Source organism: Candidatus Rickettsia mendelii (assembly GCF_057543435.1).
Genome location: NZ_BTGX01000002.1, coordinates 1 through 57671, shown reverse-complemented (window position 1 = coordinate 57671; position 57671 = coordinate 1). Strand labels below are relative to the sequence as shown.

Here is a 57671-nt window from a genome sequence, read left to right as displayed (position 1 = left end):
TACAGTATAGTGCTTATATATACTACAATCGGCGGTTTACAATCTATTATTTTTACTAATTTACTACAATTTTTTGCTATGATAATAGCTATACCAATTATAACTTTTATTGGTCTAAATAAAATTGGATTTACCAGCTTTATCAGCAACTTACCCAGTGCAAACATAAATTTTGATCAAACAAATTTATTTCCTTATATAGCTGCTACAGCTTTAAGCTTTAGTGTTATGAATTTATATCCTACATTTATTCAAAGAGCTCTAATTAACAAAAGCCCTAAGCAAACAACTAAAGCAATATATATAAAATCTACTATATATTTATTCTTTTTAATTTGCATTACTTTAAACGGTTTAATTGCTTATAACCTCTACCCAAATCAACCATCAAATTTAGTGCTACCTTATTTAATCAATCAAATAATTCCGCCATTAATCCAAGGAGTAGTAATAAGTGGGCTGCTTGCAGCAGTAATGTCCACTGCAGATTCTGATTTAAATGTTACTTCTATAGCTATAGTTAAGGATATAATCAACCCTATTTTTAAAGTTAAAAACCAACAAAAATTGCTATTAATTGCTCGAATTATCAATGTAATAATAGGAAGTTTTGCTATAATTATAGCTTTAAAATTTAATAATGTAATAGATTTAGTTGTATTTTTTACTGGTTTTTGGGGACCTGTAATATTAGTACCGTTAGTAACAACATTTTTTGGTATTGCAGTACAAAAAAAAATAATGATTTTATCATCAATCAACGGAATAGCTGCATTTTTAATTTGGGAATATTATTCTTTATCTATACAATATTTTAATCTGAACGGAGTTTTTATAGGAACAATAGCTAGTTTTATAATATTTAGTTTAGGACTTATGCAGCGCAGTAAAAATCATTTTAGCAAGTGATTTACTAATACCTTTTACTTTAGCAAGATCATCTAAAGTTGCATCACATACCCCTTTATACGAACTAAAATAATGTAACAATGCCTTTTTACGAGCTTTACCAATATTTTCTATCTCATCAAGACTTGATATTTTTATAGCACGTGATCTGCCAAGCCTGTGATTCTTTATTGCAAAATTATGAGCTTCATCCCTAAGTATTTGCAAATATTTCATAACTGGTAAATTTTTATCTATCGTAAATACTTCTCTGCTAATCATATGGAATTGCTCAAGTCCAGCATTTCTATTGGGCCCTTTTGACATGCAAACAAAAGGAATATCAATTTTAAATTTATCCAATACTTCCTTCATAACACCTAAATGTCCCTTGCCACCATCTATAATTATTAAATCTGGTAATTTATACAATTCTTGTTTCAATCTTGTAAAACGCCTTGTTAATACTTGCCTTAACATTTTATAATCATCACCATTAGTAGTTACATTAATATTAAAAACTCTATATTCTTTTTTATCAAAACCTGATTTACCTGCAACTACCATAACGCCTACTGCAAATTTACCTTGAATATGACTATTATCGTAAATTTCTATTCTTTCAGGAATTTTAGGTAGATTAAATAATTCTTTAATATCTAACATAAGCTCTTGATTTTTAGTAAATTTCTTTAAATATTGCTCAAGAGAAAATAATGCATTGGTTTCAGCATTCTGAACTAACTTAGCTCTGGTACCTTTAGTAGGTACTATAATATTAAGCTTAGCTATATTGTTAATTTTTTTAATTGCTTTTATGATATTCTCTTTATTATTAATTTCATAATTAATAATAATCTCAGAAGGTACTTGTTGTTTTTGATAAAATTGTAGTAGAAAATATTCTAATATTTCTTCTTTAGTACTATTTTCAGTAGAAACAGGAAAATATGGTATATTGCCGCATGTCTGTCCCATTCTATATAAAAATACTTCTATACAATAATGCCCATTTTTCTCTACAGCAGCAATTATATCTGCATCTTTAACAATACACGATACACCAGCTTTAAGCTGTACATAACTTAAAGCTTTAATGCGATCTCTAACCTCTGCTGCCTCTTCAAAACGCATTTGCATGCTTAGCTCTTGCATCTTTTGCGATAGATTCGCTTGCAGCTCCTTAGTACGACCTTGCAAAAAATCTTTAACCTGCTCTACTAGTTCTGCATAATCTTCTTTATTTATCTTACCTACACATGGAGCACAACATCGCTTGATTTCATATTGCAAGCAAGGACGAGTACGCAAATTAAAATAATTATCATTACAAGAACGTAATTTAAAAATTTTTTGTAATTCTGTTAAAGTAATATTAACTTCTGTAGAAGAAGCAAAAGGCCCAAAAAATTTACCATTATCTAAAGTTTTACCACGATATTTTATCAATTGTGGAAAATTATGGTCTAAGCGTAATTTAATGAAAGGGAATGATTTATCATCTTTGAGGAGTATATTAAACTTGGGTTGAAATTTCTTAATTAGCTGTGCTTCTAAAAGTAATGCTTCAACTTCAGAATTGGTGACGCTATATTCTAAAAAGAAAGTATTGGCAACCATCCGAAGCGTTTTAGTATCTAAATCAGTTTTAATATAATTATTAAGACGCTTTTTTAAGTTTTTAGCTTTACCAATATAAATAACCTGCTTATTAATATCAAGCATCCTATAAACTCCTGAATATTCAGGAATTTCTACAAGCTTAGACTTGATCAAGCTACTTCCAGTAATTTCTAAAGTCATGTTGTTTTTATGTCATTCTCGAAAAACATTATTTGCATGGTTTTTATATTATTACTGCTTTTGCTGGGGAACGATATTAATCTCTTTATTGGAGCTATACAACACAGACAAAATTATAACGATATTCTAAGTATAACTCTTATATTTATGTGTTATACGGATTATTGTTTGCTACTTTAACACTAACTGTTTCTGCTGTATTATCATCAAAGAAAAAAGTTATCTTTAAATTATCCCCTATATTCAAAGGTGCTTTTAAATCATAAAGCATAACATGCATACCACCTGGCTTAAAATCAACATTAGTATTACCAGAAATTAGAAATGGATAATCTACTTTGACCATTTTACTAACACCTTGATTATCAGTAATTGTTTGATGAAGTTCTATTTTATTTGCAATATCTGAAGATATATTCACTAAATTATAACTATTACCCCTACTATTTATTAATGTAAAATACATAGCAGAATTGCTAATCTTACCCTGTAAATTTGTTGTAGGTCGTGCCCAAGGCTGTACAAATTTAATAGCTGCTGCTGCAGGCAATAAATTATCAGACCGATTAGAAGAGGAATTTTTAGAATTGGTATTTTGATTCTTGTGAGAATTCGCATAACTCATTGTACAAATTAAAGCTAAAAAACTTACTAATAATGTTTTTATCATAATCAAATCCTTTAAAGTTTAAAAAATATTATAATCCAGCTTTCTTAAAGAGAAAAAAGCAAAGCTAACATACAGCAAGGTTAAATTAATTAACTATAGCATAGATTATATATAAATCTATAGTTATTTCATTATCAATACCTATAGAGTTATAAAACTTATATTTATAAAAAAATATTATTAATAATATAGTAGTTAAATTAAATAACTTTTAAACTAATATTAATATGACTTTAGAAAAAGTACTAATTAATTATAGCTTTAGCAGATAACTTACTAAAAGTAACTACGTTATTAGATACTGGTGTAAATCATAATATACTTAAATCAACATAATTTTCTTCTTAGATCAGACTCTTTTTAGAAAGGAAAATAAGCAGCTAGAATCTTATTAGAAAAAGGAACTGATCCTAATATAACTAATTATATAGGTATATTAGATTTTATATGACTCTAATTGAGAAGAATATATTAGGTATAATGAGATTTTTATTAAATCATAGTTCTGATCCTGATTAAAATTGTATGGCGCCTTAATATAACTCTTAAAACTGGTAGTATACCAATGTTAAGCTTTTAACAAAAGATTCAAAAGAGTAAAGATGCTATTTTTTAACAAATAGCAGAGGTAAAACTCATTTCAAATAAATATAGAGCAATAGTCTCTGAAAAATATAGTCATAAAAAAATAAATCTAAATAAAATTTAACAACAAACTTTAGAAAAAGCTACTATGCTATCAGCTAACAAAGATGTATTAATCATATCTGAAAATAATAAGACAGTTGTACTGGAAATTGCTGCATTACACGGTATAGAAGTTAATACAATTGCTAAAATGATAATAGTAGAGTAGCAACTAGTATGGCCATGACATTCATTAAGTTATTAATAAAAAATAAAGATGTTAAATAAAAAAATCACTAAACAACATTTTTAGGCGACTCATGATGATATAGTAAAAGTAAGAATAGAATAAATAATAATAAAGATTTATTTAAAATAATTGCTAAAACCCCAGATGGAGAAATTGAAGCAACTGACTCTTAGTTTAGAGCTCCAATGCTTACTTTCTAATTTATTCTGAAATAACTTATGATACAAATCCTAACATAAACTTTTCTATATAGGAAATTTTATGAAATCGAAAAATCTTTTCTTTAGTTTTTTTAATTTTATAAAGCATTCGCTTATGAAAAAGAATTTAATTAATGAAATAGAGAAACTTAAATCAAATATAAAGCCTTTAATTAAATACTACACAAGCACTGAATAAGCCTAACACTTCTTATATTATCTCTTATGAATGAGGCACCATAGAAAATAATTTATTAAAGGAAAACATAGAAGATTATTTATAAAAAAGAACTACGAACAGGCGTGAACTTGAAGCTCAAGATAAGCATGAATAAATGCTAAAAAATTAAATAAATAGTTATTATAGTAACCTAAAGATATAAAAAAAATTATTTTGTTTTAAACAAACTTTAGCTTTATGGTGGAGGCAAAGGGAATCGAACCCTTGGCCCTCTGCGTGCAAAGCAGATGCTCTACCCCTGAGCTATGCCCCCTATTTACAGATAGTAACTGTAAGTAAAATTAAGATAAGCTTTTAACTAAACCCCAAGGTAATGGCTGCCCGCTATTTCCCAAAACTAAATCTCCACTAGCTTCATATTCTGCAGCTATAAAAGAATTTGAATTAGAAATAAGCTTTACTGGCTTAATTTTCTGACTGTTATAAAAGTACTCCTTGGCCTGTTCCCTAGAAGTTGGGTTATTTTTAGAAGCTGTTTTTGCTTTAGCTTTAGACATAGACTATTAACCTTTTCTTAAGCTTGGGAATATAAAACTTTTTTCTAAACTTGTCAATTACTATACTAAGAATTCTCAATAAATTTTAAGATCTTACAATAAATCTATATGATCACGACATTTTTAAAAATAGCATTCAAATACGATGTAATTAAAACATCTCTGGCTTTTACCTCAAAATATATTTTTCTAAAAGATTTTATATAAAATTTTTGTAAAACTTAATATTGGGTGCTATAAACCATTTTGATCAATAATATATTTTATATGTTTACCATAGAATTTGAAATTTTTATAGAAATCAATAAAACTGCAATGATCATACCATACAATTAATTTTACGTATAATGTCATAGAATATAAAAAAAATCTAAAAATCTTAGTGATACTCAGATTTTTGGATTTTCTTATAATTTAGATGATTTAAATTAAATCCTCTCCGTAACAAAATGACATAAAAACTAAACAAATTAACAATTTATAAAACATTACTAATTTATCCCATGGCAATATTTATATTTTTTACCTGAACCACATGGGCATGGCTCGTTACGAGATACTCTACCCCAGCTAGTAGGATCATTAGGGTTTCTATCTTTGGGATCAACACGAGATATAACAGGCTTAAGATCAGTTTCTAAACTGCTTCCTGCATTATATTTACTAAATGCTGGATCTTCACGACTTTCACGCATATTTTTCTGCAATTTCTTATGTTCAAGCGATATGTCTTCTTTCTGAACATGTTTTAAGTCAATATGAAAATTATAGACTGTTTGAATAAATAGTTCTTTTAAATTATTGAGCATTTGCCTGAATAAATTAAATGCTTCTCTTTTATATTCACTAAGAGGATCTTTCTGAGCATATGCTCTAAGCGATATGCCTTGTCTCAAGTGATCTAAGCTATATAAATGATCTTTCCAAACCTGATCAAGAGTAGTTAACAAAATATATTTTACGGCATTATGCATTAAATCTAGGCTATAAGATTCTTCTTTTGATTTATATATATCATGTGCCATTTGTATGACGATTTTTGTAACTTCTTCTTCTGTTACATCATTTTTATTTACTAAATTATGATCAAATTTTATAGAAAAAACACGATGTAATTCTATCCCTAAATTTTCTATATCCCAATCTTCTCTGTAAGATCCTGCTGGCATAAAAGTTAGTACTATCTTTTTAGCTACTTCTTCAGTAGTGCTCTTTAAGAAATCATAACTATCTTTGGATTTGATAATTTCGGTTCGTTGCTCATATATTATTTTACGTTGATCATTCATTACATCATCAAAACGTAATAAATTTTTACGTATCTCATAGTTATGACTTTCTACCTTTTGCTGAGCTTTCTCAAGTGAACGACTGATCATTGGATGATGGATAGCTTCTCCATCTTTTAGCCCAAGAGTTCTTAAGATTCCTGAAATACGATCTGAAGCAAAAATGCGCATTAAATCATCATCAAGCGATAAGAAAAATTTAGTTTTACCAGGATCACCTTGTCTACCTGATCTTCCTCTTAGCTGATTATCTATCCTACGACTTTCATGCCTTTCTGTACCTATCACAAATAAACCACCAGCTTCAATAACCTGTTTCTTTTCTTCTGCAATCTTAGCTTTTATCTCAGATATTTTTGCATCAATATTATTATGATCTTTATCTAATTGCTCTATTAACATTTCAGGGTTACCTCCAAGCATAATATCAGTACCGCGTCCTGCCATGTTAGTCGCAATTGTTACTGCTTTAAACCTACCTGCTTGAGCAATAATAAAAGCTTCTTGCTCATGGAATTTGGCGTTTAATACTTTATGTGGGATTTTATGCTTATTTAAGATAGTAGAAATTTCTTCCGATTTCTCTATACTAATAGTACCAACAAGTACAGGCTGGCCACGATTATAACAATCTTTAATTAGCTTCAAAATAGCATCATACTTGTCTTGTTTGCTGCCGTAAATTTCATCATCAAGATCAACTCTTGTTACTTTATTATGAGTTGGAACTGCAACTACATCTAGATTATATATATCTTTTAACTCCGATGCTTCAGTCATAGCAGTACCGGTCATACCAGATAATTTAGGATAATTACGAAAATAATTTTGGAAAGTAATAGATGCAAGAGTTTGGTTTTCATTCTGAATCTTTACACCTTCTTTTGCTTCTAATGCTTGATGTAATCCTTCTGAATATCTACGTCCTTCCATTACACGACCGGTAAATTCATCTATAATCATTACTTTACCGTCTCTTACTAAATAATCTACATCTATAGTAAGTAAATTATAGGCTCTGAGTGCTTGATTAACGTAATGTACTAAAGTTAAATTCTCAAAATCATATAAACCAGAATCAGGCTTTATAATATTTTCTCTACTTAAAAGCGATTCTATATGTGTAATGCCTATTTCTGTTAAATTGATGGTTTTTAACTTTTCATCTTTTTCAAAATCACTTGCATTAAGTTGTCGTACAATTTTATCAATTGTACCATATAATTCTGAATTATCATTCACTGCACCTGATATAACTAGTGGTGTTCTTGCTTCATCTATTAAAATAGAATCTACTTCATCAATAATAGCAAAATTAAAAGGGCGGAGTACCCGTTCTTGCATGCTATACTTCATATTATCTCTTAAATAGTCAAAGCCGAGCTCATTATTTGTGGCATATGTGATATCGGCATTATAAGCTGCACGTTTCGCTTCATCAGGCATACCAGCAACAATACATCCAACTGATAAATCTAGGAAATTATAAATTTTACCCATTGAGTATGAGTCACGCTTTGCTAAGTAATCATTTACGGTTACAACATGCACTCCTTTTTCAGTCAAAGCATTTAGATATGCAGGAAGTGTTGCAACCAATGTTTTACCTTCACCAGTACGCATTTCAGTAATCATACCACGATGTAATATTAATCCACCTATAAGCTGAACATCAAAATGACGCATACCATACACTCTTTTTGCAGCTTCCCTAACTACTGCAAATGCTTCATATATTATATCATCTAAAGTAGCACCATTCTTAAGTCTTCTTTTAAATTCTGCTGTTTTATTTTTAAGCTCTTCATCTGATAAATTTTGTAGCATTGTTTCAAGTGAGTTAATCTTTGTAATCTCAGAAAATAGTTTTTTTACAGTACGATCATTTGTTGTGCCGAAGAGCTTTTTTAAGATAGAAAACATTAAAACCTTATAAATAATATATTTTGTACTTAAATAATAAGTGATTTTATAAAATTATCAAATAATTAATGTCCATCATACAAATTCAATGTTACGTAAATTTTTGTTGCATAATATCTGTAAATTATTATTAATAAGTAAAATATTATTAAATAGCTGTTGACGGTTATTTATTATTTTTATAGAATTTAAGCTTATGTTTAACACAATTATGAGTCATATATAATGAAAAAATTATCTGTTATATTTTTATCAGTTAGCATGCTTTCCGGTATTGCTCTTGCCAATACAAGTGATAGAGTAGTAGCTACTTATAAGGGCGGTGAAGTACGAGAATCACAAATTATGCAAGAATTTAAGCCACAATTTAACATCCAACCAGGCCAAACAATCAAAAGTTTCGATGATTTTCCTCCGCAAGATCAAGATAAATTAATCCGAATTTATGTTAATAATATTTTATTAAAAGAAGAAGTGGCAAAATCAAATATTACTTCTTCTAAAGAGTTCCAAGAAAAACTTAAAAATGTAAAAAATCAATTAGCTCAACAAGAATTATTATCAAATTACGTAAAATCTAACATTACAGATAAGATGTTTGATGACGAATATAATAAATATGTCAATAATCTTAAAGGTAAAGAACAAATAAAAGTTGCTCATATTTTAGTTAAATCTCAAAAAGAAGCTAATGATATTAAGACTAAATTAAGCAAAGGTAAAAATTTTGCTAAGCTTGCAGAGGAATATTCTGTAGATCCAGCATCAAAATCAAACGGTGGTGTTATTGGATATATAATTTTAAATCAACCAGGACAGCTAGTACCGGAATTTGAAAAGAAAGCTTTTGCTTTAAAAGTAAATGAGGTTTCAACTCCTGTAAAAACCCATTTCGGTTGGCATATTATCAAAGTACTTGAGAAAAAACCTGTGCCTATTCCAACAAAAGAAGAAGCAAAAATGACTATTGATAATATATTAGCTGCAGAAATACTAAAGAAATATGTTACCGACTTAGAAGCTAAAGCTGATTTGAAAATTATGTTACCTACAAAAGAAAACACTACAAATAGCGAAACTAAATAAAGGTAAGTTTTTTGTAACCTGCACCCCTTTTTATCGTTACAAAAATTTAAAAAGCGTTAATATTGTTCCTGTGAAGGTAAGAATCCATTAAGAACTAGAAAAGATAAGTTTGATAAAGAAAATATAAAAAATTAGTCTTTTATGACTTTTTACTGGGTTTTTCTTTCTACAGGAATGACATAGGGTATTTTTTTGAGTGATGTATCACTTCTTATGATTTGTCCACCGCAATATAACTTCAAAAAGCACGCTATACAATAAAACACTCATAGATACGGTGCTTCATTCTCAACTATAGCAAATGCTACACATACAGGGTAATCATCAGAAAGAGAAAGATGAATATTAAAAGAGGAAAATTTTTTTGCATAGTTTGAATTAATTTCTACTGTGGGCTTACCCAAATCATCATTTAGTATAGTAATATCTTTTAAATTTATACCTTGACCGATACCAATACCGAAAGCTTTACTAACTGCTTCTTTAGCAGCAAAACGCTTTGCTAAAAAAGCTGCATGATCTTTCCTCTCTAATGAAATAAATTTTATTAACTCTTTAGATGTTAAAATTCTTTTAGCAAAAAGTCTTGGATATACATTTAATATCTTTTCAATTCTAGGAATTTGTACTACATCAGTACCGATACCAATCAGCATTTACTTATCTATTTCATAATCTTCAGCCGTCTCATCAATAAAAATTTGATCATCCAAATCAGAATAATCTTCTCCAATATAAACTTCGGGTAAATATTCAAATTTTTCTTCTAAGTCTTCTGATTCATCTTGATTAACAGGCAGCTCTATCAGAGTTTTGGTACGCAAACTATTTATTAAGTCCTGTTCTAACTGAGCTACTGATGTTTTTCCAGAAGCAATCCTACGTAATGCAACAACCGGAGGCTTATCACGTTTTTCTTTATTGCTTTGATTAATTTCTACTTTATAATTTAATAATTTAGCATATCTAGTTGCATAAACAACAAGTTGAAACCTATCAGGTATCACTTTATTACAATCTTCTGCTGTAATTCTTGCCATGATTTTCTCTCTGTTAATCCATTTTATTTAATTTATTATACCCTTTTTATATCTGCACCGCAATTACTTAATTTCTTTTCTAAATCTTGGAATCCACGATCCAAGTGATATACCCGGTGTAGTATAGTCTCACTTTTTGTACTAAGTCCTGCTAAAATTAGTGATACCGAAGCCCTAAGGTCACTTGCTATAACTTCTGCACCTTTTAACATTTCTACACCACGTACCATTGCCTTATTACCTTGTACTGTTATATCTGCTCCCATTCTACATAATTCAGGTACATGCATAAAACGATTTTCAAAAATATTTTCAGTAATCATTGAAATGCCATCAGCAAGCGTCATTAAGCTCATAAATTGTGCTTGCAAATCTGTAGCAAAACCAGGATATGGATTAGTTTCCAAATCTACAGAATTTAGCTTGCGTTCATAAGTTACTTGAACCCCGTTATCTATCTGCACAACTTTTATACCTGTTTCAATAAGTTTTAAGGCAATATTTTCTATAATATGATAATCAATTCCACAAATTTTTAAATCACCTTTAGTAATAGCTGCAGCAAACATGTAAGTACCTGCTTCAATACGATCAGGTAATATTCTATAGCTTGTTTCATTTAAGGAATCTTTACCTATAATAGTAACTTCACTAGTACCAATACCTGAAATATCAGCACCCATTTTATTCAGGCAATTACATAAATCAGCTATTTCTGGTTCTTTTGCACAATTAAAAAGTAATGTTTCACCTTCAGCTAAAATGCTAGCTAGTATCGCATTAATCGTAGCACCAACGGAAACTTTATCAAAAACAAAATGAGTAGCTTTTAAACGTCCAGTACTTGAAGCATTAATATAACCATCTTCAATTTCGATTTGTGCACCCATAGCTTTCAATACTGCAATATGCAGATCTATTTGCCTAGCACCGATAGCACACCCCCCAGGTAATGATACTTTTGCTTTACCGTACCTACTAAGTAAAGGACCAAGCACCCAAATAGATGCTCTCATTTTATGGACTATTTTATAATCTGCTGTAAAATTATTTATATTTCTTGCATTAATTACTAATTCAAATTCATCTAAATGTTCTATTACTTCAATATCCACTCCATGACTTCTTAGCAAATCCTTCATAGTATGAACATCTGTTAGTTTAGGAACATTAGTAATGTGTAGTTTATCTGTAAGAATAGACGCTGCCATAATAGGAAGTATAGCATTTTTAGCACCGCTAATATTAATACGACCATTAAGTGCTTTGCCGCCGTGAATAATTAATTTCTGCATAAATTCTTATATATCTAAATTCACGACATTTAAAGCATTTGCTTGTATAAATAGCCTACGAGGCTCGACTACATCTCCCATTAAGGTAGAAAAAATATTCTCGGCATCATCAGTTTCTGCAACTTTTACCTGTAATAAAGTTCTTCTTTCAGGATTAAGGGTAGTTTCCCATAGCTGATCAGAATTCATCTCACCAAGACCTTTAAAGCGTTGGACTGTTATACCTTTTTTACCGCATTCTACAATACGATTCAATAACATACTAGGAGTAAGAATATCAAATTCTTGATTTCTCACTATAAGTTTTAATTGCTTCTCAAATATATTGGAAATTGTTAGAGCTAGTTTTGATATTTGTATAAACTCAAGTGACTCTAATTGCTCTTTTAATAATGTTCTTCCTTCTTTTAAGCCTCTACTAAAACGAAAAAATTCTATTCTATTTTCATGTTTTAAAGCTTCCCAATTAGTTTTATCAGGCGATTGCTCTAAGCTATTAAAAAGATCTAAAGCTTTTTTAAGCCTTAAATCACTTTCACTGCTAAATATTTGATTATTAAGCAAATTATTGATTGCTAAAATTTCAGCAATCACGCGATTAAATTTTTTATTTACATAATCAAGCAAGTTATTAAACTTAACTATCTTATTAATTACTTCTTCTAAATCATCTCCTATTAATTGTTCTCTATCATCTAAAACTAAAATAGCATCAATAATAGTGGATTTTATCAAATAATCTTGTAATGCTTGTTCATTCTTTAAATAAAGCTCACTTGTTCCTTTTTTCACCTTATAAAGCGGTGGTTGAGCTATATACAGATATCCTTTATTTATCAGCTCCGGCATATGGCGATAAAAAAATGTAAGCAATAAGGTTCTTATATGAGACCCATCAACATCTGCATCAGTCATAATAATAATTTTATGATATCTAAGTTTTTCAAGTGAAAACTCATGAGTGCCAACGCTAGTACCAAGAGCTGTAATCAACGTACCTATTTGATCAGAACTAAGCATTTTATCAAATCGTGCACGCTCAACATTTAAAATTTTACCACGCAGCGGTAATATAGCTTGAATTTTACTATCCCTACCCTGTTTTGCTGTACCTCCTGCTGAATCTCCTTCTACTATAAATAATTCCGAAACTGCAGGATCCTTTGCATGACAATCTGCAAGTTTGCCTGGTAAATTTGATACTTCAAGAGCAGATTTCCTTCTAGTAAACTCTCTTGCTTTTCTAGCAGCCTCTCGAGCATTAGCTGCTTCCATAATCTTGTTTATAATTAACTTTGCTTCAGACGGATGTTCTTCAAACCACTCAAGAACTTTAGTATAAACAGCATTTTCAACAACAGGCCTTACTTCAGAACTTACTAATTTGTCTTTAGTTTGAGAAGAAAATTTAGGATCTGGCACTTGAACCGACAATACACAACATAATCCTTCTCTGATATCTTCACCACTAAAAGCATTTTTAGACTTTTTATTAAGTCCAGTATTGTCAAGATAAGAAGTAATAGCCCTAGTTATCCCTGATTTGAAAGCAATAAGGTGAGTACCTCCATCACGTTGCCTAATATTATTAGTAAAACATAATATATTTTCATGATAAGAATCATTCCAATGCATAGCAAGCTTAAGACTTATATTAGACTCAGGATTATTAGTATTAACTATTATACATGGATGAATAACATGTTTAGCACGATCTATATATTTTACATAAGCTTCAATACCACCCGTATAATAAAACTCTACTTCACGAGTATCTTCAAACCGATTATCTATTAGTAAAATCTTTACTCCTGAATTTAAAAACGCCAGTTCTCGAAGACGATGTTCTATAATACTAAAATCAAATTCTATATTAGTAAATGTCTCTACCGATGGAAAGAAAGTAATTTCTGTACCTTTTTTATCTATATTTTCTTTTACAAGAGCAAGCGGAGCTTCAGTCCTCCCATTATTAAATCTAATGAAATACTCCTTATTATTACGCCATATACGTAATTCTAACCATTCTGAAAGAGCATTTACTACAGATACACCAACCCCATGCAAACCACCTGAAACTTTATAAGAATTTTGATCAAACTTACCGCCAGCATGTAGCTGAGTCATAATTACTTCAGCTGCCGATATCCCTTCTTCTTCATGAATTTCCACAGGTATACCACGTCCATTATCTCGTACTGTTACCGAACCGTTTTTATCTAAAATTACCTGCACTAAATCACAATAACCAGCTAGTGCTTCATCAATAGCATTATCGACTACTTCATAAATCATATGATGAAGACCTGATCCGTCCCCAACATCTCCAATATACATTCCTGGTCTTTTTCTTACTGCCTCAAGACCTTTTAAAACCTTAATAGAATTAGCACCATATGATAATTTGTTAATTTTTTCTTCGATTTCTGACATAATATTCATTACTTGTTGCTAGAAACAATAAAAATAACTATAACGTAACTTGTTAAAATAGTAAAGTTTTCTTGACTTAAAATTAGTGAGAATAATAATGAAGAAATTAAGGTTAAAAAATATTTTCGACGTGATAGATGATTATGATGTATTTTTATTTGATCTTTGGGGTGTAATAGTTGAAGGAGGATATACATACCCTAATGTTGTACAAAATATTAATAAAATTATTGAACAAAAAAAAGTATATTTTGTTACTAATGCTCCTCGTAATATTTTTTCTTTACATCAAATAATCAAATCTTGGGGACTAAACGTGCTACCAGAAATGATCATCAGCTCAGGAGAAGTAGCAGTACAAATGATCTTAGAAAGTAAAGAACGATTTGGTATTGAAAAACCTATAATATATCATTTAGGACATCTAGAAAATGATATATTAGACGGAATACAATATTCTATTACTAATAATATAAAAGAGGCTAATATTTTCCTACTTACTATTTATCGTGATGAAAATGAAAATTTAGATTTAAATGAGTTTGACGAATTACTTAAAATTGTTGTTGAGCGTAAAATAGTTAATATCTGTGCTAATCCAGACTTTGGAATAAATCAACATGGTGTTTATAGATATTGCAGTGGTTATTATGCTGAAAAAATAAAACAATTTGGTGGAAAAGTAATTTATAGTGGTAAACCTTATGAAGAAATATATAGCAAAATATTTAAAGAATGTCCTAATCTTCTCAAAAATCATATTTTAATGATAGGTGATACTTTTTATACTGATATACTCGCTGCTAACCGCCTTGGTATAGATTCTGCTTTAGTATTAACAGGTAATGCTAGAGAATATCATATTAATTTTGATAATATTGATGAAAAATTATATAATTTGACGGAAGCTGCTATTAAACAATCAATTATGCCTAGTTTTGTTGTTAGTTTATTGTAATTAGCTTTGATATTGATTTTAATTTAAGCTATAATTCACTTTTTAATATCATTGTGAGGAGAAACTATAAGTTTTGATAAAAGGCAGTCTAGTAGAGATATTACAAAATTGATCACTTTTATAGATTGCCACATGGCCTTCTCGCAATAAGGTTTTAGGCATCTATGCAACAACACTATTGATGTTGCATTAATAGTTTGCTATACTGAAGACAATGTTAAGTTCTTCAAAGTTCATAAAATTTAGGCGGTCGTGGCGAAATTTGGTAGACGCGCAGCATTGAGGGTGCTGTTCTGTAAAAAGATTGGAAGTTCAAGTCTTCTCGACCGCACCAAAAATCTAAGCTCTGTATACAAAATTTAAATAAATCATTTTTAATGTTATTTTATTAATTAATAAGTCTATAGTTATTTAGGCTATTAGGTAAATGGGTTATGCCTAATTTCAATATATTTAAAAGCATATTACCTGATCATCATGATCAATTTGCTAAAATTTTTGACCAAATTAACGATCTGCTCGAAGAGCATAATTATGATGCTGTCGCAATAAGACTAGCAGAGCTTCACTATGCTGATTTAGCTGATTTCTTAGATAATCTTAATAGTAAAATATATAAGATAATTATTCCACTATTACAGGATAAAATTAAGCCAGAAACATTAGTATCATTAAATGCTTATAGTAAACCCCTAATAATAGAAACTTTAGGCATAAAAAAATCTGCAGAATTAATTAATAAGTTAGTTATAGAAGATGCTATTGAAGTAGTAATTGATCTAGATGACAATATAAAAGATCTTATTTTAAGTAATCTTACTAAAGAAAAAAGAAATCAAATTGCTGTAGGTTGCACATACCCTGAAAATACGGTAGGTAGAGTAATTGAGCGAGATTTTATTAATCTTCAAGAAAATTGGACGGTAGAAGAATCATTAAATTTTATAAAAAATGTAAAAAATGATTTTCATGCTGCAATCGTAACAGATAATAAATTACGCCCCATAGGTATAATATCTCTTAGTACTCTGATCAAAAATGAAAATGACAAATTAATAAAAGATTTGATGAACAAAGATTTTAAATTAGCAGATGCTTTTACTGACTTAAATGAACTAAGCTTTATTTTTAGACAATATGCCTTAACCATTGTACCAATAGTAAATAAAAGTGGTAAATTAGTAGGTAGCGTATCGATCGATAATATAATTTATATTATTGAAGAACAAGCCGAAAAGGATATATTATCATTAAGCGGTGTACACACTCAAGATACTTTCTTTAATTTATTTTGTACCGTTAAACATCGTTTTCCTTGGCTTTTTGTTAATCTAATCACTGCTTGCATGACATCACTTATAATTAACCATTTTAACGATACTATTGCAAAACTTGTAACACTTGCAGCTACTATGCCTATTGTAGCTTCAATGGGCGGAAATGCTGGAACGCAAGCTATGACTGTTACAGTTAGAGCACTTGCTAATAAGGATATTCACTATAATAACATCAATAAAGTCATATTAAAAGAAATAGCAGTATCAGCTTTTAATGGCTTTGTACTGGCAATTATTGGAGCTGTGCTTAGCTTTGTAATGTTACTTGATTTGAATCTTAGTATAATTTTTGCTATTGCCGTCATATTAAATTTCTTAGTAGCTGGATTATTTGGATCAGCCATTCCTATAATACTACATTATTTTGATATAGATCCCGCTGCAGGATCAGGTGTCTTTCTAACAACTATAACTGATGCTTTAGGTTTTTTAACTTTCTTAAACCTAGCACATATTTTTTTAGTGTAAATGCAAAATAGCGTTATTGCGTGGATCAGTAATGTATTTCTGTTATACCATAATTTAATTGCAGTATTTCTAAAGATATAGCATATTTTTAGATATTCTATCTTTTTGTGAACGATACAACAATCATTGAATTGTGTGATCTATTAAAATATAAAATAACTTAAATAATATTAGTTATTTTTTGTGTACTGCTGTTATAGCCACAGTATATGATACAGTTTTAGTATACGCTTTACTGATCCATGCAAAAAAAAGATAAATTTATCTTTACTTCGTTTGAAAACTAACTACAATAGGATTGATTATAATTAAAAATGCTATTACCAAACTACTTTAAGCTAAAACATTTTTATCAATTAATGATAAGATTTAAATAAAATATTATCCTTTAAACTCATCTTTTCTAAGACTTTCTAAACTGTGCTGTACATAACCAGTTTTTCAAATCAGAACGAGTATGCTCTCAATGAGATCAAAAAATAAGTAATGCAGATAAAACTGCTTGTAGTGAGCATCTACAAACATTACCATTTAAAATAAAAACATTAATATTACCTGCAGCTTGAGCTATATCATATCCTTACATTATATCTTCACAAGATCACCTTGATTAGTGAATTCTTGTGCTTGGGTAAAAATTATTATCATGGTCTTTAGCTTCAGTGTAATTTCATCTATTCTTTATTCCTTCTGTTTCATACAAATCAAGCTTGCTTATTTGATAAAGCAGGAATAAAATATTTATCAGTTTAGTATAAGGAAATGATGATTTAGCCGATGATCCCAAACTTATAATTTTTCCTATTTTTCTAATAAAATTTCGCCTATGCTAAAATTTATTACATTACATTTCTACTATTTATCTTCAACATTTAATAAGTTAATTACTTTTAAATTTTTTAGTAGATTTTGATACATTTCCAGCCTATATAGTAAAGTTAATATAAAATAAACAAATTATGACTAACAAAAAGTTTAGAAATTTTTCTTATATTAATTTACAACTTTTAATACAAAAATATAATTTAATTAAAAATTAAAGTTATTTTTATGTATTATCGTGTAAAGAATATCTTATAGGCAAGATTCGATTCGATACTTCTTGACAAATATTAAGTCCTTATGTATGCTTCTTATACATTTCCTTATGCATTATATTAAATTTTTTAATATAATAAAAGTAGCTAACTTATAGCTTTAATGCGTACGAAGTAAGGTTCAGAGGTTAAGCACTAAATTTATAAACTTATTGCTTGAAGCTATAGCACCCGTAGCTCAATTGGATAGAGTATATGACTACGGATCATAAGGTTAGGGGTTCGACTCCTCTCGGGTGCGCCAAGCTCAGAGCTTTTCAGTGATTTTGCAAATATGTAGAACATACAATGTAGATTATTTAAGTTTCTCACTTTTTAATTTTAGCTTTAAAAGTACTCAATCTATGGTTACCTTTAAGCCTATGTACGTTAATTAAACATAATAACCTAAGAATGGTCCTAGAATTAATCAACTAATTATGTGGGTGGATATTTTTTCTAATTCATAATTTGCAGCTTGCATATAACCAAAGCCATATTTTAAAAAAGAATTATAATTCACTTTGAGTAAGGTCTTCGGTAATTCAATTACATCTCGAGCACTTTATATAAACAAATTTTTTGGCATTCGCTGTATTCACATATTAATACATTATTGCACGCTAAGCAGAATTAACCTTAGATCCATCAAATCTCATACTTTTTAAATTTAGTTTTAATTTAAAAATAATGTACTTTTAATATAAAATTAGAATATCATTAAAAGATGAAGAAGTCTATTTATTATGTTAGGTCAAACTATACGATATTAAGCGGAATACTAATAAATTATGGTATTAATTGTTTGATAGATAAAAATAAACGAACATTAAACAGTAAATGTAATCCAAAATAATAAAATTAAAGATTTTTAAGACTGATCATATCTCTTTTGCACAACAATTTTATAAGCTTTAATATATAGCCTAGAAAATAAAAAATTTCTAGGCTATATATGGCACTAATGCTTTGTAGCAGAACTTATTTATCTTCATATTGCTAAAATTAATAAAGTACTGATTGGCAAAATTAAACCTAAAAATAATATTGTCTGCATTGCATATAAATTAATATGAAGTTGATATCACTTATAGATACCAAAATCAAAATATCATAATGCTTGATATAAATAGCTCTATCTCAATGTATTGAAATAGATGAACAATTGCAAACAGTAAGATTTAAATCTCAATATAGCATCATGCTATATTAACTATTTACAAGCATCCTATACTATTATCATGTGAACAGATTATAGGAATTTTAAAGCAAAATAACCTCATTATTTGATATGCATGCATCACAAATTGTTAGAAATTAGAAAGTTTAATTTGCAATTTTATCCAAACAATTTTGAATACAAGAGATGTTAGCTATAATTAACCATTACGTTTTAAGAAACGTACATTAAAATAGAGCTTAAAAAGAAGAAGTTTATAAGAGCTGCTTATCTTCTTGCAAAACTCAAAACTTTTAGACTCTACATACATTTCCGAATATCATATTTAAGAAACACAATAGTTATATTTGTTTTAATAAGAAGTATGATTATACTTTGAGCAATTTAAAAAATTGCTCAGATCCACAGAAAATTTCTAATCAACTAGAAATTTTCTTCATAGAGAAGAGAACAATACAACTTTGATAGAACAGAATTCTTAGAAAAGATGCTCTTTAATCTACTATTGCTTAAAAATACTTTAAGTAAGCATAAAAATCATAATTAAGCTAGGAATATATTAACATTATAAAGATATTAAAGTAGTAATATGCATTGCTAAACATACAGACACAAACAGAGAAATGCTAAACTATTAGGCTTTATATAATGATTTTGCTTTTTGGATTTGCTCAAGTAACTTGTTTAACAACTTAGTCACAGTAAAAGGGCAACAAGCGCTACGTTTGAAGTATATTTCCTAAATTTAATGATGATATAGCGCAGGTTTAACTCTACAACTTTCTCTATTTATATATAAATATTTTGCCTGATCACTTTGTTGATAAGAAAAGTTTTATATTTGTCAGTTCATAGAAGTTTATCAAAAAATAAGCTGGAATTATATATAATAAGGTAAGATATTGCATTACTCTTTTAAATAAATTGCTAATTTAGTACTTGCAATTTATGTGATTATTACTTATATTTTAGCTTGCTTGGCTTAAACAAGAACTAAGGTATTTTAATATAATTAATATTTTAATCACCTTAAATTCCTTTATATTAAAACGCCTATGTTTCCTAATTTAGCGGGTGTAGCTCAGGGGTAGAGCGCTACCTTGCCAAGGTCGAAGTCGAGGGTTCAAATCCCTTCACCCGCTCCAATAATGTTCCTTTAATTAATCTAAGTTCTTATACTGCAGCTCTATAATACTTGTAATTAGCTTTTTAATTCCTGGTTATTCATATTAATATAAAATATTTCAATAACTTTATATTTTTATTTTACCCTTGCATTAAAGTTATGAGGTAGCTATTTTTACTTTATTAAATTTTATATATAAATATATAAGGAAATGATTTATGTCAGCAAGCAACCAAGATAATTCTACAAATAATAACGACACTATAGAAATACAGGACACTGAAGTAACACCTACAGAAGTAAACTTAAATTCACTACAATCAGGGTTAACAAGCTTAATTCCAATGGTTTTAATTTTTGCTGTATTTTACTTTTTACTATTACGCCCACAAGAAAAACGACGTAAAGAAAAAGAAAAATTAGTTAGTGCAGTTAAAAAAGGTGAAGAAGTCCTAATAAATAGCGGTATTTATGGTACTGTAACCAAAGTTAGTAATAGCGATCATAATATTGAAATCGAAATCGCTAAAGACGTACGCATTAAAGTTTTAAAAAGTGCTATCATTGATATAACTAGCCGCTCCAAAGAAGTTGTAGCCAAAAAGGAAGAACATAGAAGTAATAAAAAAGATAAGAAGGTAAGCAGTGCAAAATCTTCCTAAGTGGAAAATTTTCCTTTCTATTATATGTACAATATTTGCAGTTATTTGTGCCCTGCCTAACTTTATGCAGGTGGATTCTAAGTTTTTGCCTCATAACTCAGTCAATCTAGGACTTGATCTTAGAGGTGGAGCACATTTATTACTTGATGTTGATTTCGATAATTACTTAAATGACTTAATGGAAAACTTAGCAAATACTTTACGTACAAGACTTCGTCAAGGTAAAATTGGCTATAAAAGTTTGTCAGTTAAACAAAATTACATTCAACTAGAGTTAAGGTCATCCAAGGAATTAAAACATTTTAAAAAAATAATTAACAAAATCGATCCAGAAATTAATATCGAAGCAAATGAAAACAAAATAAAACTTAACTTTAGCAAATCTAAATTAAGTGATTTGCTTAATAAAGTAGTAGATCAATCTATTGAAATCGTTAGGATGCGTGTTGATGGTACTGGCACTAAAGAACCTATCTTACAAAAACAAGGTGATAAGCATATATTACTACAAGTTCCAGGTGAAGAAAATCCTTCTTATTTGAAAAACATCTTAGGAAAAACTGCTAAATTGACTTTTCATTTAGTCGATGAAAATGCTAATATAGAAGAAGCAGTAAAAGGTCATGTGCATGTAGGATCAATGTTAGTAAAGGGAGATAATGAAAATCACGGCGAATATTATGTAGTTGTAAAGAAGAAAGCCATTTTAGGCGGTGATCAATTAATAACTGCTTCAGCTTCTTTTAATCAGAACTCACAGCCAGTGGTAGCTTTTTCTTTTAATAATCTTGGAAGTAAGTTATTTGGTGAGATAACTAAAAATAACTCTGGTAAACGTCTTGCTATAGTTTTAGATAACAAATTACTAAGTGCACCAGTAATAAACGAACCAATTTTGGGTGGTAGTGGTATAATATCAGGAAATTTTACAATAGAATCAGCAAGTGAGCTTGCACTACTATTACGTGCTGGTTCTCTTCCAGCTCCACTCAAAATTATTGAAGAAAGAAGTATAGGTCCTAATCTTGGTGCTGACTCTATAGAATCAGGGAAAAAAGCAGGAATTATAGGTTTTATAGCAGTATTTATATTCGTAATTTGGTCTTATGGCATTTTGGGTTTATTTGCAAACATAGCTCTAGGCCTTACTATATTATATATTCTAGCATTACTTTCACTTTTTCAAGCTACTTTAACTCTGCCTGGGATTGCAGGAATAATACTTACCATTGGTATGGCTGTTGATGCTAACGTATTAATTTATGAAAGAATTAAAGAAGAGCTATATAAAGGTGCATCTAATCTTTATGCAATTAGAATAGGTTTTGAATCAGCTTTTGCAACTATCCTTGATTCTAATATTACTACATTAATTGTTGCCTTTTTACTTTACATATTTGGAGTTGGAGCAATAAAAGGTTTTGCCGTAGCATTAACAATTGGTATTATATCATCAATGTTTTCAGCAATTATTATTACTAAATTATTAATAGATATTTGGGTGAAATATTTTAAACCCCAAAAACTAGGATTATAAGAAGATGCAAACAAATATTATAAAAATAATTATTATTATAAGCCTATTAATAGCTATAGTAGGATTATATTTATTGCTATCTTTAAAGACTCATGAAAAACCACCTGTAGGTCAAGTAAATATTTATGAGGATAATGTAAAAATTGGTGGTGATTTTGAGTTAATAGACAAAGACGGTCAAGTATTTAATAGTGATAAGTTAAAAGGTAAACTAAGACTTATTTATTTCGGATTTACTTCTTGTCCTGATATATGTCCAACATCGTTAAATAAAATAACAAAAATTATAAAAATCTTAGAGAAACATAAAATAGATATCATACCTATTTTTATTACTATAGACCCAAAGCGTGATACACCAGAAGTGCTTAAAGAGTATCTAAAACATTTTCACCCTAAATTCATAGGTCTTACCGGTAGTGATAAACAAATAAAAGACGTAGCAGATAAATTTAAGGTTTATTATGCTCGTACAGATAATGACAATGATGACATAAACTATATGGTTGATCATTCATCTTTTACCTATTTAATGGATGCAAATGGAAAATATCTAAAGTATTTTTATTTAGATTCTTCACCTAATGAAATTATAGAACTTTTAAGACATAATTAATTCAATGAGTCATTATATACTAGCTGCATATTTGTTTACTTTTCTAGCCTTGGCTGTGTTGCTAATTATAAGCCTTTTAAGTTATAAATTATTGAAAGATAAAGAAAAATTTGATGCAAAAAGGAGTAAGAAATAGATTAATAACAATAGTTATTTGTTTCTGTTCAGCCTGTTTAGGGATTAGTATAATAATTTATAATTTAGAGAAAAATATAGTGTTTTTCTTGCCACCATCAAAAATTAATGCAGTACATACAAGTAAAGAATTAAGAGTTGGAGGTCTAGTTAAAATAGACTCGATAAATAAAATTGCTGCTGATAAGATGAGTTTTATTATCACTGATAATGTTAAAGATTTAGAAATATTATACCAAGGTGTGCTACCTGCTCTATTTCGTGAGGGACAAGAAATTATTGCTATCGGAAAGCTATCAGATAAAAAATTTATAGCAAGACAGTTACTCGCAAAACATGATGAAAATTATAGACCACCCAATTAATTATGAGATGGTGTTGCACGATCTATACAATGTCACTCTGCGGAAGCATTAATCCAGAATAAATGATAACCAATAAAATAAATAAAAAATATGTTTATAGATAAAATCAAAGCAAAAGAAAATAACAACGACATAAATGTAATTATTGAGATTCCAATGAATAGTAGTCCAATTAAATATGAATTCGACAAAGAATCAGGAGCAATTTTTGTTGATCGCGTTATGCAAACCACTATGAACTATCCGTGTAATTATGGTTTTATCCCTCATACACTCTCAAATGATGGTGATCCTGTAGATGTACTTGTTGTATCTAATTATCCTGTAGTACCAGGTTCTGTAATTAAGTGCCAAGCTATTGGCGTATTAATAATGGAGGATGAATCTGGGTTAGATGAGAAAATTATTGCAGTACCAACTTCTAAGATTGATATTACTTTTGATCACATCAAAGATTTAGAGAATTTACATGAGATGCTTAAAAAACGTATAGTGCATTTTTTTGAGCATTATAAAGATTTAGAAAAAGATAAGTGGGTGAAAATTAAGAATTGGGGAAATAAAGCTAAAGCAGATGCTTTAATTAATGCAGGAATATACAGGGCTAAAAATAAACAGTAATGTTATTTCGTTCAGGAATCATAGTGGCTTTTTTTACATTAATTTCTCGCATATTTGGTTTAGTGCGTGAACAATTCATTGCATCATTATTTGGTTCTACCACTATGGGTGACAGTATCAATGTTGCATTTAAACTGCCAAATTTATTTAGAAGAATCTTTGCTGAAGGAGCTCTTTCAAACGTATTTATTCCTATTTATAACGAAAAAATGCTTATTTCTAAAAGAGCTGTTAGTAATTTCTCTGGTGAAGTTTTTACTCTTCTACTTCTTACATTAGTTATTATAACAGCATTAATGCAAATCTTTATGCCACAATTAATGCTATTTATAGCTCCAGGTTTTCATAGTAAAAAAGAGAAATTTGAGTTTACAGTATTTCTATGTCGTATTACTATACCATATCTCATATTTGTTTCATTAACAGCTTTACTTGGTGGAATATTAAACTCAGTACAAAGATTTGCTGCATTTGCTTTTTCACCTGTTATTTTAAGCATATGTGTAATAATTTGTACTTTGATTATAGATAATTATCTAGAATCTACTATTGCAATCAGTTTATCTTTAATAATTGCTGGAATATTACAAATATCCTTTATGTTTATATGTGTTAAAAGAGCTAACTTAAGCTTCCCATTTATATTTAAACCTAATGATCCTGATGTAAAAAAGCTTTTGATTAATATGGGGCCAGCTATAATTAGTTCTGGTGTGCAGCAATTAAACCTTTTCATCTCACAATCCATTGCTAGCTTTATTGACGGTGCTATTTCGATACTATCTTATGCTGACCGCATATATCAATTTCCTCTATCGATAATAGGTACTAGCTTTTCTACCATATTATTACCGGAATTATCGAAAAGCTATAAATTGGATGATCTGGTAACAGCAAAAAAAATACAGAACAATGCTATCAGAATGGGGTTATTATTATCATTACCTGCTGCATTCGGTATTATAATTTTATCTCATCCCATTATTAATATAATCTATGAACGAGGAGTTTTTACTGCTCAAGATACTACAAATACTGCTGAGGTTATTTCCGCATTTGCTTTAGGACTACCTGCTTTTATCCTAGCAAAAATTTTTACTCCTATTTTTTATGCTAACGGTGATACTAAAACACCTTTAAAAATAACTTTATTTTCAATAATAATTAATACTAGTATGAATTTATTATTAATCGATTCTTTAAAATATATCGGTATTGCTGTCGGTACATCCATCGCAGCATGGTACAATCTAGGTTTATTATATAGTTATACTACAAAACAGAACAAGCTTCATATAGAAGCCGGCATAAAATGTTTCTGTGGTAAAGTTTTATTATGCTGCATAATAATGTCTCTTATAATTGGGTTAATAAAGTATTACTATTTAGAATATTTTTATTCAGAAAATTTACTGATTAAAGTCTGCATGCTATGTGGTACTGTTATCTCAGGAGTCATAGTATTTTTTGGCACAGCATACTTACTAAAGGTAGTTGATTATGGTAATAATAAGCAATAAAAATCAATCAAATTATCAGGATTTATTAAAAACCTTAGCTATTATAACTATGATTATTGATCATATAGGTTTATATATATACCCTGAACTAACAATTATGCGAGTCATAGGTCGCACTGCTATGCCGATTTTTTGCTTTTTTGCCGGTTATAATTTCCATGATAAACCAAAAACACGAATAATAATATATGGCGTTTTGCTACATATCTATACTATTATATTACTTAAGCAATTTATTATTACCAATATTCTAATATCAATCTATTTAGGACAATGTTATATTTATTGTTTTCGTAATAGGATAACTCATTTTTTCTATAGTGGTTACTGTCATGTAATTATAATGGCAATATTATTTTATGCCACCTGGTCTCTTATTGATTATGGCACTCTAGTAATTTCAATTATGATCCTTGGATTTATCGCAAAACATGAACCAATAAATCTAAAACTTTGTTGTTTTATATCAATTTTTGCTTCTTTAGTACATTCAACCATTTTTACACTTGCAATTCCCTTTAGTGACTTTAATTTTTCAAATAACTATTTAATTTTGAATATTATCTTCTTAATATTAATATATATATTAATGATAGTAAAAGATTATTCGCAAAAAATCTCTTTAAATTTAAAATGGATAAGTCGCAATGTTTTATATATCTACTGTATACAAAGCATAATATTTCAATTTATATTCATCTATAAATACACACATGGCTTTACAAATTGGTAAATAAAATAGATTGTGACATACAAAAAGATAAATTTCTCTATTATTTCTAAATTTGGTCCAATGAACTTCAAAAAATGGTGCTAGCAAGCGTGACATTTTCTAAGCAAAAAGAATTCCAATAGCTTGCATTGAAACACTTAATTGATGAATTTGGATATAATCTAGTACTTATAAAAAACCAAGAATAAAGAAATTCAAGATCTTATTTTTGAGGCCTTAAGCTCTTGGTTTATTCTAAAAATGATGACCATTGGAGATCGTGAACGAGCTGTGCTTGCTCATTGAGTAATAGAATTATGTGCTACGATATTTTATAAAAAATTAGGATTAATATTTTAAAATCATAAAGCAGAACAACATTTTAAAACACATATCATCTTGATCCAGAACATGAACAAATTGGTATAGATTTACTAAAACAAATAAATGTTAATGATCCTTCTTTATTAACTATTCAAAAAAAGGCTGGTATATGATCGCAGCTTTATTTACAAGAGTTGCTGAAATTATTCAGAGCTAGCTTCATCGACGTAAACCCTTCTGTTTTACAATATTCGCTCCTTTTTCAATAATTTCAAGAAGCAGCAAAGCTGCTTCTGTATAATCTTCTTGTCCCCAGTTAATCATATACTATAACTTTATAACTAAAGCAATATAAAAATGTTACAAACATGTTCTATAGATTTTAGGAAAAAAGTATTAGAGATTAAAATTAAGGAAAAAATAAGCTATAGGTTAGCAAGTCAACATTTTGGTATAAGTAAAACTAACATATTAAAATTAAAGAAAAATCTTATACCAAAAGTATAGAGGAATAAGCCAGCAACAAAAGTAGATATGGAAGCATTTAAATATGACTATAAAAACTCTACTGCATACGAAGAAGCAAGGACAAAGAAAGGCTATTCTTTCAATAGAATATTGTTGGCGATTAAATGTTTTTACTCTGGATTCCATTGGAAGCGGAAATATAGAATAAAAACTATATAACAACACCAATAGTAGTTTAAGGTTAACTAAACAACTCACTTACTTGTGCTTTAGCAAATAGCTTGATTTGAAAGTTAACAAAATCTAAATTACTGCTTGAGCCTATTTCTGCAAATTTATGAGCTTTAAGTAGCAGATCATAATCAGTAGCTAAGTCAGCAAAGAAAAATGTAACTTCACCACTTTGTTTTATCCCTAAAATTTCACCGCTACCTCTTAGTTTTAAATCCTGTTCAGCAATATAAAAACCGTCATTAGTTTGCTTTATTATTTCAAACCGAATACATGCTACTCTACTAAGCTTTTTAGGGTTATATAGCAATATACAATATGACTGCAAAATACCTCGCCCTACTCTACCTCTAAGCTGATGAAGCTGAGCAAGCCCAAATTGCTCAGCATTTTCGATAATAATTAAGGTTGCTTCCGGTACATCTATACCAACTTCAATAACAGTTGTTGCTATTAATAGCTTAATCTTGCCTTCCTTAAATTGCTTCATTATTGCATCTTTTTCTTCATTCTTCATTCTACCATGAATAATAGCAGCACACCCTCCATATATTTTATCAATAGAATTAAAGCGACTCATCACATCCATTAATACATTATCATCTTCTGACTTTTCTTTATCACTTTGTTCTATTAACGGACATATCCAATATATTCTCTCACCTGCTATAAGCTTTTTTCTTATCGACTCTAAAATATATTCAATTTTATTAACCGATATAGTATTTGTAACAATAGGTAAGCGATTTTTTGGCTTCCCAATAAGCTTTGAGATAGTCATATCACCAAACATAGTAAGTGCAAGGCTTCGAGGAATCGGTGTTGCAGTCATAATTAATATATCAGGATTAACTCCTTTATTTATTAAATTCAATCTTTGCTGCACTCCAAACCTATGCTGCTCATCAATAACTATATAACCTAATTTCTTAAAACTGACTTTTTTCTGAAATAAAGCATGAGTACCAACTAATATATTAATTTCACCATTTTCAAGCTGAATCATAATATTTTTACGCGCTAACCCAAGTATTCTACCAGTAAGTAGTGCAACTTTTATATTTGTATTTTTTAAAGCTTTAGAAAAAAACTCAAAATGCTGGTTTGCGAGTATATCAGTTGGCGCCATAAGCGTTGCTTGAAATCCAGCTTCTACTGTATTTACCATAGTAAGCAGAGCCACTAAAGTTTTACCTGAACCAACATCACCTTGCAACAACCTCATCATTTCTACTCTATTACTTTGGTCAAGCTCTATTTCTTCTATGACTTGCTTTTGGTAGGAAGTTAACTCAAATCCAAGTTCATTCAATATTAATTGCTGAGTTTCTACAGCTTTAGGATAAATATTACTTTGCCTTTTGCTTATTTGCTTACGTATATTTAAAAGAGATATTTGATTAGCAATCAACTCTTTAGCTGCTAGTTGTTTTATGGCATTATTTATGTGTAGTCCAAAGTCATTCTTGTATTTCTTTATGTCATTATGTAACTTTTTTTCTAGATTAACACTTTTGCAAGAATGACACAAAGAAGGAGAATAGTTAGATTGACAATGTAAAACTTTTAAATTTTGTAATATAATTTTTAAATAATCTCTTATCTCCTTATCATCTATACTTTTATACTTCTCTTCGAAAATATCTATTGCCTTTGTAATATACGAATGTAACTGCTTATTATTAAGTAAATATGTTAGAGAATAAATAGGCTCTTTTTCCTTTGTTAATCTAGGATTCTGAATAAATTCAGGATGAAAAATTTGTAAATGATTATTAAAAAATTGTATTTTACCGCTAATAATATGAGAAGTACCTAGTTTTAATTTATTTAAAATAAATAGTGGAGGTTTATAAAAAAATACTAATAATAAAGAACCTGTATTATTACTAGCTATAATTTTTAAAGGATGATGACTTTTTCTAGGCAAAATTATACTTTCAATTGCAATCTCTGTTTGAATTAACTCACCATCTCTAACTTCCATTAAATTAGGTGATAATGTCCTTGTTTGATAAGAAATAGGAGAATAAAACAGTAAATCACGAATCGTATTAATACCTAGCCTTTTTAAAGCAGATACAGTATCTTCACGGATACTAATGAATGCCTTTACAGGAGCAAATAAAAATTTTTCTAGAATAGCTAACATATATTCTTCTTAAGTCAAAGCTATGTTATTAATAATTCGAATTATTACCTGATACATAGCATGTATACAAGTAATTTTCATCATTAACTAATCTTTTAACTTAATATATTATTGAAAAATAAATTTAATCATGTAGTAAAAAATTAAAGTAATAAACTCAGAAGCCTTAAACAATAACTAAAAGATTTATAATTTATTCAAAAAAAGAAAGGTTTTAATAGCAAAAGTAAAAGAAAATAATAATGACTTTAGAAAAAGAGAAATAAAAGCTTTTTGTAGTACTGCCAAACAACTTACTTAAGGAAGTTATAGGTAAAGAATTAGATATGTATTTTCAACAAGCTATAGATAAGAATAATATAAAATACTTACACTTACTATACACTTCATTTTTTTTAAGTTAAGTAATAACTCTAATACATGTTATAAAAACTATATGGGAACATCTAGATAATATACAAGTTAAATATGATTTTGTCAGTTAATTATAGGAGATGAACATATTAGAATATAGTAATACCTTTAATATATTTGCTAAAAATATTAAGTGATTAGATCACCAAGGATATGGATATACATTAAACTAGCATAGTAAGAACTAAGTTACTTAGCACCTCCACGTCTTAGCTTTGAAGCTTACAGATAATAAGAAAGAACAGGATGAATTGATTATTAAGAGCTTAACAAATTGTATTGAATCTCAAGAAACTGCTAAAGTCTGTTTATCAAAAATACCTACAAAGAAATAGTTATAGCAAATGAATTTATATCGTAAAGCAGATCAAAAGTTACCTAATACAGCTATGTTAAAATCAAACTCACAATTCTAAGATTTTCAAAATAATAAATAATTATTTTATTGTTCCCACACAACTTGGTACAACCATCTATTAACTCTATATAAAGAGTATATCCCTAATATAGGCAATGATCATCATAATAGTGATGAGTTACAATATCATATAAATTAAGGATAATATTTTATGAATAAAATCTATCCTTTAGCCAAAGTAGTACTTGAATGATTACTTTACAACGGCATGACTATAATGTTAGGTAGATTCAATTTATGTGCTATTCCTGAAAATCTAATAAACGTTTTACTTAATAGTAATGTACATAATCTAACTGTTATTAACAATAATCGTGGTGTTAACTATTTTAGACTTTGGCTACTTCTTCAAACTAAGCAAATAAAAAAATAATTTCTTCATATATAGGAGAAAATAAGCTTTTTAAGCAATAATATTTTGATAACATTTTAGAGCTTGAGCTAAATTATGCAAGAAACTTTAGCTGAATAAATTAGAGCTGCTTACATAGGAATTCCAGCTTTTTATGCTAAAAAAAACCAGCATATGTATAATTGTAGAATATGGTAAGGAAATATGAGACTTTAAACGGCTAACAATATATCATAGAAACAGAAAGCTGATTTGATATTATTAAAGGGCTGATAAAAGCAATAATGTGATTTACAATATAAAACAGCAAAAAATTTTAATATAGTAGCAGGAGCAGTTAAAATTACAATGTGTGAAGTAGAAGAAATAGTTGAGGTAGGTGATTCTTGATCTTAATAATATTCACATACCTAATATTTTTATACAAAGATTAGAGTAAAAGTAATGTTTCAAAGTGAAAACGGCATGCTTAGCATGGTACTAATTCCTTAGCAAGCGAAGAAGATCTATAACTTATAAATACACTACTGCTTCGATAGCAGATTTTCATTTTGCATGATTAGAATCTTACATATTTTAGATATTTATGGATGGATACTACTTCAATAAAACGGACTAAGCTAGTGGGTTTTACTAATACTGCTTCTTATTTAGGTAATATATTGTGTAGTAATTGTACAATTCTAGTTGGATAAGCTCAAAGCCCAGCACATTTTACCAACAATACGATGCCTTAATATAGTATAACTAATTATTTATGTAACTGGGTATGAGACCTAATCAAACCACAAATCACTATCTAATGTTGTATTAATAAAGCTTATTTAATAACATTGCTAACTATATCTGGAATAAGATTAGTTGAAACAACTAAGAAGTTAAATAGGTAATCTGACACTAATGACCATAATCGCAGGCCACTTAAATGCATTGCTGCATAGTTCTTAAAATACTACCCCCGTAGTAGTGAGCTATGTAACAGACACCTTCACGCTACAATTTCATTATAACCTGGAACACCATCTGTACGTTCTTCACCTTCAAGAGCAATATCTTCTTCTATACTATAGCTGAACACAAGGTTATTCTGATTACCTTGCTGCCATTTCAAACTTGCTTCTTCAAAGCTACGAATACAATTTTCGATTTCTTCTAAAGTATAATTTTCTGCTTTATGTAAAAAGTAATCGTCTTTTAATTCATATTTCTTATTACTAAACTCATTTAAAGTCTTTACATTGACTTCTTCTTTATTACATATATCTTGAGTTACTTGTTCATCTATATCCTCTTCTATACCTTCATCATCAGAATCTAGATCTTGAGCTACTTGTTTATTAACTATATTCTCTCCTATACCTTCATCATCAGAACCTAAATCCTGAGTTACTTGTTCATCTATATCCTCCTCTATACCTTCATCATCAGAATCTGCAACTTGATTAGCTGCCTGTTCTTTATTTAAATTATCAAGTAAGGTATCACATAATTTTTGAATTAACTCGTCATTGTCTTTAACATACTTACGTCCTATTTCTTCCAATTTCTTAATATTTTCTGGACTTGCATTATCTAAACTTTCAGTCTCTTTTGTAATAGGTAACCCCACTACAAAAAATTCATTTTCTTCAGGTAAATCATTTTCAACTTCTGCTGTAGAAGCCGCTTCTTTGTTTGTCATGAGCCTACTGACTAACTTTCCTTTTAAAAGCCAATTTATTATTCCATCAAAACCAATTTTAGGTATAGAATTAGTAGGCTCAATATCATTCACAAAATTAAGGGCGCATACCATAGTACTATCTAATATCTTTTTCTGTTCTTCACGTGTATGACCCTTTTTAAGCAGCTTTAAAACTTCGTTTGCTGGCCTATTAGCATCCAATCCTCCATCTGCATACACATATGGAGTACCAGAAGCATATTCATATCCTTGTACAGCATTTTTATCCATAATAGGTTTAAAAAAAGTAGGTGCTGCAGTTGTTGCAAGCAATACGTCTTTTACTCTAACATGTGAACTATAAGAATCGGAACTATCAAAAATTTCTAACCCTCCACCATTATGGGTCAAAGCATTTACTGGAATCACAAGACGGGAAGTAGTGTCATCCATTCTATTATCTTCTAAATATTTTTCTAATAATTCTTTTAAAGGTTTCTGGCTATATTTATGAGTAAATAATTGCTTAACTGATCCTAAAAACGTCTTAGGAAATATATTGCCTGCATTGGATGTAAATATTTCAAATGCATCTTTAGCACTATATTTTGCTTCTTTTGAGCCTGGTTCTTTTGGAATTGTTAATAACGCAGCTATAAGCCCACCAACACTAGTCCCTGATATAATAGGGAATAACTCGGAAATAGACTTTCCAGTTCTTGCCTCAATTTCCATGAGCACCATTATTTCTGCTACACCTTTAACCCCACCACCAGAAAGTGCAAGTACTCTGTTAGTTTTTATATTATCGTACTTTTCTGCCATCACAACACCTTATGTAAATTTTTTAAGACCATATGTCAGCATATAAAAAAGTTAATTTACTGTCAATAACATTATCTAGATAACTTTCAATAGGATTTAATTTATATAAATTGTAACTATCAAGAAAATATACTTAGATTAAGTTACTATCTCAGCATTTATAGTTTAAGGTCATCAAGAAATTGAGAGTAAAGTTATACTAAAGTATAATTAATATTACTGAACAAAAACAATCTTAATTAATTAAGTATAAAGTAGGTATGCTAAAATAAAGACATTGTTACTTATAGTAGCTACAGCTAGATGTATCATAGAAAGTATAGAAATACTATACTAAAAAGTGGGATTAAATTTTATAAAAGAAATAGCAATACAACATCATTATGAAGATTCCGATATGAATTTTTTAAAAAATTAAGTCTAAGCAAGAGTGATTATATAATGTACTAAACTGATACAAAATTAGATCAATTATTTACTAATGATAAAAAAGAAGAGCCTATTATAATTTAAAGATTATATAAAATTCATTTAATTTTTTATTTGATAAAAATATTTAAATTACTAAATATTGTTACTTTTAAATTAATTTAAAAACCTTATTTCAAAATAATTTTTATGTTAATTAAGTAGATTCAAACAATTCAGAGAAACTTTAGACTAAACCAATATGGATAAAATTTTTAACTGTAGAACAAACTAATAATATAACTCTCTAGTATTTATGAGTGATCAAAATCAATAATTCTTGACTTTTACTGATCATCACTATAAAACTGATAATATACAAACAGAAATATCTTAGTTTAGGACATGCAAAGAAAAATTTTCTAAAAATTTTAGATAAAGCTATAGAAGAAGCATTCAAGTTAACAGGAGAAAATAACTAGATTACACTCTAGTTAAAATAGTGCTAATATTATAATCTTTTTGAGGCCCTAAAATTTTATAGTTTAGATAAAATGAATCAGGATTTAAAAATATATATGTAGCATTATATTGATCTTGGCCACACAAATGACTACCTATAGCTCTTAAGCTATAGGTATCAATGAATTTTAACTGATAAAATAAATTATCTTTTGTCCCAGTAAAATATTTTGTAATATTATTATTCTCAAAAATGTATCTATAATCCCTAACAGCAGGTATTTGATAATCACAATTATGATAATTCAGTTTTAATTCTTCTTTATATAATAATTCATTTGGTTCACTATGCAGAAAATATGCTAATCCTTCACCATATCCATGATTATCTATAACTCTTTTAACAGAATATCTCCCATATAATCTAAAAAATACTTCCTTTGCTAATTTATCTTTTGATAACATTGAATTATTAAGTTTGAAGCTCGTGTTTTATTGTATAAACTGTTATATTACAAATTACAAACCGTACTATAACTCTAGAAACAGAATCTATGGTAATCTATTTTAGAGATCTAGCGATTTCATTGCAGGATGATAAGTTAATTTTCTAAACCATATAACACAAGAATACAAATACTAATTTTGTAATATTTTCATAAGCAAATTAATCTCCTCACGAAGCTCTATATCACTTTCCAACAATGCTTCTACTTTCTTAATAGCATGCATAACTGTCGTATGATCTTTTTTACCAAATTTTTTGCCAATATCTGCAAGGCTTTTCGGCGTTAAGGCCTTACTAAGATACATAGCTATTTGACGCGGTCTTGCTACCTCTCTTAATCTGCGCGAGGAAGACATATCAGATAATTTAATATTATAGCGACTTGCCACTTTTTTCTGAATATCTTCAACGGTAATTATTCTTTCATTAGAACGCAGTAAATCTCTCAAGATATTTTGCGTATTTTCTAATGTTATTTCTTTTAAAGTAAAATTAGAGTGAGCAATCACTTTATTTAAAGCTCCTTCAAGCTCTCTTACATTTGAAATAATTTTAGATGCTAAAAAAGCTATTACGTCTTTCGGTACTTTAACATTCATTTGCTCAATCTTGGATTCCAGAATACCTAAACGCAGTTCATAAGTAGTACTATGAACATCGGCAACAAGCCCCCAACCGAGACGAGATTTTATCCGATCTTCAATATTATCCAAATCTGAAGGTGACCTATCACAAGAAATAACCATTTGACGGTTATTATCAATCAATGTATTAAAAGTATGAAAAAATTCTTCTTGAGTACTATCCTTGCCACAAATAAATTGAATATCATCAATCATTAACACATCAACCGAACGAAATTTCTCTTTAAATGAGATCACTTCTTTATTACGCAATGCTTTAACAAATTGGTACATAAATTTTTCTGCCGACATATATATCACTTTACGACTTGAATTGTTTTGCTTTATATACCAACCAATTGCATGCATTAAGTGTGTTTTACCAAGGCCCACCCCACCATATAGAAAAAGCGGATTAGATTCAGAAACAGCACCTGAAGATTCTGCAACAGCTCTTGCAGCAGCATAAGCAAGCTCATTAGGCGCACCTACAACAAAATTATCGAAAGTAAAGCGTACATCAAGAGTTGAGAAGATATTTTCTGAATTAAGCTCACTAGTACCAATATCAGCAAAAGTCCTAGTAGGTAACTCTAGAACTTTTTGATCAGCTTGAGGCAATTCTTTAGTAATTATTTCAACCGACTTAATTGCATTGTTATAATGCTGAAATAATTGCAATATAACCATAGAGTACTTAGACTTTATCCAATCTCTAACAAAATTAGTAGGTGCACAAAGGATAACAGTATTTAATGAAGATTCTATAAAACTGACTTTACTAAACCAACTATTATATAGAGTTTCACCGTAATAATTATAAAGATCTTGAGATACATGACTCCAGACATTTACATAATTATCGCCTTGATCCGTTAAAATTATTTGATTAGTATTCACTTAAAACTGCCACAGTAAGTTATTTTGTTTCCAGCCTTTATTTTGATTATTTCCTTCAAAATCATCACTAACATTATAACAATCTTTATAACCTTATATTTGGTTACAAAAGTTGCTGCCATAAATGGCCTATATCCTGAACGACATAGGAACAACATGATTACACAGATTTGATCATTAATGATAGATAAAAAACTATCTTTAAAATCTTTATTTATTTCCACAATTAAGGTGATAATAATTGCCAGCTTAAAAAATTGTTTCATTCTTAATTTTTTAAATAAGGTATTCCTACTCGTTTCCATTTCTGCTTAAAATCCATAAGAAAAATATGATCATTCGAAAGCAGAATATCATAAACTTGCATAGAACAGATATTTTGAACTAACATATTTTTTGTACGTTTTTATCGCTGTTATTGGTAATAAAAATTATATAGAGTTTTATCCACGTAGAATATGGATTTATTAGATTGGTTCTGTTACACAGTTCCATAATTTTAAGCATTTTAAAATGATCTTGGTATCTGATGATTTTAATAATATTATTATAAAAATTTTTTGCAAGGTTTTATATCATGAATGAATTAAATAAAAACTATTTACAAAAAAAACTTCTGTATCGTAGTAAGAACCGTGGCTGTAGAGAAATGGATTACATATTAGGTCATTTTGCAGAGAAATACTTGCTTCTTATGGATAAAAAAAAACTTGAAAGCTATGCTTTAGTACTTGATCAAAATGACAATGATCTTTATAATTGGGTTACTAAAAAATCTTTTACTCCTTCTAGTATAGACGCCGAAATAATCAATAAATTAAGTGAAATAGCGAAAATATAAACCCTAACTACATGTTACAACAAAAAATCCCAATAGCAGCAAAAGGCTTCCTTGCAATCCATAATTTTATAAATAATCTAGAGAAAGACATCATTTTAGTTACTAATAATGAAGATGAAGTGTTGCAATTATACAAACAAGCTTTGTTTTTTTTACCGAATATACAACTAAATTCAGAAAGCTTTAGACAAGATGAATTTAAATATGAGCCTGTGCAAAATACAAAGGTACATAAACGTAAGCACAGGCTCAATATACAAAATTCACTTAGATCAAACTTTCTAAATGATGTGATATATTATTTTCCAAGCTATGATACTGTTCCTTATGATCATACATCTCCAAATCCTAATATTTTATCTAAACGTGCAGAAACATTAATCAGAATAACTACAAATAATAATCCTAAATTACTTATTACTCACGCAGCAAACTTATTAAAAAAATTACCTCCTAGAGATTTGTTTTCTCAGTATTTCTTAAAGTTATCTCTTAAAATGAAATTTACTAAAGATAAACTTGCTAAATTCCTAGTAGAAAATAGTTTTACTAGAAATGCTAGCGCTATTGATATTGGAGAATTTGCAGTTAGAGGAGAGATTATTGATATAGTATTACCAGGACCTAGAGCTTATAGAATTAATTTTAGCTGGGATTATATAGAATCGATTAAAGAATTTAATATAGACACACAAATTGCAACTAATTCTTGTAATGAATTAATAATTAGTCCAGCAAATGAAATAGTTTTAAACACTGAAACAATAAGTAATTTTAAAGATAATTACCTACGCAATTTTGGGGTTAATCATACCGATATTCCTTTATATGAAGCAATAATATCTGGAAGAAAATTCTCAGGATATGAACAATTACTGCCATTATTTTATAATTCCTACTCTAACTTAGTACACTACTTTAATAATCCTATCATTATATTTGATAATTTATCAAAACAAGCCATTTTAGAGTTTGAACATAGCTACAACGATTTTTACTTGGCCAGGTCAGAAGCAAATAAACTTAAATTTAATAGTTTTTACCCTACTATTCCACCAAATCAACTATATTTCACTGCTCTTAATATTATAAAATTACTTGAACAAGAAGATAATATACTACTTACTTTCGAAAATTCTGATCAAGCAACTTTAATTGAAAATATTCGTTCTACAAGCTTTATAGAAAAGAAGACGATTTTCAATAAATTATTTGAAATTGTTAAATCTCATTCACTTAAAAAAACTATCATATGTCTAAACTCTTTAAGCAGTCTTGAAAGGATGAAAAACATAATTGAAAATTATGAATATAAATATAATGAAATAACTCATTTAAATGAAGCTCAGATAGGTGTAATAAATATTGTGCTTATTCCTTTAAATCAAAGCTTTTATACTGAAAAATATTTATTTATTACAGCAAGCGAATTATTAGAAGAAAAACCAACTTATACAAATACTAATAGAAAGCTTAAAAATATTTTATTAGAACTTGATAATTTAGCTGAAAATGAATTTGTTGTGCATAAAGACCATGGGATAGGTCAATTTTTAAAATTGGAAGCGTTAGAGATTAAAGGTAAGCTTCATGATTTCTTAAAAATTTTATATGCTGACAATGATAAATTGTATATACCAGTTGAAAATATAGAAGTAATAAAAAAATATGGTGGCAATAATGGCGAACTTGATAAGCTTGGCAGTAATTCGTGGCAAAAAAGTAAGGCAAAACTTAAAAACCGTATAAAAGAGATTGCACTGCATTTAATCGAAATAGCAGCTAAAAGAAAGCTCAATACTACTACTTCTATTGAATTTGATCTTGAAGAATATAATAAATTTTGTGCTAATTTTCCTTTTAATGAAACAGAAGACCAATTAACTGCTATAAATGATATAAGAGAAGATCTAAGAAGCGGCATGTTAATGGATAGACTAATATGTGGTGATGTCGGTTTTGGTAAAACTGAAGTAGCAATGCGTGCTGTCTTTATGGTAGTAAAGTCTCTAAATGAACATTTACCACAAGTAGCTATAGTAGTACCTACAACTATTTTATGTAGTCAGCATTTTTCAAGATTCATAGAAAGATTCAAAGGCTTCGGATTAAATATCAAACAATTATCCAGCAGTTGTAAAGAAGCAAAAATTATAAGATCAGAACTTGAAAGTGGTAAAATAAACATAATAATAGGTACTCATTCTTTATTACATAAAAATATAAAATTCTTGAATCTAAAATTATTAATAATTGATGAAGAGCAGCATTTTGGGGTTCGTCAAAAAGAATTTTTAAAAGCATTAAAATCTTCTACACATGTACTCACAATGTCAGCAACGCCAATTCCACGTACATTACAAATGTCTATGACTGGCTTAAAAGAACTCAGCATTATTGCGACACCTCCAGTAAATAGGCTAGAAGTTCGTACATCAGTTATGCAATTTGATTCGGTTATTATCAGAGATGCATTATTGCGTGAACATTTTAGAGGTGGTAAAAGCTTTTATGTAGTTCCAAGAATTAATGATATTACTAATATTGAGAAACAATTAAAGCAAATCGTACCTGAGTTAAGCTATAAAATAGCCCATGGTAAAATGTCTCCCAATAAAATTGATGAGATTATGAGTGAGTTTTATACTGGTAAATTTGATATACTTGTCTCAACTACTATAATAGGGTCAGGTATTGATATAGCAGATGCAAATACTATTATTATACATAAAGCTGATATGCTTAGTCTTGGTCAGCTATATCAATTACGTGGTCGTATTGGACGTGGTAAAACGCGAGGCTATGCCTACTTAACGGTAACAGCGCATAAAAAAATATCTTCTCATAGTTTAAAGCGTTTAGAGATAATACAAAATAGCTGTGCTCTTGGCTCAGGCTTTACCATTGCAAGCCATGATATGGATTTACGAGGTTTTGGTAATTTAATTGGTGAAGAACAATCAGGACAAATTAAAGAGATAGGCACAGAACTTTATCAAGAAATGCTTGAAGAGCAGATAGCCATTTTTAAAGATGAACCTATAAATTCAGAACAACCATTTATCCCGACTATAAATTTAGGTTTATCAGTCTTTATTCCTGATAACTACGTCTCAGATTCAGATCTTAAACTTGGGTTATATAGAAGAATAGGTAGCTTAAGCAATGAGACAGAAGTAGAGAAATTTAAAGATGAGATGATTAATAGATTCGGATCACTGCCGCTAGAATTTAATAATTTACTTGATATCGTAAAAATAAAATTATTATGCTTTAACTTGAATATTGAGAATCTAGATTCAGGTGATAATGGATTTGTGATTAAATTTTATAAAAATGCTGATATAGCTGATAAAATTTTAAAATTTGTTAGCACCTACCCTTCTCAAGCTAAGATAAAACCTGATAATAAGTTAGTGTTTGTAAAAAATTTATTAAATAAAGATATAATTGTCGAGACAAATAAATTACTTTCGAGTTTATCATATGACTTTCAATCTAAAACAATTATTCCAAAAACATAATGTAAAAGGTTTATCTACTAACAGTCAAAGCATCAAGAGAAATGAGGTTTTCTTTGCTCTTAAAGGACAAAATGTTGATGGCAATAATTTTATTAATGATGCTTTAAGTAAAGGAGCAGCACTAGTAATTACTCAAGAAAGAAAAAATACCGTTATAGAGCCAAATAAAGTAATATATGTAAAAGATATATCGACAATTTTATATGAATGTGTAGAAATTTTCTATTCTAATAAACCTCAAACTATGCTAGCAGTTACGGGTACTAATGGTAAAAGCTCAGTAGTATCTTATATAACTCAGTTATATTCGTTACTTGGACAAAATGCTGCATCTATTGGCACTATAGGCTTAGAAATATTTGGCTCTAATAGCTTTACAAAAGCTAATGTACAGCTAAATTTTAAAAGATTTAGGCAAAATAAATTTAATGGTAAACCTGCACCACATGAGCACTGGCAAATCCTACAAAACTCGCTTGTGGAAAGTGTTCTAAAGGACACTGTAGGATTAACAACGCTTGATTATCTAAGCTTTAGAAAAATTGCTCATAATCTAGCTGAAAATAATATAGGGTTCTTAGCCTTCGAAGCTTCTAGCCACGGTTTAGATCAAAAAAGACTAGGAAAAACAAAGGTAAACATTGCATGTTTTACTAGTTTTAGTCAGGATCACCTGGATTATCACTATACAAAAGAAGCTTATTTACTCGCTAAATTAAAATTATTTACTGATCATTTATGGCCAAGCAGCATTGCAATATTAAATTCTGATATAAAAGAAATAAAATTTATTAAAGATTATTTAAATAAGCATAATGTAAAATATTTAACAATTGGGAGAAAAGGTGATCTAAAAATAACTAAAATTAATAGCTCTATGAAAGGACAAAATGTTAATTTTACTTTTAATAATCAAGAATATAATTTTAATACATCAATAATCGGTAGTTTTCAGGCTAGTAATTTATTATTTGCAGCACTTAGCGTGCATCATACCGGTTTTCCTTTTGATAAAATTATTAGTACTCTTGCAGAAATTAAAGCAGTAAAAGGCAGAATTGAAAGAGTAAAAAATACTAATATTTTTGTTGATTATGCACATACTCCTGATGCACTTGCAAAAACTTTAATAGAGCTAAAAAATATTAAATTACTAAGTAGTAAATTAAGTGTTATTTTTGGCTGTGGTGGTAATCGAGATACAACAAAAAGAAGCATTATGGGGAAAATAGCAGCACAAATTGCTGATAATGTAATTATTACAGATGACAACCCACGTTATGAAGACCCAAAGATTATCAGAGCTGAGATTATCAGTGCTATAGATAAAGCAAATTACATAGAAATAGAAAATAGAGAAGAAGCAATTAAATATGGTATAAATAACTTACAACAAAATGATATCTTATTAATTGCCGGTAAAGGTCATGAAAATTATCAAATTATAGGTGATCAAAAATTACCTTTTAACGATACTGAAATTGCAAAGAAGTATATATGATCTGGGACTCTAAAACTCTAAGTAACGCACTTGGTATAACAATATCTAATTCGATTATTGGTAATGAGATACAATTTAATTCTAATGACATAAAAGAAGGAGATTTATTCATAGCACTTGCAGGTAATAGAGACGGTCACAATTATGTTCTAGATGCAATTAACAAAGGTGCAAATGCAGTAATTGTGAGCAAAAAAGTAGATATAGCAGACAAAGATAAAGTCATCTTAGTAGCTGATTGTTTTGAAGCTCTTAAAAAAATGGCTTTATATAAACGCAATCATTCAAAAGCTCAATTTATCGGTATTACTGGTAGTGTCGGCAAAACCTCTACTAAAGAAGCATTTAAAACCTTGTTAGCTAAACTTGAAGGTGAATCATCAGTTTTTGCTAGTAGAGGTAATTTCAATAATAAGCTTGGTATGCTTATAAATCTTGCTTCCATGCCTGAGAATATAGAATATGCTATTTTTGAGCTTGGAATGAATCATCAAGGTGAAATAAGTGAGCTTTCTAAAATATTAAAACCAGATATTGCTATGATCACTAATATTTCAGAAACTCATTTAGAGTTCTTTAACTCACTTGAAGATATAGCTGAAGCTAAATGTGAAATTTTTGAAAATTTTAGCAAAAGCAATATTGCTATTATTAACGCTAGTACTAATTGTTACGATAAAATATTATCAATACTAAAAAACTTACCTGTTGATAACGTACAACATATTTCAGACAGATTAATACAAGATGAATTTAAAGGCGAGCCTGGGCAGCGTATAAAAATAAGTGAGCGCAGACGAATCATAAAAAATCCGCTTGTATCAAACTGTTCTAAATGTGCTGTATATAATTTTGGTACCTCATCTAATAGCTTAGCTAAATTAACTTTATATGAAAATTTAGGAAAACAAGTTCATTTAAAATACAATATAAATAACAAAATTATAGATGTAACTATTCCTTTAATCCCTAAACATTTTGCTGAGAATTATGCTGGTGTACTTTTAATTCTCTATATACTAGATAAAGATCTAAATATAGCTGCAAATCACTTAGCGGATATTCCTCTTACTAGCGGAAGAGGAGAAATTATAAATATACAAAATAGTCGAGTAATTTGTGATTATTATAATGCAAGCCCAGAATCAATGAAAGCAGCCTTTAAATATTTAAAGCAATTATACGCTAAGAATAAAACTGCTATAATAGGTGAAATGCTAGAGCTAGGACAAAACTCAGAGCGATTACATAAAGAATTAGTGCCATATATATTAGATGCAGATTGCTCTAAGGTTTTTTTAGTAGGAAAAAATACTAAATATATCTATGATTCATTACCTTCTAAAATAAACAAGACATACTTTAAAAACGTTGATGAATTAATTGTACAAATAGAAAATTTATTTAAAAAAAATGAGCTTGTTTTAATAAAAGGCTCAAGAGGTATAAAACTTGATAAGATTGTTGATTATTATAAAAAAGTACACTAGGATAATTTTAAATTAAAAATCTAATTATGATATATAACCTTTTACTTCCTCACATTCATAATACACATATTGCCAATTTATTTTATAATATTACTTTTCGCAGTAGCATTGCTATTCTTATTACTTTAAGTCTTAGTTTAATTATATATCCCACATTAATCAAATTTTTGCATACTCTACAAAAGAACGGTCAACCTATACGTTTATACGGTCCAGAATCACATCAAATAAAAGCAGGTACTCCAACTATGGGTGGTATAATGATTATATTCTCTAGCTGCTTTTCTACTTTATTACTTGCTGATTTAACTAATACATATATTTGGATTGCATTATTTGGTTTCATTAGTTTTGGTATTGTAGGTTTTATTGATGATTATGCAAAGATAACTAAAAATAACCATTATGGTCTAAGAGGGAAGAATAAGTTTCTACTTCAAACACTTATTGGCTTAATTGTATGTATTGCTTTAGAATATACAGATAAAAATCCAAATCATTTACTGACCATACCATTTTTTAAAAATCTAACTTTAAATCTCAGTTATTTTTATATATTTTTTGCTATATTTGTTATAGTTGGCGCTTCTAATGCTGTTAATTTAACAGATGGGCTTGATGGACTTGCAATAGTTCCTATTGGTCTAAGTAGCGCTTCTTTTGCTTTAATAAGCTATCTAGTCGGAGATTATATTTATTCAAATAATTTACAGCTAATTTATATACCGAATACCGGAGAATTAACGATTTTTTGCTCAAGCTTAGTTGGTAGCTGTATCGGATTTTTATGGTTTAATGCTCAACCAGCAGAAATTTTTATGGGTGATACTGGCAGCTTAAGCCTCGGTGGCATACTTGGAGTTATTAGCGTTATTACTAAACATGAAATAGTTTTATCTATTATTGGTGGATTATTTGTTATTGAAACAATGTCAGTAATTTTGCAAGTGTATTATTTCAAAGCTACTAAGGGCAAAAGAATATTTAAAATGGCACCTTTGCATCATCATTTTGAAAAACATGGATGGGCAGAATCAAAAGTTGTAATAAGATTTTGGATTATATCAGTAATATTTGCTCTTATTGGATTATCCTCATTTATCATACGAATATAGATTTTATTTTAGATTGCTAGGTTACAGCTAAAAAATCTAGATATAGCTAAGATTAGTTCTAGCACTTGTTATAATGTTGCAATTATTTAGAGAGAAAGATACGCTGTTTACTTTATTGATTCAACCAAATTATCTATACATTACACAAAATTTACAAGTAATAATCAAGTATCTAGTAATTTTGCTAAAATAAGCGATAAGCAGTTATAAGAGCCTGGAGTGTTAATTCCATCCTGTAATCCATATAAAGAAACAATAAATTACTAAAACTAATAGTACTAATTTATCGATACTAGATGATATAACAACTGAATTACAAAACAAAATCTTTGGTGATAAAGGATAATATTCAAAGATTAATTTGATAACTTATATTCTCATGTGATACCCTTATTTATAGAAGATATAGAATAAAGATGTATTAGAATAGAAGACAGAGTTTTATTACAAAAAAGATCGTTAACTGAGCCTGTATTTAATGTCCTAATATGAAGCTTAGAGTATTAAAGCACATATAAACTTTTTAGTACATACCATTCTTACATTGATACTTATAATATTAAGACTCATATTTTTAACTCTTCAATCATTAACTGTTTTATTCTTAATTAATATTTTTATAATTACTAACTTTATATAATTTTCTTATGTTTAGAAGCAGTCAAAAGAGATAGTTAAAACATGATAATAGTATAAGCTTAGAAATTATTTGGAAACCTTTTACAATTTACTTAAAAGCATGTAATATCTTTTAAATTTTACTGTAATCACACAATTAAATTGCAGGATCTACAAAGATATATTATCACTAGTTATTTTTTTTAGATACTGTGATCGCATCCATGGTATGATGAAGTTTTATTAGGACTTTACCAATTGTACACCAACAATGCTTACTTAAATAGAGATATTCAATTATATCGAACAAGCATTAATACTTTTATCATCATCTTCACGAATAAATTTTTGTTTTACCTTAGAATTGTTATTATATGGCTTACTATTTTTTATTGGTGGATAATTTGTTACAGGTGGTGCATAATTTTTGTTTACTACAGCATTTGGGCAAGTATATCTTGCTAAATCACGCTTAGTCTCTCTAAGCATTGCTTTTATCTGATTTAGCTCTTCTTGCATCTTTTTTTCTTTATCGCTATTGTCTTTTCGAACCTTTCTATTAGCCTTAATTAAGGTCATATCATCGTTGGATGTTGTTTCACCAGCTTCTGCTTTTTGTCTTGCTATATCCCTTTTAATCATTTGAAGATACATTTCACGATTTCTCTTTATATAATCAACTTTTTCTCCTCTTAAAGGATTATCATAATCATTATCGTCATCGTTATCATCATCAAGATTATCTTCTACTATATTCTTTTTAGCTAAAGTAATATATTTGTTATTATATAATGGCTTTCTCTTACCGCCTTTAAGACCTTTACTATCAACTAATCTATTATTTGCAGATTTTTGAAAGTAGCTTCTAAAATTATCAGTACAACCAGAAAGTATAAAAACACCCAAAAATAATATTATAATTTTCTTAAACATATATTATCCTAAACTTTTCTTATTGTTAATAAACCTTATATAATGCTGTAACTTGTAATAATCAAATGCTCTAATGCTACTAAACTAATTCTTCTATTAAGTTACTTAGCAACTTATGACCTTCTTTTTTTCTTTTTAACAAATTTTGTGAAGCTTGTTTTAATAGCTCTGGATTACTTATTAAATCTAGTATTTTATCACATAATTTTTCACTCGATATATCATCTTGTTTTATACACCATCCACATTTTTTATCTTCTAATAATTTTGCATTATAATATTGATGATTATCTGCAGAATTTGGTAGTGGAATAAAAATTGCTGGTAACCCTATATAAGTTAGTTCTTCTATAGTGGAGGCACCAGCTCTTGATACCACTAAATCAGCATCTTTATACTGCTTTACCATATCATCAAAAAACTCAGCTAGTTCATAAGTAATATTTAATTTTGAGTATATTTTGCTTATTTTTTTTTGATCATCAAATGCCGCTTGCTGAACTATATGCAATTTCAGTTCTATCTGTTTTTGCATTAAAATTTTAATGCTTACCGGTATTAATTCTGAAAAGAATTTTGCTCCCTGACTGCCACCAAAAATAAATATCGTAAATGTTTTTTTTAGCTTATCTCTAGTTAAATCTCTAATATTTTTCCTAACTATACCACCAGTAATTACTATTTTCTTTTTTGCATGAGCAGGTAAATTTTTTACATCTTCATAAGAAAGGGCTATCTTTTTAGCAAAAATTGAAAAGAATCTATTAACCTTTCCAAGATAAGAATTTTGCTCATGAATTATAATCGGCACTCTTAAAAAAATTGCTGCAAACATTGAAGAAATGACTGAATAACTGCCAAATCCTACAATAACTGAAGGTGAAAGACTGTATAATAACTTAATAGCCTTTAAAATAGCAATTGAAAGTGCTGGAAAAAATAAAAAAATATTAGTAAATCGTTTTAAATCTAGGACATGAAAAATTAAACCTATATCATGATTTATATATTTTTTGCACCTTAAATCAGTAATAAAATGAACCTCATAACCACGCTTTATTAATTCTTCTCCAAAAGCAATAGCTGGGAAAAAATGTCCACCTGTACCACCTGCTACTAAAACTATCCTTTTCATATCTCAATATTATGAATTTTATATGAGTTTAGCGGCGTTCTATATCTAGTAAAACCAAGTAGCATACCTACAGCAATGGCAATTGCAAGTATTGAAGAACCACCGTAACTAATAAATGGCAATGTCATACCTTTAGTAGGCAGTAAATTTAATGTTACACCTATATTAATTATTGATTGAAGGCCAAATTGAGCAATTATACCACTAGCAGCAAATTGAACAAATTTATCTTTTTCATTTAATAGCTTAATAAAACTTCTTAGTACTATAAGGGCAAATATAGCTATAACAACTAAGCAAATAATAGCTCCGAACTCTTCCCCTGCTACAGCAAAGATAAAATCTGTATGTGAGTCAGGCAGTACTTGCTTTACTGCTCCCTCTCCTGGACCACATCCATATAATCCTCCATGTTCAAAAGCCTTAAGAGACTTATTTACTTGGTAATTTTCATTACTATCAGGATCTAAAAATGAATTAATTCTTTGTGTTACATGAGGTAACCAAAAGTAAGCAATAGTCACTCCTATAATTCCTAAAAAACTTGCTAGAATAATCCAAAATATTGGCATACCAGCAATAAAAAGCTGAATACCAAAAATTGCTGTAATTATTACTAACATGCCAAAATCTGGTTGAATAATTAAGAGAGTAGAAACAATAGAATAAAGTACCATACAAATGGTGAAACTTGGAAAAACATTGTTAAATTTCAATGATAATATCCAGCCAGTAATAACTACAAAAAATGGCTTGATAAATTCTGATGGCTGAATTGATAAACCAAGAATATTAATCCAGCGCACTGCTCCTTTTACTTCATAACCAAAAGATTTAACCAGTATCAATAAAACTATACTAACAATAAACCCTAATATAGCAAAACGCTTTAACCATTTCTTATTAAAACATGAAAACAATAATATGAGCCCTGCAGCAGTAGCTAAATACAACATTTGCCTAGATGCAAAATAATTTTCTTCAAGCCCTATTCTACTAGCTACCACTGAACCTGAGGTAGTAACCAGCATTAAACTAAAAGCAAATAAAATTATTAAAGAAATTATTATTTGCCGGTCAGTACTACGCCACCATAATTTAATAAAATTATTAGATATTTCATTATTTATAGTATAGTTATTTAATTTTTTTCCTATCATGTCTATATACAGCTTTATTATACCGCCCTTATGTCATCACTATGAAAATGGGAATCTAACAAAAACAGTTAATAAAAACATAAAAAGCTTGTTTTTTTACATAATTTTTACTAAATTCATGTTTCCACAGGAATGATACTAAACACTTCTACACAATTTTATAAATAATTCACCACGCTGCTCAAAATCTTTAAACTGATCATATGAGCTACAACTAGGAGCTAGCAAAATATTTTTAATTCTTGCATTATCGCTGCAAGCATCCTTATAAGCAAGCTCAAAAGCCTGATTTAGATCATTACATACTACAAAATCCATTATATTTTGAGCAGTATTTGCAAATATTTCTTTAGCTTGACCATAAAAATAAGCTTTTTTAATTCTATTAAAATAAGGCTTTATTTCTTCAATTCCACCTTCTTTAGCTATACCACCTGCAAGCCAATAAATATTATCAAGTGCTTTAATTGACTGCAAAGCAGATACAGCATTTGTTGCCTTACTATCATTATAAAAACTTACATTATTTATACTGCCAACATATTGCATTCTATGAGGTAAGCTTTGAAACTCACTAATAGAATTAATTATTTTTTTAGTTTGCACACCTATTATTCTAGCTGCTATATAGCTTGCTGCAATATTTTCACAATTATGAATCCCTTGAAGATTCTTATAAAAAGGTAATTGAAAACTTATATTATCAAAAAAATTATCATTAACTCTATTATTAACTATTGATATACCTTTTTCAAGAATTTTAGTAACTGAGAAAGGGATTAGCCTAATACATTGTTCCTGTTGCAACGTTGTAAAAACTTTAAAACAACATTTATTATCAATATTAATTACAGCATAACTATCTTTATCCATCCGATCAAAAATTTTAGATTTTGCTGTAATATAATTACTAATGTTTTGATGTCTATCTAAATGATCAGGAGTTATATTAAGAAGTATGGCTATTTTCGCTTTAAAGGTTTGTACTAAATCTAATTGAAAAGAAGATAATTCAAGTATATATCCATTTTTACTACTTCTTGCTTTTAAGGCAGGAATACTAATATTGCCAGCAGCCTCATAATCTAAACCATTGCTATTTAGAATATGACTAATCAAAGCAGTAGTAGTACTTTTACCGTTTGTACCTGTTACAGCTACAAAATTTAAATTTTTTGATTTCTCAAACAATAAATCTATATCTGAAATAATTGGTATATTAAAACAATGAGCAATTCCTACTACTTCATGAGTAAGAGGAACGCCAGGACTTAATATGATTTTGTCTAAATTCTGCCATCTTAGATCAGATAAAGAGACAATAAGATCTTGACCAAATAATTTTGCGAATATATCTCTATTTGCTTTTAGGTCGTCATAAACAATTATCTCACATTTGCTTTGTAGCTCTTCATAGACAGATATACCGGTTTTACCAAGTCCAAAAATACCTATATACTCCTTTTCTTTAAAGAGTAGCATAAAATAGCCTCTTTAAAGAAAGAAAAAATAGAACATCAAAGCTGGAATACAGCTTTCACTTTTGATGCAAATTAACTTATATATTTTTTTTTTCATAACTTAATCAATTACAATTGATGAGGAATAAAGCATAAAATCAAGCACCTTGCCTAGATGTCACTCCTGAGCAGATCCCTAAAATTGTTATTGCAAATGATCTTTGATCATGTAGCAATTAATTCTAGTAATAATTTAATTCATATCTTGCATTAATGCTTTTTCACCATCATTAAATTCACTATACCCTTTTATAGTTGTGTGACCCATATTAGGTTCCACTAAATAATAATGAGGAGGAACCTCTAGCTCTTTAGCACGCTGTACTTGATACTCATTGGGTCCAGTTGTTGATATACCTACAGTTTCTTTTAATTTTTTACTACATGCAGCAGTAATTACTAAAACTGTAAATAATAATAATAAATTTTTCACTTAAACACCTATAAATTAAAATTATATTTTATCATTGCTATTTTGCTCAGCTTTACGAATCTTTTCAGCCATAGCCTCAATTTGATCGTTATCATAATTCTCTTTAGCTTTTTCTTCAACAACTTTTTTAGTGCTATAATAATCTTCTATTAATAAAATTACTCCTATTATGATAAAACAATCAGCTAAATTAAATATAGGAAAGCTATAATTTTTGTAATAAAAATGAATAAAATCAAATACTGCTCCTCTGAAAAATCGATCAATTAGATTTCCTATAGCACCACCAATCATAAAACTATAACCTACAAAATTACCTACAGTTTTTGAACGCATAATTAAATAATATAGATAACAAACAATAATAGAGTTCGTTACTAAAAAAATAGCATTACTATATTGATAGTAATCACGCATTAAACCAAAACTAATACCATAATTCCAAGTATAAACCATGCTTAAAAAAGAAGTGATTTTTAATGTTAAACCTGGCTTCCACCTTAAATTATTAATAAACCACCACTTAGTTAATTGATCAATAATCACTAATATTATTATAATATGACTGCTACAAGCAAATGTTAGATATAATTTTCTTAGTAATAAAAACATAATGATTTAACAATATTTGATATATTTTTTAGGAGTAATTGACATACAGAATAGTATTCTCACAAACTTGTAGACTTTAGTACATAATTATGTTATTTACGAAATGACGGAAACCAAACAAAATAAAAAAACAAGTTTTTTATATTATATCTAAGCCTCTAAATTCATAACTTTTTAGCTAGAATAAAATATAACATTTGTACAATAGTCGATCAAGTCATGATATGACATAAAGTAATATCTTCATAACGAAACTTCAGTTACTTTATCTACTTGTAGTTCCTTATCAAGTTTAATGTTTAAAGCCTTGATCTCTCTCTTAAACTGTTTAAATTTCTCTAAGCTTTTACCGCTTAGTTCTATATCAGGTGTTGTTTTAACAGACATAGGATTAACATTTTTACCATTAATTTTAACTTCATAATGTAAATGTGGACCTGTAGCTCTACCAGTATTTCCAACAAATGCTATAACCTGACCCTGTTTTACTATACTTCCTACTTTTAAACTTTTTGCAAAATTTGAAGCATGAGCATATGCAGTAGATAGCGTACTACTATGTTTCACTTGAATAAATTTCCCATAACCAGACTTCCACCCTATTTCTGTTACAACTCCATTTCCTGCTGAATATATAGGCGTACCAGCTGGAGCTACAAAATCAACTCCTTTATGCATTTTAGTATAACCAAGTATCGGATGCTTTCTATTACCGTAACGTGAGGAAACTTTTATGACCTTCAGTGGAGTTTTTAGTAAACTCCTTTTTACACTCTTACCGTCTTCAGAAAAAAAAGCTTGATTATTTATATTATTATCATGTGAATAACGATAAATATTATATTCCTTACCTGAAAGATTTAGCGAAACATACAGAACCTTACCATGATGAGAAAATTTCCCATCTTCAGTTACATATTTCTCTGTTATTACAGTTGCAGTATCACCACTTTTTATTTGTCGCTGAAAATCAACTTGATAGGAATATATATTAACAATCTCTATTATACTATTATCTGATAAACCAAGCTTTTTAAGAGCAGATATAAAATTTGATTCAATAATTACTGATGACTTAGCAACTTTTTTACTTAAAGGTACAACAATTTCTTCAACTTTAAAATCATCACCTTTTTTCACTATCTCAATAGTTTTTAGCTTATTAATGGCTATAATAATTTTATTTAAGAATATAATTTCAGAAGTTAAATGATTATCATTCTCAGTAATTCTTACTTCATATTCAAAGGTAATTTTTTGCCCTATTTTAAGTGATAATGATAATTTACTTTCTTTTACTAAATTTACAATTTTTTTTATGTCATTTTTAGGAATATTTTGTTCTATCAGAATCGACTTTATAGTATCACCCTTTTTAACTATTATTTCCTTAAATAAAACACTATCTTGTAGTTCATCACTTTCTTCTGGTTGTATTAAAGTTATAGATAAGGTATCATTAACATAATTATTAACAGCAAAAGAGACGAAAATAACTAATCCTATAAATAATAATATGGAAGCAGAAGTAATGGCTTTCCTGAGACGTGCGCTAATAAAAGATTGTGGTAATACATCATTAAAGTTATAAGATAGCGCAGCATTATTCATTAAAATTGCTCTGAGATTATTTGAATAAACCTTTAATTACTGCAGAGTAGTATGCACTATATATGAACAAATTACAATAGAAAATTGTAAAACTTTTATAAAAAAATCGATTTTAACTTTAGAATAAAAAAACATATCTATATTATATATAATTAAAGATACATAGATAAGATTTGTTATAAAATTATTATTTTAATTAGTTTTTTAATTGTTCACAGTATTTGTTTTGCCTCTAAGCCACTATTGGCAAGTAACTTTTCAGCTTCCTGCAAGCCCGAAGGAATTACACATTTTCATAATTTCTTATTGTGCATACTGCTATTATTTTATTTGTTGCAAAATTAATTACCTATTATATGTATTCAAATTTAATACTCCAAATTCCTGTATCAGCAAAAATGTTCACATAATATTTTAATAGAGATTATATGGACTGTAATACCTATAATAATATTAATTATTATTGCTGTACCTTCTTTTAGAATCTTGCACTATGCTGAAAAAATACCAAAGCAGATTTAAAGTAGTATACTATCAATGGTAATGGCATTATATATACATACCATAACCATTATGATTATGATATAGAATATGATAGTGGAATGAATCTCTGATGAAAATTTAAAACCCTGATCAGAAAAGATTATTAGATGTTGATAAATGAATTATAATTCCCCAAAATACTAATGTAAGATTTCTCATTACTGCTGATGATGTAATACATAGTTTTGCTATTCCTTCTCTTGAACTTAAAATAGATGCAGTTCCTGGCAGAATAAATGAAACTTAGACACGAATTGCCAAAAAAGGTGCATATTACAGCTAATGCTCTGAGTTTTGCGGTATCAATCATGTTTTCATGCCGATTGCTATAAAAGTAGAATTTGATAACTAGATTACAAATAAAACTAAGGTTGCTATGAGCTTTAAGAAAGAAAAATTAGCATATAAATAACAAATTATGAAAGTACAAATTTAAAAATATAGCAATCGCTTATATTATAATAACTAAGCAATTAGCTCAAAAATCATATTTAAATCACAGAATATCCATAAATTTTGAAATATTATGTAACCATTTAGTAATTAGATCTGAAATATCTGAGCTAGATATGCTATTTTACTGATAATAATTTCCATGATGAAATAAAAATATGATAAAACATATTAAGCTTTATCATTAGCTACCCTAAAAAAATCAAAGAAACAACTTTTTAAAAGCATTTTACTTATTTAATCAGGTGATTAATGCTCATAATAATGACCTTAATAATCCTGAAATATTTGAATGTAAAAATGTTAGAGGAACATATTTTATTAAATTAATTAATAAAATATTCTGTGCTATCCGCTATAGGTATTCGCTATAGGTATTAAATTCATAATAGATTATATGAATCACCTAATGGAGAGGTTTTTCACTTACCAATTTGTATTTGGGAAAACTTGAATCATTATTTGCAAGGCGAAAAAGATATACTGTGGTCGGTAATGACAGTTTAGAACAAGTGCAATTATTATACCAAGAGTTAATATATGATATGGAGCAATTATTGGAAATTAAGTAAAATATAATACGAAAAAGATTTTTTGATGATATAATCTATTAATTACTTGAAATTAAATTATGGAATTAGGATTATGATAAAATCACTCGAAATATTTTGGAAATTTATGAATACATATACTAACTACCTAAATCACGACGATCATATAAAGAGGCAATGGCTTTTTTCTACTAATCATTAAGATATCAGCATGATGTATATCATATTTGCTATTTTTGCTGGAATTGTCGGAGGATTATTCTCACTATTTTTTTAGGTTAGAACTGGCAATGCCGGACAAGAACATTTCTTCATCATGATTTTCAGCTATATAACGTGCTTATTACTATATATGTGGTATGGTATTCTTCATGATTATGCCGGCTTTATTTATAGGATTTGGCAATTATTTCATACCTTTATTAATAGGTACTTCCCAATATGGCATGCCCAAGATTAAATAATATCAGTTTTTGGTTATTAGTCTCTGCTTTTATACTTCTAATATTATCAGTATTTGTTGATAGTGGGCCTAGAACAGACTGTATTTTCTACCATCCTCTACTCTAAGTAACTTGGAGCGATCATCCCAGGCATAGCTGTAGATATGGCTATTTTGAGCCTACATTTAACAGGCATATCATCAATATTAGAATCCACTAACTTAATTGTTACTATCTTTAATATGCGAGCACCACCAGGAATAGGACTTGTTAAAATGCAGTTATTTGTTTGCTCTACCTTAGTTAATGCATTCTTAGTAATTCTAGCTATGCCAGTACTTGGTGGTACTATTACCCGACCATAACTTTGGAACTACTTTCTCATGGTAGTAGTGGTGATCTTTTATTATTTTAACATTTATTTTAGTTTTTTGGTTATCCTGAAGTATATATTGTAATACTTCCAGCCTTTAGCATAGTAAATCAGGTTATTTCAACTTTTTTATGTTAAACTTATATTTGGTTATCAAGGCATGGTAGACGCTTGGTAATAATCGGCTTCGTTGGATTTATTGTATGGGCACATCATATGTTTACCATTGGACTTTTTTATATATTTCAAGGAACAATGATTATTGCTATTCCAACAGGTATTAAGATATTTAGCTGGATAACAATCATGTAGAATGGTTCTATTACTTTCCCAATATCAATGCTATTTTCAATAGGATTCATTATATTATTCATAATCATATTATTCATAATCGGCGGCGTAACTGGCATAATTCTATCAAACTCAGCACTTTATAGAGTATTACATGATACATATATACGATGTCATCAGGAGCTTTATTTACAGCATTTGCAGGTTTTTATTATTATTTTGGGAAAATATCTGGTAAGCAATATCCTAAGATCTGAAGCAAAATTCATTTTTGCATTACCTTTATTGGTATTAATTTAACCTTCTTTCCACAGCATTTCCTTGGTCTTGCAGGCATGCAAAAAAGAATACCAGATTATCCAGAAGCTTTTGTTGGTTGTAATCTAGTTTCATCGATAGTAGGTAGCATTTCTATGATAGATGCACTTTATTTTGTATTTATTATTTTCTATACGTTTAAATATAGTAAAGATTGTCCAACGAACCTTTGCGGCGATGGAACTGATACACTTGAATGGACAATTACCTCACAGCCACCGTTGCATACATTTGAAATATTACCCAAAATTGAGAAATAGCTTATATAATATTTATTATGTAGTTTGAGAATATGTTGCTATTATCCTATAATTTAATCAGCATTGTTGCATGGCAACAAAAACACACTCTATGCCATTCATACAAAAGTGGAAATCTAGTAATAATAGAAGTTTTCTATAGTTTTATTCTATAAAATGTGTAATTTTTTTACTACATTTAATATTTCTACTCTGAATCCTAGCTCATCTAAACCATAAAACAAGGCAGATTTAATTGTGGAACCCATTGCAATATATAAATAACTTAATATAGTTTAAGTATGTTTACTGATCTATACAATAACATCACAAATATTTTTGAATCATACAAAAAGTAACAAAATGCATAAAAAACCGATAATAGGTATTACACCTGATTTAGCTCAAAATTGTGAAAAATATATTTACGCTGCTTTCCCATGGTATGCACTACGAAAAAACTATACTGATGCAATAATTGCAGCCGGTGGTGTACCACTATTATTACCTTATCAAAACGAAACAATAGATGTCATTATAAGGCTTATTGACGGCATTATAATTCCAGGAGGTGATGAGGATATACATCCTAAATTTTATGAACCAGAACATAATGAAGATATAGTAGTTTCTAATGAAGAGCGTGATATTTTTGAAGTATTAGTTTTAAAGAAAGCATTAGAGAGAAATATTCCAATTTTAGGTATATGCCGAGGCATGCAGTTATTAAACGTTATTTTCGGTGGTACACTCATTAAGCATATCCCAGATTATATTAAAAATATTAAACAATCTATAATAATTAATCATGAACAGCACCCCCCTAAAAATAGGGTATCGCATTTAATTAATATTAAAAAAGATACTAAACTTTCTAAAATAGCTAATAATCATTTACAAACCATGGTTAATTCAAATCATCATCAATCAATTAATAGAATTGGTAATGATCTTATTATATCAGCACTAGCCGAAGACAGCATAATAGAAGGAATTGAGTCAACAAAACATAAATTCGTTATTGGTGTTCAGTGGCATCCTGAATATCTAAATGATAATGGAATAGATTTAGCTTTATTTAAAGAATTTGTAAAAACTAGTATAATATAACTAGTTTTGATATTTTTATTATATAGCTTAATTTTCAATATTACTACGAGCAAAGTTTTGACTAAGCAACTTATGTTCAAAGCTTTGTTGCATGACTCCAGAAATTAACTAAAATATTATATTGTGATACGATCTCTCAAAAAAAAATTTGATAGTATATTATTTAGTATTTTGATTTTAAAATATGCGCTCAACAATGAAGAAATATACATCTAAAGTAGATTAGATATACTTGATACTTTTTGCAAAGTATATGTAAAGAATGAAAGCAACAAAATTAGTACTAACATATAGAAAACCTCAGAAAAAAAGAAACTAAAAGCTTTGCAAGTTACCAACTATAGTAGTATATTTTTATTTATCACCATAATTAAAGATCTTAAGGTCACCATTTATATCATTTATCATACAAATATAAACGTTATTTTAGATTGCTAAGTTACAGATAAAGAATCTAGATATGGCTAAGATTAGTTCTACCGCTTGTTATGATGTCGCAACTATTTAGAGAGAAAGATACTGCTGCTTACTTTATTGATTCAACTAAACTATCT

The 57671-nt window shown here is 28.6% G+C and carries 35 protein-coding genes, 4 tRNA genes and 8 pseudogenes (1 of these 47 running past the window's edge); 25 read left to right on the top strand and 22 right to left on the bottom strand.

Features of this window, described 5'->3' with window-relative positions; genetic code table 11:
- Positions 1–909, top strand: the 3' portion of a protein-coding gene (locus AC27F4_RS00255; RefSeq protein WP_487060942.1) for a sodium:solute symporter family protein. It extends 486 nt beyond the left edge of the window; 909 of the gene's 1395 nt are visible here — the last part of the coding sequence; the start codon falls outside the window, past its left edge; the stop codon is at positions 907–909.
- Here AC27F4_RS00255 and uvrC read toward each other — a convergent pair.
- Together uvrC and AC27F4_RS00245 are read right to left on the bottom strand one after the other, a co-directional pair.
- Positions 868–2691: an excinuclease ABC subunit UvrC gene (uvrC, locus tag AC27F4_RS00250; RefSeq protein ID WP_487060940.1), complete on the bottom strand. Its 1824-nt coding sequence runs from the start codon at positions 2689–2691 to the stop codon at positions 868–870. The genes AC27F4_RS00255 and uvrC overlap by 42 nt on opposite strands.
- Before the next feature lie 145 nt (positions 2692–2836).
- Positions 2837–3361, bottom strand: a complete 525-nt coding sequence (locus AC27F4_RS00245) for a copper chaperone PCu(A)C (RefSeq protein WP_487060938.1) — start codon at positions 3359–3361, stop codon at positions 2837–2839.
- A 733-nt stretch (positions 3362–4094) separates the two neighbouring features.
- On the opposite strand from AC27F4_RS00245, the gene AC27F4_RS00240 reads away from it, so the two are divergent.
- Positions 4095–4217, top strand: a complete 123-nt coding sequence (locus AC27F4_RS00240) for a hypothetical protein (RefSeq protein WP_487060936.1) — start codon at positions 4095–4097, stop codon at positions 4215–4217.
- 640 nt (positions 4218–4857) lie between these two features.
- Here the strand turns inward: AC27F4_RS00240 and AC27F4_RS00235 are convergent.
- From AC27F4_RS00235 to secA, 3 genes are all read right to left on the bottom strand, one after another.
- A tRNA-Ala gene (locus AC27F4_RS00235) sits at positions 4858–4932 on the bottom strand.
- A 28-nt stretch (positions 4933–4960) separates the two neighbouring features.
- A complete protein-coding gene (locus tag AC27F4_RS00230; protein WP_487060934.1) occupies positions 4961–5176 on the bottom strand; it encodes a hypothetical protein in 216 nt (71 codons plus the stop codon).
- A 491-nt stretch (positions 5177–5667) separates the two neighbouring features.
- Entirely contained in the window at positions 5668–8388 is a 2721-nt protein-coding gene (secA, locus tag AC27F4_RS00225; RefSeq protein ID WP_487060932.1) for a preprotein translocase subunit SecA, read from the bottom strand.
- A gap of 225 nt (positions 8389–8613) precedes the next feature.
- Between secA and AC27F4_RS00220 the strand changes: the two genes are divergently transcribed.
- Entirely contained in the window at positions 8614–9474 is an 861-nt protein-coding gene (locus tag AC27F4_RS00220; RefSeq protein ID WP_487060930.1) for a peptidylprolyl isomerase, read from the top strand.
- Between the two features lie 266 nt (positions 9475–9740).
- Here AC27F4_RS00220 and acpS read toward each other — a convergent pair whose 3' ends face one another.
- From acpS to gyrB, 4 genes are read right to left on the bottom strand one after another with little or no spacing between them, the layout of a single operon-like run.
- Positions 9741–10130, bottom strand: a complete 390-nt coding sequence (gene acpS, locus AC27F4_RS00215) for a holo-ACP synthase (protein WP_487060928.1) — start codon at positions 10128–10130, stop codon at positions 9741–9743.
- The gene (gene rpoZ, locus AC27F4_RS00210; RefSeq protein WP_487060926.1) at positions 10131–10514 is read right to left on the bottom strand and encodes a DNA-directed RNA polymerase subunit omega; all 384 of its coding nucleotides are present in this window, start codon (positions 10512–10514) and stop codon (positions 10131–10133) included.
- A 35-nt stretch (positions 10515–10549) separates the two neighbouring features.
- Positions 10550–11809 carry a UDP-N-acetylglucosamine 1-carboxyvinyltransferase gene (gene murA / locus AC27F4_RS00205; RefSeq protein WP_487060924.1) on the bottom strand — a complete coding sequence of 420 codons (1260 nt, stop codon included), beginning with the start codon at positions 11807–11809 and terminating at the stop codon, positions 10550–10552.
- Between the two features lie 6 nt (positions 11810–11815).
- A complete protein-coding gene (gene gyrB, locus AC27F4_RS00200) occupies positions 11816–14242 on the bottom strand; it encodes a DNA topoisomerase (ATP-hydrolyzing) subunit B (protein ID WP_487060978.1) in 2427 nt (808 codons plus the stop codon).
- Between the two features lie 97 nt (positions 14243–14339).
- Here gyrB and AC27F4_RS00195 point away from each other — a divergent pair, with 97 nt between their 5' ends.
- From AC27F4_RS00195 to AC27F4_RS00135, 13 genes and pseudogenes are all read left to right on the top strand, one after another.
- Positions 14340–15200, top strand: a complete 861-nt coding sequence (locus tag AC27F4_RS00195) for a TIGR01459 family HAD-type hydrolase (protein WP_487060922.1) — start codon at positions 14340–14342, stop codon at positions 15198–15200.
- Positions 15201–15446: 246 nt separating this feature from the next.
- Positions 15447–15534: transfer RNA gene (locus AC27F4_RS00190), tRNA-Leu, on the top strand.
- A gap of 100 nt (positions 15535–15634) precedes the next feature.
- Positions 15635–17005 carry a magnesium transporter gene (gene mgtE, locus AC27F4_RS00185; protein WP_487060920.1) on the top strand — a complete coding sequence of 457 codons (1371 nt, stop codon included), beginning with the start codon at positions 15635–15637 and terminating at the stop codon, positions 17003–17005.
- A gap of 1264 nt (positions 17006–18269) precedes the next feature.
- A tRNA-Arg gene (locus AC27F4_RS00180) sits at positions 18270–18346 on the top strand.
- A gap of 1985 nt (positions 18347–20331) precedes the next feature.
- A tRNA-Gly gene (locus AC27F4_RS00175) sits at positions 20332–20406 on the top strand.
- A gap of 199 nt (positions 20407–20605) precedes the next feature.
- Positions 20606–21049, top strand: a complete 444-nt coding sequence (gene yajC / locus AC27F4_RS00170) for a preprotein translocase subunit YajC (RefSeq protein WP_487060918.1) — start codon at positions 20606–20608, stop codon at positions 21047–21049.
- Complete coding sequence (secD, locus tag AC27F4_RS00165) at positions 21033–22586, top strand: protein translocase subunit SecD (protein ID WP_487060916.1); 1554 nt, start codon at positions 21033–21035, stop codon at positions 22584–22586. Before yajC ends, secD begins: the two co-directional genes overlap by 17 nt.
- A gap of 4 nt (positions 22587–22590) precedes the next feature.
- Positions 22591–23202 carry an SCO family protein gene (locus AC27F4_RS00160; protein ID WP_487060914.1) on the top strand — a complete coding sequence of 204 codons (612 nt, stop codon included), beginning with the start codon at positions 22591–22593 and terminating at the stop codon, positions 23200–23202.
- Between the two features lie 113 nt (positions 23203–23315).
- Positions 23316–23702 carry a cytochrome c maturation protein CcmE gene (gene ccmE, locus AC27F4_RS00155; RefSeq protein ID WP_487060912.1) on the top strand — a complete coding sequence of 129 codons (387 nt, stop codon included), beginning with the start codon at positions 23316–23318 and terminating at the stop codon, positions 23700–23702.
- Between the two features lie 90 nt (positions 23703–23792).
- Positions 23793–24323, top strand: coding sequence for an inorganic diphosphatase (gene ppa, locus AC27F4_RS00150; protein ID WP_487060910.1), 531 nt, complete (start codon positions 23793–23795; stop codon positions 24321–24323).
- On the top strand, positions 24323–25843 hold the full coding sequence (gene murJ, locus AC27F4_RS00145; protein WP_487060908.1) for a murein biosynthesis integral membrane protein MurJ: 1521 nt from the start codon (positions 24323–24325) through the stop codon (positions 25841–25843). The genes ppa and murJ overlap by 1 nt, the downstream gene beginning before the upstream one ends.
- Complete coding sequence (locus tag AC27F4_RS00140) at positions 25824–26576, top strand: TraX family protein (protein WP_487060906.1); 753 nt, start codon at positions 25824–25826, stop codon at positions 26574–26576. Before murJ ends, AC27F4_RS00140 begins: the two co-directional genes overlap by 20 nt.
- Positions 26549–27096 (top strand): annotated as a pseudogene (locus tag AC27F4_RS00135) (hypothetical protein). The gene AC27F4_RS00140 and the pseudogene AC27F4_RS00135 overlap by 28 nt, the downstream one beginning before the upstream one ends.
- Positions 27097–27588: 492 nt before the next feature.
- Here AC27F4_RS00135 and AC27F4_RS00130 read toward each other — a convergent pair.
- Positions 27589–29019 (bottom strand): annotated as a pseudogene (locus tag AC27F4_RS00130) (ATP-dependent DNA helicase RecG); the annotation flags it as partial.
- 113 nt (positions 29020–29132) lie between these two features.
- A pseudogene (locus AC27F4_RS00125) lies at positions 29133–29730 on the bottom strand (ATP-dependent DNA helicase RecG); the annotation flags it as partial.
- Positions 29731–30770: 1040 nt separating this feature from the next.
- Between AC27F4_RS00125 and AC27F4_RS00120 the strand changes: the two are divergent.
- Positions 30771–31353: pseudogene (locus tag AC27F4_RS00120) on the top strand (CoA transferase subunit A).
- 549 nt (positions 31354–31902) lie between these two features.
- Here the strand turns inward: AC27F4_RS00120 and AC27F4_RS00115 are convergent.
- The 4 genes and pseudogenes from AC27F4_RS00115 to AC27F4_RS00100 form a co-directional block, all read right to left on the bottom strand.
- Positions 31903–33402 carry a patatin-like phospholipase family protein gene (locus AC27F4_RS00115; RefSeq protein WP_487060904.1) on the bottom strand — a complete coding sequence of 500 codons (1500 nt, stop codon included), beginning with the start codon at positions 33400–33402 and terminating at the stop codon, positions 31903–31905.
- Positions 33403–34293: 891 nt separating this feature from the next.
- Positions 34294–34737 carry a DUF6314 family protein gene (locus AC27F4_RS00110; protein ID WP_487060902.1) on the bottom strand — a complete coding sequence of 148 codons (444 nt, stop codon included), beginning with the start codon at positions 34735–34737 and terminating at the stop codon, positions 34294–34296.
- Positions 34738–34911: 174 nt separating this feature from the next.
- Positions 34912–36303, bottom strand: coding sequence for a chromosomal replication initiator protein DnaA (dnaA, locus tag AC27F4_RS00105; protein ID WP_487060900.1), 1392 nt, complete (start codon positions 36301–36303; stop codon positions 34912–34914).
- A pseudogene (locus AC27F4_RS00100) lies at positions 36304–36694 on the bottom strand (rhodanese-like domain-containing protein).
- A 186-nt stretch (positions 36695–36880) separates the two neighbouring features.
- Here AC27F4_RS00100 and AC27F4_RS00095 point away from each other — a divergent pair.
- The 5 genes and pseudogenes from AC27F4_RS00095 (at position 36881) to mraY (ending at position 44774) form a co-directional block, all read left to right on the top strand.
- Positions 36881–37144 carry a succinate dehydrogenase assembly factor 2 gene (locus AC27F4_RS00095; RefSeq protein ID WP_487060898.1) on the top strand — a complete coding sequence of 88 codons (264 nt, stop codon included), beginning with the start codon at positions 36881–36883 and terminating at the stop codon, positions 37142–37144.
- A gap of 284 nt (positions 37145–37428) precedes the next feature.
- A pseudogene (gene mfd / locus AC27F4_RS00090) lies at positions 37429–40668 on the top strand (transcription-repair coupling factor); the annotation flags it as partial.
- Complete coding sequence (locus AC27F4_RS00085; RefSeq protein WP_487060896.1) at positions 40631–42169, top strand: UDP-N-acetylmuramoyl-L-alanyl-D-glutamate--2,6-diaminopimelate ligase; 1539 nt, start codon at positions 40631–40633, stop codon at positions 42167–42169. The pseudogene mfd and the gene AC27F4_RS00085, both read left to right, overlap by 38 nt.
- Complete coding sequence (locus AC27F4_RS00080) at positions 42166–43659, top strand: Mur ligase family protein (RefSeq protein ID WP_487060894.1); 1494 nt, start codon at positions 42166–42168, stop codon at positions 43657–43659. Before AC27F4_RS00085 ends, AC27F4_RS00080 begins: the two co-directional genes overlap by 4 nt.
- Positions 43660–43685: 26 nt before the next feature.
- Complete coding sequence (gene mraY, locus AC27F4_RS00075) at positions 43686–44774, top strand: phospho-N-acetylmuramoyl-pentapeptide-transferase (protein WP_487060892.1); 1089 nt, start codon at positions 43686–43688, stop codon at positions 44772–44774.
- 915 nt (positions 44775–45689) lie between these two features.
- Here mraY and AC27F4_RS00070 read toward each other — a convergent pair.
- From AC27F4_RS00070 to AC27F4_RS00040, 7 genes are all read right to left on the bottom strand, one after another.
- A complete protein-coding gene (locus tag AC27F4_RS00070; protein ID WP_487060890.1) occupies positions 45690–46325 on the bottom strand; it encodes a hypothetical protein in 636 nt (211 codons plus the stop codon).
- 79 nt (positions 46326–46404) lie between these two features.
- Positions 46405–47460, bottom strand: a complete 1056-nt coding sequence (gene murG / locus AC27F4_RS00065) for an undecaprenyldiphospho-muramoylpentapeptide beta-N-acetylglucosaminyltransferase (protein ID WP_487060888.1) — start codon at positions 47458–47460, stop codon at positions 46405–46407.
- Entirely contained in the window at positions 47457–48590 is a 1134-nt protein-coding gene (gene ftsW, locus AC27F4_RS00060) for a putative lipid II flippase FtsW (protein ID WP_487060976.1), read from the bottom strand. The genes murG and ftsW overlap by 4 nt, the downstream gene beginning before the upstream one ends.
- Positions 48591–48758: 168 nt before the next feature.
- On the bottom strand, positions 48759–50102 hold the full coding sequence (murD, locus tag AC27F4_RS00055; protein WP_487060886.1) for a UDP-N-acetylmuramoyl-L-alanine--D-glutamate ligase: 1344 nt from the start codon (positions 50100–50102) through the stop codon (positions 48759–48761).
- Positions 50103–50333: 231 nt separating this feature from the next.
- On the bottom strand, positions 50334–50573 hold the full coding sequence (locus AC27F4_RS00050) for a DUF3035 domain-containing protein (protein ID WP_487060884.1): 240 nt from the start codon (positions 50571–50573) through the stop codon (positions 50334–50336).
- 21 nt (positions 50574–50594) lie between these two features.
- On the bottom strand, positions 50595–51185 hold the full coding sequence (gene lspA / locus AC27F4_RS00045; protein ID WP_487060882.1) for a signal peptidase II: 591 nt from the start codon (positions 51183–51185) through the stop codon (positions 50595–50597).
- Between the two features lie 243 nt (positions 51186–51428).
- Positions 51429–52796, bottom strand: a complete 1368-nt coding sequence (locus AC27F4_RS00040) for a peptidoglycan DD-metalloendopeptidase family protein (RefSeq protein WP_487060880.1) — start codon at positions 52794–52796, stop codon at positions 51429–51431.
- 162 nt (positions 52797–52958) lie between these two features.
- On the opposite strand from AC27F4_RS00040, the pseudogene AC27F4_RS00035 reads away from it, so the two are divergent.
- From AC27F4_RS00035 to AC27F4_RS00025, 3 genes and pseudogenes are all read left to right on the top strand, one after another.
- Positions 52959–53691: pseudogene (locus tag AC27F4_RS00035) on the top strand (cytochrome c oxidase subunit II transmembrane domain-containing protein).
- 863 nt (positions 53692–54554) lie between these two features.
- Positions 54555–56028, top strand: a pseudogene (locus AC27F4_RS00030) (cbb3-type cytochrome c oxidase subunit I).
- A gap of 342 nt (positions 56029–56370) precedes the next feature.
- Entirely contained in the window at positions 56371–57117 is a 747-nt protein-coding gene (locus AC27F4_RS00025) for a gamma-glutamyl-gamma-aminobutyrate hydrolase family protein (protein ID WP_487060878.1), read from the top strand.
- The last annotated feature ends 554 nt before the right edge of the window (positions 57118–57671 follow it).

Bases quoted from the DNA above. Each gene is read 5' to 3' on its own strand.
- acpS (WP_487060928.1), bottom strand. From the start codon at position 10,130: ATGCTGATTGGTATCGGTACTGATGTAGTACAAATTCCTAGAATTGAA.
- gyrB (WP_487060978.1), bottom strand. From the start codon at position 14,242: ATGTCAGAAATCGAAGAAAAAATTAACAAATTATCATATGGTGCTAAT.
- yajC (WP_487060918.1), top strand. From the start codon at position 20,606: ATGTCAGCAAGCAACCAAGATAATTCTACAAATAATAACGACACTATA.
- secA (WP_487060932.1), bottom strand. From the start codon at position 8,388: ATGTTTTCTATCTTAAAAAAGCTCTTCGGCACAACAAATGATCGTACT.
- AC27F4_RS00040 (WP_487060880.1), bottom strand. From the start codon at position 52,796: ATGAATAATGCTGCGCTATCTTATAACTTTAATGATGTATTACCACAA.
- murG (WP_487060888.1), bottom strand. From the start codon at position 47,460: ATGAAAAGGATAGTTTTAGTAGCAGGTGGTACAGGTGGACATTTTTTC.
- AC27F4_RS00070 (WP_487060890.1), bottom strand. From the start codon at position 46,325: ATGTTTAAGAAAATTATAATATTATTTTTGGGTGTTTTTATACTTTCT.
- lspA (WP_487060882.1), bottom strand. From the start codon at position 51,185: ATGTTTTTATTACTAAGAAAATTATATCTAACATTTGCTTGTAGCAGT.
- AC27F4_RS00195 (WP_487060922.1), top strand. From the start codon at position 14,340: ATGAAGAAATTAAGGTTAAAAAATATTTTCGACGTGATAGATGATTAT.
- uvrC (WP_487060940.1), bottom strand. From the start codon at position 2,691: ATGACTTTAGAAATTACTGGAAGTAGCTTGATCAAGTCTAAGCTTGTA.
- AC27F4_RS00245 (WP_487060938.1), bottom strand. From the start codon at position 3,361: ATGATAAAAACATTATTAGTAAGTTTTTTAGCTTTAATTTGTACAATG.
- rpoZ (WP_487060926.1), bottom strand. From the start codon at position 10,514: ATGGCAAGAATTACAGCAGAAGATTGTAATAAAGTGATACCTGATAGG.
- AC27F4_RS00160 (WP_487060914.1), top strand. From the start codon at position 22,591: ATGCAAACAAATATTATAAAAATAATTATTATTATAAGCCTATTAATA.
- AC27F4_RS00230 (WP_487060934.1), bottom strand. From the start codon at position 5,176: ATGTCTAAAGCTAAAGCAAAAACAGCTTCTAAAAATAACCCAACTTCT.
- ppa (WP_487060910.1), top strand. From the start codon at position 23,793: ATGTTTATAGATAAAATCAAAGCAAAAGAAAATAACAACGACATAAAT.
- AC27F4_RS00220 (WP_487060930.1), top strand. From the start codon at position 8,614: ATGAAAAAATTATCTGTTATATTTTTATCAGTTAGCATGCTTTCCGGT.
- murA (WP_487060924.1), bottom strand. From the start codon at position 11,809: ATGCAGAAATTAATTATTCACGGCGGCAAAGCACTTAATGGTCGTATT.
- murJ (WP_487060908.1), top strand. From the start codon at position 24,323: ATGTTATTTCGTTCAGGAATCATAGTGGCTTTTTTTACATTAATTTCT.
- AC27F4_RS00240 (WP_487060936.1), top strand. From the start codon at position 4,095: ATGCTATCAGCTAACAAAGATGTATTAATCATATCTGAAAATAATAAG.
- murD (WP_487060886.1), bottom strand. From the start codon at position 50,102: ATGCTACTCTTTAAAGAAAAGGAGTATATAGGTATTTTTGGACTTGGT.
- mgtE (WP_487060920.1), top strand. From the start codon at position 15,635: ATGCCTAATTTCAATATATTTAAAAGCATATTACCTGATCATCATGAT.
- mraY (WP_487060892.1), top strand. From the start codon at position 43,686: ATGATATATAACCTTTTACTTCCTCACATTCATAATACACATATTGCC.
- AC27F4_RS00095 (WP_487060898.1), top strand. From the start codon at position 36,881: ATGAATGAATTAAATAAAAACTATTTACAAAAAAAACTTCTGTATCGT.
- ccmE (WP_487060912.1), top strand. From the start codon at position 23,316: ATGCAAAAAGGAGTAAGAAATAGATTAATAACAATAGTTATTTGTTTC.
- AC27F4_RS00025 (WP_487060878.1), top strand. From the start codon at position 56,371: ATGCATAAAAAACCGATAATAGGTATTACACCTGATTTAGCTCAAAAT.
- AC27F4_RS00115 (WP_487060904.1), bottom strand. From the start codon at position 33,402: ATGGCAGAAAAGTACGATAATATAAAAACTAACAGAGTACTTGCACTT.
- AC27F4_RS00110 (WP_487060902.1), bottom strand. From the start codon at position 34,737: ATGTTATCAAAAGATAAATTAGCAAAGGAAGTATTTTTTAGATTATAT.
- AC27F4_RS00140 (WP_487060906.1), top strand. From the start codon at position 25,824: ATGGTAATAATAAGCAATAAAAATCAATCAAATTATCAGGATTTATTA.
- AC27F4_RS00085 (WP_487060896.1), top strand. From the start codon at position 40,631: ATGACTTTCAATCTAAAACAATTATTCCAAAAACATAATGTAAAAGGT.
- AC27F4_RS00080 (WP_487060894.1), top strand. From the start codon at position 42,166: ATGATCTGGGACTCTAAAACTCTAAGTAACGCACTTGGTATAACAATA.